Consider the following 57671-nt stretch of genomic DNA (forward strand, 5'->3'; position numbering starts at 1 on the left):
GTGCCACGAGCGCTGCCGACCCCGCGAGTCCCAGCAGCTGAAGGCCAAGGGTTGGGCTGTTAACCAGGTCGCCAGGGAGCGCAGTCGAAGCCAGCAGCAATGCGGCGGCCAGTAATGCCGCAAGGAGCTTGAAGGAGCCTCTGTTCCGCGCCCGGCCGGGCAGGAAGATCCAGGCGACGGCGACGAGCGTGAAGAGATGGACCTTGAATATCTGGACTGCAACGAGCCCTGCCGAAACGCCGAGAAGGAACGCAAGAATGTTCCGGCGGCCGGGATGCGTGAGGGCAGCCACCACGCCCAGCGCGACGGCAGCGAATCCCACTCCAAGGTAGAGAGCCTCAGTGAACAGCCCCATGAGTTCCAGCCTTTCCCTGACAGCCAAGGCGCAGCTGCGGCAAAGCGGGGGCCGCCCTGCAGGCATCTGCACTCTTACCGTAGAAGGGAGCCAGCGCAGGAACTAGGCTGTCAGGCCGGGCATGTGGCTATCCGCACCACGCTTTGTGGTGCCACATAGGAAAGGAACTACGCCGCGGTCCGGAAGAACAGCTCTGTGACCGCAGCCAGGCGCAGGGGATCCTCCACACCGCACAATTCGCGGGCGGAGTGCATGGACAGCAGCGGTACGCCTACGTCCACCGTCCGGATCCCCAGCCGGGTGGCGGTAAGCGGCCCGATGGTGGACCCGCACGGCATCGCGTTGTTGGAGACGAATTCCTGGTACGGCACACCCCTTTCGCCGCAGAGCCGCGCCCAGAACGCCGCGCCGAACGCGTCCGTGGCGTAGCGCTGGTTGGCGTTGATCTTCAGGAGCGGCCCGCCGTTAAGCACGGGGTGGTTGGCGGGGTCGTGCCGCTCGGGGTAGTTCGGGTGGACGGCGTGCCCGGCATCGGCAGAGAGGCAGAACGACGCCGCCAGGGCCTGCCGCCGCTGGCTCACCGTGGCGCCCAGGCCGTCAGAGATGCGCACCAGCACGTCCTCAAGGATGGGTCCGCACGCACCGGAGCGGGAGTTGGACCCGATTTCCTCGTGGTCGAAGGCGGCGAGCACCGCAATGGGGCCGCCGGTGGCCCCGGATCCGGCATGGGCGATCAGGGCCGCCAGCCCTGCGTGCGTGGCCGAAAGGTTGTCCAGCCGCCCCGATGCGAAGAACTCCCCCTTGCCCCCGAAAACCGCCGGTGCCTGCGTGTCCGCAATGACGACGTCGTACCCGCCAATCTGCCCCGGGTCGACGGACGTGCCGGCAACCGACGCCGCCAGCACGCCCAGCAGGTCTGAATCGGACGGATTTCCCAGCCCCCACACCGGGTTCATGTGGCGCTGCTTGTCAAGGGTGAGGCCCTCGTTCACGGCCCGGTCCAGGTGGATGGCCAGCTGTGGGAAGCGGAGCAGCGGGCCGGTGGCGGTGAGATGCTCCGTGCCGTCGAGCATGACCAGCCGGCCCGCGAGCCGCAGCTCGCGGTCCAGCCAGGAGTTCAGCAGGGGTCCACCGTAGATTTCCACCCCGGCCTGCAGCCAGCCGTGGGCGCCGGTGGTGGGCTTGGGCTTGAGCTTGAAGGACGGCGAGTCCGTGTGCGCACCCAGGATGTTGAACCCCGTGGCTGGTCCCGCACCTTCCGGGACCACCCACGCGATCAGCGCGCCGTCACGGATCACGAAGAACGATCCTGCGCCACCCTCCCACGGCTGCAGCTCATCCAGGCGGACGAACCCGGCTTCCTCCAGCCGCCGGCCGCCTTCATGGGCGGCGTGGAAGCTCGACGGCGACGCGCTGACATAGGCGCCAAGGTCCTGGATGTGGTCTGCGGCAGAGGAAGGCAAAGGCATGGTCCCGAGTCTAGCGCCGGGCCTACTCCGCCGGAGCCGGGGCAGCCTCGGCTGCTGCGGCCGGCTGTCCGGCGGCTGCTGCACCCTTCCGCCGGTAACGGAGCACGCCCACTGCCACCACGACGGCGGCCAACGCCAGCGACAGCAGCAGTGACTCCCGGGTGGACTCCACGATCACCATGCCGATGAGCAGGGCCACGATGCTGATGATGGCTGCCCAGGTGAGGTACGGGAACAGCCACATCTTCAGCTGCAGGTCCTTGGCGGCAGCACCCATCCGCCGGCGGAGGACCAGCTGCGAGGCCGAGATGACCAGCCATACGAACAGGGCAATCGCACCCGAGGTGTTGACCAGGAAGAGGAATACGGTGTCCGGGGCAATGTAGTTCAGGCCCACCGTGACGAAGCCGACCACCGTGGAGGCAAGTACGGCAGCAGCGGGAACTCCACGGCGGGAGATGCGGGTCCACGAACGCGGCGCGTCACCCCGGGTGGACAGTGAGAACAGCATGCGGCTGGCGGTGTAGAGGCCGGAGTTCAGGCAGGAGAGGACCGAGGTCAGCACTACGACGTCCATGATGGTTCCGGCGCCAGGAATGCCGAACAGTTCGATGACCGCCACGTACGGGCTCTTGGCCACGGAGGCGGAGTTCCACGGAAGAAGGGTGACAACCACGGCAATGGAGCCGATGTAGAAGACCAGGATGCGCCATACGGTGGATTTCACGGCCTTCTTCACGGCGTCCACCGGGTTTTCGGATTCGCCGGCTGCGATGGTGGCGATTTCGGCGCCGAAGAAGGAGAAGACCACAACGAGGATGCCGGCCAGGACGGCGCCCGGGCCGTTGGGCATGAACCCGCCGTTGTTGATCAGGTTGCTCAGACCGGGGGCAGGGACACCGGGAACGAGGCCCAGGATGGCTGCGGCACCGAAAAGCAGGAAGAGGACGATCGCCGCGACCTTGATGGAGGCGAACCAGAACTCGAACTCGCCGTAGGACTTCACCGAGCCGAGGTTGGTGAGCGTCAGCAGCACCATGAGGACAAGGGCCCAGACCCACTGGTCAATGCCCGGCACCCACCGGTGCATGATGGCCGCACCGGCGGTGGCCTCGATGCCCAGGACGATGATCCAGAACCAGGCATAGAGCCAGCCGATGCTGAACCCGGCCCAGCGGCCCAGCGCCTTGTCGGCATAGGTGGAGAAGGAGCCCGTTTCGGGGTTGGCAGCGGCCATCTCGCCCAGCATGCGCATCACCAGGATGACCACCAGCCCGGCGGCTGCATACGCGACGAGGATGCCCGGGCCGGCCTGCTGGATCGCGGCGCCCGAGCCGACGAAGAGTCCTGCACCAATGACGCCGGCGATGGCGATCATGGACAGGTGCCTGGGTTTCAGGGACTTTGAGAGTTGCTGGTCAGCATGCATGGAAGCGCCGTCCTGTTGGGAAATAGCAGAGGTTGAGCGACGTGCCTTGGTGGACCACCGGGGGACCGTGTGGTGCACCACATCGTCGTTTCACCCTAGGTCCGCCATTATGCGCCGTGCTTTGTGCAGTCCAACAGACCTGGTTGCGCCCAACAGGACGGGCCTCCAAGCAGAAGCCCTCATGGGCAAGGAAAGTTTTCTCCCAGGCACATTTGTAATGTGCCCGAAACCACGCGCACGCGTGCGGCGCACCGCGGAAGCTGGGGCTGGGCCTACACGTCGCGCCGTTTCAACAGGACCGCTGCAAGCAGGACAGGGACGACTACCCACCCGCCCAGAACCAGCCCGGCCTGCCATGCCTCCAGCGTATCCGGAACGTGTTGGGCAGCCGTCAGCGGCTCAACGGTGTTGCCGGGAAGGTACTTGCGGGCCTCCTTGAAGAAGTCCCCGGGAATGAGCTGGAATGCAATGGGTGCCACAAAGAAGATGCCCACCAGGCTCATGATGCCGCCGGCCGAATTACGGATCAGCGTACCGAGGGCCATGCCGATGGCGGCGACGGCTGCCACATAGATGCTGTTAACCAGGAGGAGCTTCAGCGACTGTGAGCTGCCCAGGTCCAGCTTGAGGCCGTAGTTGTCCAGGATGGGCACGGCTACCAGTCCCGCCACCCAGGTGGAGACAGCGGTGACCACGAACGATGTCACCATCACCACCACCAGCTTGGCAGCGAACGCGGGGAGGCGCCTGGGGACTGCCGCGAAGGTGGACCGCGCCATTCCGGTGGTAAATTCCGAACTCATCAGGAGCACGCCCAGGGACCCGAGGATCAGCTGGGCGAAGGCGATGCCCGACGTGGGCACGCTGACCGCAAGGTCGCCGCCTTGGGCCGCCATCCGTGCTGCCGCCTGCGGGTCCCGGGTAGCCGCATCCGCGAACTGTCCCGTCCCCCATGCTGACAGCGCGCCAAAGCCAACCATCACAACGGCGGTGGAAGCGAGCAGGATCAGTGTGGAGAGAAGGCTGCGGAATTTGATGACTTCCGAGTTGAGAACCCGCACAAAGGTGGGCCCGGGCAGGGACCGGCCGCCGGCGCTGCGGGAGATGCCTCCTGAGGGCGACGACGCCGGGTCGGGCACGGGCGTGGATTCGGTGGTCATGGAGCTCATTACTTGCTCACCTCCGCGGCAGGCAGGGAGTGATATTCGACGTCGTCCTTTGTCAGTTCCATGTATGCCTCCTCGAGGCTGGCAACGAGGGGCGTGAGTTCGTAGACCATGACCTGGTTTTCCAGTGCCGCCCCGGCGATGGCTTTGGGCTCGAGGCCCGTTACTTCGAGCAGTTCCCGTTCCCGGGCTTCAATGGACGCGCCCCGCGCGGCCAGCAGTTGGTAAAGCCGGTCCGGCTCATCAGTGCGGACGCGGACGCGTGACTGGCCCTTGCCGGTGATGATGTCGTGGATGGGGGCGTCGGCGATGACCCGGCCGCGTCCAATGACGATCAGGTGGTCGGCGGTCTGAGCCATCTCGCTCATCAGGTGGCTGGAGAGGAACACGGTGCGTCCCTGCCCGGCGAGGTAGCGAACCAGGTTCCGCACCCAGACCACGCCCTCCGGGTCCAGGCCGTTGACTGGCTCATCCAGGATGAGCGTCTGCGGGTCCCCCAGCAGGGCGGCGGCAATACCCAGCCGCTGGCCCATGCCCAGCGAGAACCCGCCGGCCTTCTTACGCGCCACCGCGTCGAGTCCGGTCATCTCGATCACCTCGTGCACCCGGGCCTTGGGGATGCTGTGGGTGGCGGCCATGGCCAGCAGGTGGTTGTAGGCGCTGCGGCTGGTGTGGACGGCTTTGGCGTCGAGGAGGGCACCCACCTCGCGCAGGGGTGCCTTGTGCCGGACGTACGGCAGGCCGTTTACCGTGACGGATCCCGACGTCGGCCGGTCCAGTCCCATGATCATGCGCATCGTGGTGGACTTCCCTGCTCCGTTCGGGCCCAGGAAGCCGGTGACTTGCCCTGCCCTGACGGTGAAGCTGACGCCGGCCACGGCGGTTTTGGCGCCGTAGACCTTGGTCAGCCCGTTTGCCTCGATCATGAAGAATCCTTTGGACGGCAGCGCGCGGCTGCGGACGGTTCGGTGGGAATGCACTCCCCACGCTACCGAGCCCCGCGCCGCTTTTCGCCCGTATCAGGGATGATTCAGGGGTGAATCAGGGTAATCCTCCCCTCCGCAGCCGCAGGTCAGCGGCGCGGGGAGTAGTACCTCAGCGCCTTCGGCCGGACTCTGTAGCTGACTCTCCGGACTCCGGCCAGGGCTTCTCCGTCCACCGCCAACGCCATGGGCGCGCCCCCGGCATCGATGCTTACCCCCGCGGCCTCCCGCAGGTGGGTAATCCTGGAGCTTGCCACCGTTCCCGTCAGCACCGACCAGAGCAGCCGCAGCCGGGCGAATGACTCATCGGCGGTAATCATTCGCACATCCAATACGCCGTCATCCATCACGGGCCTGATTAACGGCGCGTGGTCCCGGGGGTAGTACCGGCCCCGCCCCAGGTAGGCGATCCACAGTTTGTGCCGGACGCCGTCCACGGTCAGTGTGATGGGCGTGCCGGCGGCAAAGGTCCGTAACATCGCCACGACGCCGGCCAGCGGCTTGCCGAGCGCAGGCTGCAGGTGTTCGCGCCGCCGCACGAAGTTCGGGTACAGGCCCACGCTGGAGGTGTTCAGCATGACCATTTCGGAGACCTCCGGGCTTCCCGCCAGGCCCCGTTCCGCTGTCACCAATCCGATGTCCGCCAGGGCGGCTTCACCTTTGCTTGCCGCTTCCACTGCATCCTTCAGGCTCCCCGTTCCCGCGTCGCGGGCAAAATGGTTCAGGGTCCCGCCGGGCAGGACCAGCAGGGGAATGGAGCGGTCGACGGCGGCAGCGGCCGCCGCGCCGACGGTTCCGTCACCGCCCCATACCCCCAGTGCCCGGGTACCGGGAAAGTCAGCGGTGGCATTGATCCGCTGCACCAGGTCCTCTTCGGGCTGCACCGTGTTTATATGCGCCTTAGGAAATACTTCCTGCAGCGCGGCGGCGGTCTCCTCCTTGAAGGAGCCGCCCAGGGTGTTCACCACGATGCTGAGTCCCTCGCCGTCCGGCAGTGCTGGCGCGCTTGTCCACGCGCGCGTCGTCTGCGGGATGGGCGGACGGACAGGCCACCAGTGGCGCGTCACCAGGGCAGCCCCGGCACCCAGTGCCGAGCCGAAGAGGACATCAGAGGGCCAGTGTGCACCGGTGTGAACCCTCGAGTAGGCCACACCCAGCGCTGCCGGTGCCAGGGCGGCGCCCAGGGCCGGGCGGACCAGTCCGGCGCCGACTGCGAACGCCACGGCTGACGCTGAGTGCCCGGACGGCATGGAGGAACTCTTGGGCTGCGGATGCACAAAGCGGAAGACCGGCAGATGCTCGGGCAGCGGGCGTGTGCGGGGAAGCAGTGTCTTGAACACCACATTGGTGACGGCGGACGCCACGCCTTGGGCGATCAAGCCGTGCAGGGCCGCCCTTCGGGTCTTCCCCGGAAAGAGTGCAAGGACCGCCGCCGTTCCCATCCACAGCTTGCCTTGGTTGGCGGAGGCTGAAAGCCGGCGGAAGAAGACGTCATGGTTGCCTCCCGGCAGGCCGGAAACATGCCCAAGGAGGTATCTATCAAGGCGGCTGATCCAACTCCGGCCCCTGGGCCTTGTGTTTTGCATGTGATCACCCTAAACCCCAGCGCCTAGTCCCGCTCGGCGGTCTCCTGCCCAGCCGGCTCCTGCCTCACGCGCAGGGGCCTGGCAGCTCCGGCAAGGAGCAGTGCCAACAGGATGGGCGCCATGATCGCTATCAGTGCAGTGTGGATGCCGGTGAGGTCGCCAAGGTAGCCGAGCAGCGGCGGTCCGGCCAGGAATGATATATACCCCAAAGTGGATACGACCGAGACGCGGGCTGCGGAGTGCTTCGGGTCGTCGGATGCGGCGGACATGCCCATGGGGAAGGCCAGGGCGGCACCTACGCCCCAAAGGGCTGCACCAATGCCGGCCAGCCAGATATTGGATGCCAGCACAAAGAGGCCCAGCCCCGCGGCGGCTGCGGCCATGCTGGCCCGGAGCACCACCACCCGTCCGTATTTGTCGATGACGCGGCCCCCCAGGAACCGCATGGCGGTCATGGCCAGGACGAACAGGGCGAACATGAGGGCGCCGGTGGATTCGGAGGTGGCCAGTCCGTCCACGGACGCCTTGGCGATCCAGTCGTTGCCGGCCCCTTCGGTAAGGGTGGCGCCCAGGACCACCACGCCAATGAGCAGGGTCCTGGTATCCCGCCATGCGGATGGTCCCTTTTCGGGTTTCGGTTCCCCATCCACAGGGGCCGTGGAGATGTGGGGAAGGAAGTACCGCGGCACGGTCAGTGCCACCAGCACCACCACGGCTGCGATTACCAGCAGATGCAGTGGCAGGTCCACCCCGAGGGTCGACAGCCCCGCCCCCACGAGGGCCCCCACGAAAGCCCCACCACTGAAGGCCGCGTGGAATTGCGGCATCACGGTCCGCCGGAGCTTGTGCTCCACGTCGGCCCCTTCGATGTTTTGCGCCACGTCCCAGAGACCGATTCCGATGCCAAAGAAGAACAGTGACACCGCCGTCCCCGGAATGGACGTGCCCAGGAGGGACATGGCGATGCCCACGCCTGCCGCTGCCGCCAGCAAGCCGGCGAAGCGGACGGTGTTGGCCGTCCCTATCCTGCCCACCACCAGGCCGGCGGTGGGCAGCGCCAGCAATGAACCCACCGCCGTGCACAGCAGCAGGGTGCCCATTTGGCCGGAGGTGATGTGCAGCGTTTGGGTAACAGCAGGGATCCTGGCCGCCCAGCTGGCGAAGACGAGACCGTTGATGCCGAAAACCACGAAGGTTGCCGCAGCGGCCGCTTTCAGCCCAGCCTGCTGTTCCGTACCGGTGTTGGTGCTCATACGCTCACTACTTCCACTGGGTATTTTTCGAGTTCGGCACTGTCCTGCGCAGTGAATTTTCGGTCGGTGACGATGATGTCCACCCGGGCCAGGCCGGCCACCAACACCCTGGCGTGGGCCTGCCACTTTGCCGCCGAGGCGGCCACCACCACCCGTGCCGCTGATTCCAGGCCTGCCGTTTTGACGGCTGCATCTTCAAGGTCGTGGGCCAGCAGACCGTCCTTGAAGTCCACGGCGCAGGGCGTGAGCACGGCGGTGTCAAAGCGCAGGGACCTGATGTTGGACTCGGCCAGGGGTCCGCGGAAGCAGAGTTCGCCGGGCACCACGTTGCCGCCGGGCAGCAGCAGCGCAGGGCGTGAACCCTGGGCGCCGTCCCCTTCAGCTGCCGCATTGAGGGCCTGTAGGGACATGGGCATCAGCGTCAGTTCCCTGCCCGCCAGGGCCCGTGCCACCTCCGTGGCTGTGCTTCCACTGTCCAACCAGACATGTTCGCGTTCTGCCAGGAGGCCGGCGACGGCTTGCGCAATCCGCCTTTTGCCGTCCCGCTCCTCCAGCTCACGCTGTCCGTAACCGGGGTTCTGCCCCTGCCCGATCAAACTCCGGGCGCCGCCGTGGACCCTTCGAAGCACACCGTGGCCGGCGAGTACCTCCAGGTCGCGGCGGATGGTGGCACCCGAAGCGCCGCAGGCCTGCATCAGCTCCTCCACGCTCACCTCTGACTGCCGCCGGAGGATTTCGGCAATAGCCCGGTGCCGCTCATCCGTCTTCATGATCAAATGCTATCCACTTTTGATCATTTGATCACCAAATCTTCCTGGTGCACTTATCGGACGCGCTCAACCCGCTGCTCATCCCATACGGGTTCCGCGGACTCGTAAACTTTTCCGTCCGAGCCGAACACCAGGAACCGGTCGAACGTGCGCGCGAACCAGCGGTCGTGGGTGACCGCCAGGACGGTGCCTTCAAAGTGGTCGATGGCCCGTTCCAGCGCCTCTGCCGAGTGCAGGTCCAGGTTGTCCGTGGGCTCGTCCAGCAGGAGCAGGGTGGCACCGCTGAGCTGCAGGAGCAGGATCTGGAACCGGGCCTGCTGGCCACCGGACAGGGACTCGTACTTCTGCTCCGACTGCCCCGCCAGGCCGTAACCGTCCAGTGCACCGGCGGCTGCCTCCCGGCCCAACCCGGACCGGTGTTCGTCGCCGCGGTGCAGGATCTCCAGCAGCGTCTTGCCCAGGAGGTCGGGACGAACGTGGGTCTGGGCAAAGAATCCGGGCCGGATCCGCGCCCCGAGTTTCACGGTGCCTTCGTGCGGCACCTCCGCGATCTCCACATCGGATACGGGCAGGTGCTCGCGTTCGGGATCGGTGCCACCGGTGGCGAGGAGCCGGAGGAAGTGTGACTTACCGGAGCCGTTGGAGCCCAGCACGCCGACGCGGTCACCAAACCACACCTCGGTGGAAAACGGCTTCATCAGGCCGGTCAGCTCCAGCCGCTCCGCCACGATGGCGCGTTTGGCGGTCCGGCCGCCCTTGAGCCGCATCTGGACGTTCTGTTCGATGGGGAGTGCCTCGGGCGGCCCTGCTTCGAGGAACTTGGCCAGCCGGGTTTGGGCTGCGTGGTAGCGATTGGCCATGTCGGAGCGGAAGGCGGCCTTGTTCTTGTACATGTTGACGAGTTCCTTGAGCTTGATGTGCTCCTCGTCCCAGCGCTTGCGCAGCTCCTCGAAGCGCGCGTTCCGGTCCGCCCGCGCTTCCACATAGGAGCCGAAACCGCCGCCGTGGATCCACGCCGCGGCTCCGTTGATTCCAGGCTCCAGGGTGACGATGCGGCCGGCAGCGTTGTTCAGCAGTTCCCGGTCGTGGCTGATGAAGAAGACTGTCTTCTTCGACTCATTCAGCTTCTCCTCGAGCCAGCGCTTGCCCGGCACGTCCAGGTAGTTGTCCGGCTCATCCAAAAGCAGCAGGTCATCCGGGCCGGCAAACAGCGCCTCCAGCACAAGGCGCTTCTGCTCGCCTCCGGAAAGGCTCGACGCCGGGCGGTGCTGCGCGCGGTCAAAGGGGAGTCCCAGCGCGGCCATGCAGACCTCATCCCAGACCGTTTCGACGTCGTAGCCGCCGGCATCCCCCCAGTCCACGATCGCCTGGGCGTACCGCATCTGGGTGGGCTCGTCGTCGTGCTCCACCATGGCCAGCTCGGCCTCATCAACCTCGCGGGCAGCGGCCGCCAGGTCCGGGGGAGCGGCGGATACCAGGAGGTCCCGGACGGTGGAGCCGTCCCGGACCTGACCCACGAACTGGCGCATGATGCCCATGTTTCCGGAGCGCCCGATGACGCCCTCGTCCGGAACCAGGTCCCCGGCGATGATCCGAAACAGCGTTGTCTTGCCTGTTCCGTTGGGCCCGATCAGGGCGGTCTTGGTGCCGTCCGGAACCTTGAAGGTCACCCCATTCAGGAGCTGGGTGCCGTCGGAGAGGAAGTAGTCGATGCCGGAAACGTCAATATGGGCCACACCGTCAATCCTCCCACGGCCGCCCCTAGCCGGCGGCGGTGAGGAATTGCTTCAGCAGCGGACCGGAGGTGGTGGCACCCAGGCCGCCGTCCTCCACGAAGACGGCCACGGCCAGGTCACCATGGACGGCCACGATCCACGCATGCGTCTTCGGCGGGTTCTCGGTGCCGAACTCCGCCGTTCCCGTCTTTGCCCCCACAGGTGCGCCGGGCACGCTGGAAAGGAATCCTGCGTGGCCGGAGGTGACCACGGCGCGCATCATGTCTGCCAGCGATGCCGCCTCCGCTGCTGTGATCGGCTTGTCCGACGCCGTTGACGGCGCCTCAGCCGTGGCGGTGGCCGACGCTTCGGCGGCCGGAGCCGTGGACCCTGCCGTGGTTCCGGCGGCGGGAGCACCGCCGTCGGGGTTAAGGACCAGCTGCGCAGAGACCGGGGCACCCTTGGCGACGGACCCGGCCATGATCGCTGCTGCCAAAGGAGAGAGCAGCACCTTGCCCTGGCCGATCATGGAGGCTGCGTGTTCCGTGCCTTGGGCCTCGCCGGGAACGGACCCCAGGAACGCCTCCGCACCAAGTTTGGGCGCCTCGACCGCCACACCCATGGACGTGGCGGCCGCTTCAAGCTGGCCCTGTGAAACCGCGTCGCGCTGCGAGATGAAGGCGGTGTTGCAGGAGTGCGCAAAGGCGTCCCGCAGCGTGACGGCGCCCAGGGAGGTCTCGGGATAGCCTTCGGAGTTCTTAAAGGTCCGTCCGTCCACAGCGAGCGTTGGGGTGCACTGGACGGTGGAATCAGGCGTCATTCCATTGCGGAACATGGCGAGGGAATCCACCATCTTGAAAATGGAGCCCGGGGCGTACTGCCCCAGCATCGCGGTGTTGTAGCCGTTGCTGCCGGGCCCCGAGGCCGCTGCCAGCACGGCGCCCGTGGAGGGGCGCAGGGCCACTATCGCCGAGGCCGGCCCCACTTTTTCCAGGGTGGTTTCAGCCAGCGACTGCAGGCGCGGATCGAGCGTGGTCTTCAGGGGCGTCCCGGGCTTGGGCGCCACCTGGAAAAGGACGCGCCGGGGGTCCGTTCCCGCGGACTGGATCTGTTCGCGCGTCAGGTCTGCCCGCTGCGCGCGGATAACCACCGCGTCCGATCCCCGGAGCTGTCCGTCATACTGCTGCTGGAGCCCGCCGATGCCCGTGACATCGCCGGCGGCCAGCTTGCCTTCCGAGGCTTCGATCTGTTCGGCGGTGGCCTGTCCGACTGACCCGAGCACGGCGCGGGCAAAGGTCCTGCTCGGTGCGAGGGGGACCGAGTCCGGAATGGCGCGGGCGCCCGGGATGGCTGCAATCTGTTCGTTGGTGACGGTGCGGCCTTCGTCGCGCAGGGTGATGGCCGGGACGAACGCTTCCGCTCCCGATGCCTTGACCTGCTGCGTGTACCCGGCCGGGTCTACCCCTACCAGTGCTGCCAGTTTGGCGGCGGAATCGGCGGGGTCTGCTGCTCCCAGCCGGGGCTTGTCGATGCCTACATTCACCACGGGACGGTAGGTCACCAAGGGGACTTCACCGGCGCCCAGGATGTCGGCGCGCTGGGGGGACTGGGATCCCTTGGTCACGATCTCACTGTCCGCCAGGCCCGGTGCCAGGATGCCCGGCTCCCAGACGGTAAGCCATTTGTCGCCGGACTTCCTGAAGTTCGCCGCAATGGTGTATTTCCACTCCGCATCGCCGAACTTCCAGGTGTAGTTCAAGGGCGCGGACGCCTTGTCCCCGTCCAGCGTCAGGCCGCCCGCCTGGACCTCGGGCTTTTGCGGGTCCAGGGCCGCGAAGACCTGGCGCAGCTGGTCATTGGCTGCGGCGGCGTCCTTGCCTTCGAAGGCGACAGACCCGACGTCCAGTGCCGAGACCGCACTGGCCAGTTGTTGTGCCGCGGCTTCCGCCCCGGATTTTCCGTCATCGCAGGCCACCAGCGAGGTACCAAGGATGAGCCCAGCTATGGCAAGCGAAAGTTTTGTTGATTTCCCCATCGCGCCATTATCCCCCGGGCGGGGCACCGGCAGCGCCACGCCGGCCCTGGCCTGGCCTGGGAACCTAGGAAAGCCCCAGGTCCGGAACCGGCAGCTTGAAGACGTCCTGCAGGGCGTACTTTGCCGCGTGCATCCCGGGCATGCCCGTGACCCCTGGTCCCGGCGGCGTCGACGACGAACAAAGGTAGACACCCAGCAGCGGCGTCCGCCATGGGACGGGGGATACCACCGGCTTCTGGATGAGCCCGCGGACGTCCATCACGCCGGCGCTGAAATCACCCCCGATGTAATTGCGGTTGTACTCAGCCAACTCTGCTGCGGTGATGACGTGCGATTCCACCACCAGATCGCGGAACCCCGGCGCGAACCTCTCCAGCTGCGCCACCACTTGGCTGGTCATGTCCTTTGTTGAGCCGGCGGGAACATGGCAGTAGGTCCACAGCGTGTGCCGGCCCGCCGGAGCGCGGCCCGGATCGAAGCGGGAGGGCTGGGCCACGAGCACGTACGGCCGTTCGGGATGGCGTCCGGCACTGACTTCGTTTTCCGAACGCGCCAGTTCCGCCCGTGTGCCGCCCACGTGCACCGTGCCGGCGTCGGAAAGCCCGGCGGCCTGCCACGGCACCGGGCCGGACAGGATGAAGTCCACCTTGCAGGAACCGTTGCCGTAGCGGAAGCGCTCCAGCGCCCGCCGGTAGTGGGTTGGAAGAGCACTCCCTGCCATGTCCACCAGCCCCCGGGGAGCTACATCCAGCAGGGTGGCACGGACAGCGGGAAGCTGCTCCAGCCGGTCGATCGGGGTCCCGGTGTGGATGACGCCGCCGTGGGCCCGGATGTCATCTGCAAGCGCCGCCGCGATTGATGCGGAGCCGCCGCGGGGGATGGGCCATCCGCCGGCATGCCCCAGGGCTCCGAGCATGAGCCCTGCTCCTGAGGCCGCGAGGGAGGGCAGATGGGAGATGGCGTGGGCGGCCACACCGCTGAGGAGGGCCGGCGCAAGCTCTTCCCGGAACCTTGCGTTCCACAATCCGGTCCCCTGTTCCAGGGTCCGCAGCCCATAAAGCGCGGCCATCAACGGGTTCCGGGGAATACGGAGGAGCTGGTTCTGCGTAAAGTCCATGACGTCGTCGATATGCCGGACCAGCGGTTCCATAAGCCGCCGGTACGCGGGGCCGTCCTGGCCCAATTCCGCCGCCGTCCTGTCCAGCGATTTGTAGGCCAGCGCTGCCCGGCCGCCGTCCAGCGGCGAGCCGAAGGACACCTCCGGGGTGACGAGGTCCACCCGCCGGGACAGCTCGAAGGCACGGAAGAAAGGGGAGGCAACGGCCATGGGGTGCACCGCGGAGCAGACGTCGTGGAAGTGGCCGGGCTGCATCAGCTCTGTGGTCCGGGTTCCACCGCCTATTGTGGCTGCCGCCTCGAAGACCTCCACTGCCAGCCCGGCCCGTGCCATGACCGCTGCCGCCGAGAGTCCGTTGGGACCGGCGCCTACTACCGCGACATCAGGCATGGGACCTTGCTTTCGAAGGAAGGAGTGACGCCACGGGACGCCGCGTGTTCAGCCGGAACCGGTCCGGTGCGTTGGCGAAAGGGCCGCCGTGGGGATCATCAAGATGGTGGCGGCGGATGGGGTCATACGTGGGGTCGTAGATATCCCAGACGACGCGCGCCATGAGGTAGGCCACCGCGGCCATGTGCGCGACGACGGCGAGGACGTAATAGGGCATGTCCAGGTTGTGCTGGGAGGAACCTGCGCTGGTCACCTGACCAAGGTACATCCAGATCGCGGCCCAATGCAGGGCTTCGATACCCTGCCACACCAGGAAGTCGCGCCACCGCGGCCTGGCCAGCGCCAGCAGCGGAATGAGCCACACCACGTACTGCGGCGAATAGACCTTGCTGGTCAGGATGAAGGCCGCCACGATCAGGAAGGCGAGTTGCGCCAGGCGGGGGCGGCGGCGGGCAGTCAAGGCAACAGCGGCAACGCCGGCGCAGGCCACCACAAAGAGTCCCGCGGACAGGACGCTGACGCCTTCGGCACCCAGCCCGGACCAGCCCAGCCTGTTCGCCACAAGGTTGTAGGCGAACCAGGCTGAGCTGTACCCGGCACCCCGGTCGGCACTGTACTGGAAGAAATAGGCCCACCCGGAAAAGTTGGCCACAGCGAATGGCAGATTGACCACCAGCCACGCGGCCGCCGCGCTGCCGGCGGTCACCAGCAGCGGGCGCCATCTTCCCGTCCGTACAGCAAGCAGCAGGATGGCCCCCAGCACCAGCAGCGGATACAACTTGGTGGCTGTAGCCAGGCCAATCAGGACACCGGCAGGAACAAGGCGCTGGCGGGCGAAAAAGTACATGCCCAGGGCAAGCAGGCACGCAGCCCAGAGGTCCCAGTTGATGGTCCCGGCCAGCACGATGCCAGGGGCCACCGCCACCATGGCGGCGTCCCAGGGGCGGCGGCCGGGCATGCGGGCAGTCACCAGCACGGTAATCATGGCCACCGCTGCCAACAACACGGCACTGATATCGAAGTAGGCCAGCGCCCGGGCGCTGGCGTCTCCGCCAGGCACCAGCCAGGCGGTCAGCCCCGCGATCAACCCGATGAGCACCGGGTATTCGAACTGGCTGCCGCTGCCCAGGATGGGAAAGATGCCCGCCGCCAGGCCGCGGTTGCGGAACAGCTCCGGGAAGTCCGAGTAGCAGGTGGCATAAAACTGTGAAGGCGTCTCCCACCCGTTGACCCTGCAGTAACCCTTCAGCAGGATCCCCAGCAGGGCTGCCAGCGCCGTGAGGACAATGAGCACCCGCTCCACAGCGAAGATGCCCGGGGTGACCACGCCGGGTTCGGTCCGGGTCCCCAGTGGGCCGCCGATCACCTCGGTGAAATTCCGCAGCAGGGCATCACTGCGGCTGGGCACCACGATGCGGGGCCGTCGTCCATCCTCCGGCGGCAGGGTCTCGTGCATGGGATCGAGCTTACAGGCGGCCCCTTCCCGGGGGATCGATGTCCCACAGGGTTGGGGTCCGGCTGTCAGCGCAAGCCGCCCAGCTGTTGGTGCATGAGCACGAACACGTCGTTCCGATGCTGTTCCAACAGGTCGGTGTTCAGGGAACTGCGGCGCTGCAGTGGCCGGGACAGGAGTCTCAAGATTCTTTGCATCAAGGGAACCACCTCCTTTCTTTGATATTCAGGCACCGAAAAGGGCGCGACAAATCGGCGCCGCTTATTGGCGCGCAAAAGCACGTAAATAAGGCGCAGAAATTCCGCAAAGGAATCAGGGGGAATTATGCGAAAGGCACAATTACAAGCGACGCCGGATGGACGTGTGGGCTATGGCTGAGGAACCGCGAAAGCCGGACGCGAAGTTCTCCGAAGAGAAGACTCTTCGGAGGCAAAGCGGGGGCTACATCAGCGGCTGTTCCGCGGAGTGGGCAGAACCACGGCAGTCCGGCCGTAACAGGAACCCGGGCGGAAGCCTTTAGCGGCGGCCCCGACCGGGAAGCTGGCGCTGACTAGCGGCGTCGCAGCAAGCCCGGGAAGGCCATAGGCCGCCGGGTGCCGGGGTTGACCGGGGCAACGCGTGCGGAATCAGCAAAGGCCGGGAACGCATTGATGGGGGCGTTCCATTCGCCAGTCAAAGTCATCATTATCCCAACCTCCTTTTCTGCTGTCCGCTGCGTGGTTGCGATGCGGTCTAAGACCCTGGCAGATCACCATGGGGCCAGGAATAAAAGTACCGCAGGATTCTGCAAATAGCCAGCATTTGCCGGAGAAAGAGGAAAACTTTGTGAAAAGGATGGTTTAGAGGCCCCAGCGCACAATAGCTGGAGTCTTTTTATCCCAACCAAGCGTGCAGACTTTCGCCGTGCCAAGAATGAAATGCCGGCCTTCCGTGGGGGGCAATTCCAGCCAGCGCGCCGTGAGGATACGGGAGAAGTGTCCGTGCGCCACGATCAGCACGTTGTCCATCCCGGATTCCAGGATCCGGCCGATGATCTTGTCCGCCCTGGCGGCCACCTCGTCGAGTGTCTCCCCGTTGGGCACGCCGTGGGTCCAGATCAGGTAGTCGGGATTGTCCTTGCGGATCAGGTCCGAGCTGATGCCTTCATAGTCGCCGTAGTTCCATTCGACGGCGAGCGGCTCGTGCCGGGCATCGGGGAAGCCGGCGAGTTCGGCTGTCCGCCGGGCGCGCCGCAGCGGCGAGGTGAGCACCAGGTCAAAGTCGACACCGTCCAGCACCTTGCGGGCCTCCACGGCCTGCTGCTCACCTTCCACGGTCAGGGGGAGATCGGTAAGGCCGGTGTACTGCCCACTTTTGGACCACTCAGTCTCACCGTGACGGAGGATCCAGAGCTGGGGGCGCGGGGCAAGGGCGGGACTGGTCACTTGGACTCCTCAACGGGTGAAGGTTCGACGACGGCGGGAGAGGCTTCAGCCCCGGGTCCGGCAGGTGCTGATTCAGGCTGTTCGGCCCACCAACGGAGCAGGCGCGCCTCCGCTTCTTCGGTGGGCAACGGTCCGTGTTCCATCCGTTCATTCAGGAGGAATTTGTAGGCTCGGCCCACCACGGGCCCGGGCTTGAGTCCCAGAAGGTCCATGATCCGGGCACCGTCCAGGTCCGGGCGCACCGCGTCCAGGGACTCCTGTTCGCGGAGTGCGGCGATCCGTGTTTCCAGGTCGTCGTAGGCGAAGGCCAGGCGTTCGGCCTTCCGCTGGTTCCTGGTGGTGACGTCGGAGCGGGTCAGCCGGTGCAGCCGTTCCAGCAGCGGCCCGGCGTCCGTAACGTAGCGCCGGACGGCGGAGTCGCTCCAGCCTGCGTCGCCGTAGCCATAAAAACGCATATGGAGCTCCACCAGCCGCGCCACGGCCTTGATGGTGTCGTTATCGAACCGCAAAGCCTTCATCCGTTTGCTGGTGAGCTTGGCACCCACCATGTCGTGGTGGCGGAAGCTCACCGCCCCGCCCGGTTCGAAGCGGCGCGTAGCCGGCTTCCCGACGTCGTGCATCAATGCTGCAAAGCGCAGCACGAAGTCCGGCCCGGGCACTGCTCCCTCCGCGTCCGTCTCTAGCCCGGCCGCCTGTTCCAGGACCTGGAGGGAGTGCTGGTAGACGTCCTTGTGCCGGTGGTGCTCGTCGGACTCGAGGCGGAGGGCGGAGACTTCGGGCAGCACGTGCTCGGCCAGCCCGGTATCCACCAGAAGATCAATGCCTGTCCGCGGCGCGGCCCCGCAGACCAGCTTGACCAGTTCGTCCCGCACCCGCTCCGCGGAAATGATCTTGATCCGGTCAGCCATGCCCGTCATGGCATCCCGGACGTCGTCGGAGACCGAGACTCCCAGTTGGGCGGCGAACCGGGCAGCGCGCATCATCCGCAGGGGGTCATCGGAGAAGGATGCTTCCGGCGCGCCGGGCGTCGCCAGCACGGAGGCGTGGAGGTCCCGCACACCGCCGAAGGGGTCCACCAGCTCCATGGAGGGCAGTTTCAGCGCCATGGCGTTAATAGTGAAGTCGCGGCGCAGCAGGTCATCGGTCAGGGAGGAGCCGAACGCCACCACGGGTTTGCGGGAATCGGGGTCGTAGGCCTCTGCCCGGTAGGTGGTGATCTCAATCTGGAAACCGGCCTTGCGCATGCCGATGGTGCCGAAGGCCCGGCCAATCTCCCAAAAGTTGTCGGCCCACTTTTTGATCAGTGCCACGGTCTGGTCCGGGGTGGCGTCAGTGGTGAAGTCAAGGTCGGGGGAGGTCCGGCCCAGGAACAGGTCGCGCACCGGACCGCCCACCAGGGACAGCTCGTGGCCGGCGTCCACGAAGCGCTGCCCGAGCTCCAGGACCACCGGGGGCACCTTGAAGTCGACAGGGTGGGAATCAATCTTGTGATGTGCGTACGACATAGTTCCTTAAGCTTGGCAGAAACCAGCGCCTTGGCAGTCCAAAAAAGCGTCACGATCCGCCCTGATTGGCGTTCTCCTCCGGAAAGTCCGTCATATCCCGTCCATGTTGGTGTCATGTTCCGGTCATCACGGGAGGGCAACAGTCGTTAGAGTGGACTCCATGGCCCATCCAGTACCGAGCGCTCCAGGCAGGAGGACAAACGCACCATTGCCGTCGGCAATCGGTGCGCACGTTGCCCCTGCCCAGCAATCGGCACCGGCATCGCTGCCCACGGTTGAGGAAGTATCGGCCGGCGGCGTTGTAGTGGACACGTCCGACGCCGAATTGAGGGTGGCAATTATCGCCCGCCTCAACCGCGGCGGACGCCTCGAGTGGTGCCTTCCCAAGGGCCATCCGGAGGGCAAGGAAAACAACGAAGAGGCAGCGGTCCGGGAAATTGCCGAGGAAACCGGCATTGAGGGCGCCATCCTGGCACCTCTGGGCAGCATCGATTACTGGTTCACCGTCAGCGGCCACCGGGTCCACAAGACCGTGCACCACTACCTCCTGCGCGCCACGGGCGGCGAGCTCACCATCGAGAACGATCCCGACCAGGAAGCCGTGGATGTGGCGTGGGTGCCCATCCAGGAACTCGCCCGGAAGCTGTCCTTCCCCAACGAACGCCGCATCGCCGACCTCGCCCGTGAGGTCCTGCCCGGACACCTTTAAGCCCGGACGCCGCCGTCGGCCATTGCGGTGTTAAGTGCCCGCGGGTGAGACGATAAAGTCGATGTCAGCTACCAACTTTCCTTCCGACCGGTCCGGCCGGCCCGATGACGCCACGCCCGACGGCGTGCCCCCTGAGCCGGCGGCCCCGGACCTTGCGGAGCCCGCAGCAGCAGGCGTCAGCGAGACCCGTTCCAGCGCCATCATGGCTGCCGGGACCCTCGTTTCACGTTTCCTGGGCTTCGGCAAGACCTGGATGCTCGGCACCGCCCTGGGCCTCGGCTCAACGGTCAATGACACGTTCATCAACGCCAACAACCTGCCCAACCTGATCTTCCTCCTGGTGGCCGGCGGCGTGTTCAATGCCGTGCTGGTCCCGCAGATCATCAAGGCCAGCAAAGCCCCGGACAGGGGAGCGGACTACATCAGCCGGCTGCTGACGCTGGCTGTCCTGCTCCTGTTCGGCCTGACGGCACTGGTCACCCTGGCAGCGCCGGGAGTCATTGAGCTGACCACCCAGGGCTACTCACCGCAGCAGAAGGCGCTGGCAGTGGCGTTCGCGTTCTGGTGCCTGCCGCAGATCTTCTTCTACGGCCTCTACGCCCTGCTCACCCAGGTCCTCAACGCCAACGGCGCGTTCGGCCCCGCCATGTGGGCACCCATCCTGAACAACCTGGTGGCCATCGCGGGCCTGGGCATGTTCATCTGGATTTTCGGCACCAACGAGTTCAGTCCGCATACGCTGGACAACTGGGGCTCCACGCAGACGCTGCTGGTGGCCGGGTTCTCCACCATCGGCGTGCTGTCGCAGACGGCCATCCTGCTGGTGCCGGTCTTCCGGCTGAAGCTGGGACTCCGGCCGCGCTTCGGCTGGCGGGGCGTGGGGCTGGGCCACGCAGCCAAGCTGAGCGTGTGGACGCTCCTGACGGCCGCCGTCGGCCAACTGGCCTTCCTGTATGTCATGCGCATCGCCACCATCCCAGGCGCGGAACGCATCCGGCTCAAGCAGGCGGGCGATCCCGCCGCGGAAATGCTGCCCGGCAACGCCGTCCTCGAGGTGGCCAGCCAGCTGTACCTGCTGCCGCACTCGATCATCGCCCTGTCACTGGCCACCGTGCTGTTCAACCGCATGACCCGGGCCTCCCAGGAGGGCAACCGGGCCGAACTCCGGGATGCGCTGTCACACGGCCTTCGGACCATGGCAGTGGCCACCGTCTTCGGCGCGCTGGCACTCTTTGCCCTGGCCGGTCCGCTGGGCATGTTCTTCTCCGGCGGCCTGCGCCAGGACGGTGTCATGCTGGCCCAGACGTTGACCATCCTGGCCCTCAGTACCCCGTTCATGAGTGCCAACTTCATGATGTCCCGGGTGTTCTACGCCAACGAGGACGCACGCACCCCGTTCTACGTGCAGCTGCTCCTGGCCGTGGTCTACGTGGCAGGCGCATTCGCCATCCAGTTCCTGCCCGTGGACCGGATCATCTACGCCATCGCCGTCCTCTATATGGTAGGCAACATCCTTTCGGTGGTCATCAGCGCATTCTTCCTGCGCCGCATGCTGGGACACCTGGATGGCGCGCGGATCGCCAACTCGTACATCCGGATGGGGTACGCAGCCCTGGGCTCTGCCATCGCCGGCGCCGGCGCCCTGTGGCTGATGGGCAGCTATAACCCTGACGGTTTCGCATGGAGCGGGCGCCTGCAGGCGCTCGTGACGCTTGCGGTCGTTGGGCCTGTCATGTTGGCCGTCTACTTCCTTCTCCTCCGCTTGTTCCGCGTCTCTGAGCTCAGCGACATGCTCCGGCCCCTGCTGGGACGCCTTGGCCGCGGCGGCCAGGCCCCTGCTCCGGAAGCCGGGGACGCGCCGTCGTCCCCTCCCGCCGACTCTGAGCGCGGGCACCGTCCGGAGCGGGCCACCACGTCCGTGGACACCGGCCTCATTCCCCGGATTTCCGGCGAATTCGACGCCGTCTCGTTCCGTGCGGGCCCGGACCCGGAGCGCGGTGCCCGGCGTCCCGAAACGTACGACGACGGTGCGCGGCAGGGTGCCGAAGGCGCCTACCTGCCGGGAGAGGACCAGCCGAGCACCGCTCGGGGCGGCCTGCTCAGTGAACAGATTCCGCTTCCCGGCCGCCGGACCTACCAGGGAAAGGCCGGCGAGAACCCGTTCTTCAGCACCCGGCGCAAGCGCAAAAAGTGACTCCCATGCGCTCCGGCGGCCGTCTTCTCCGCGGCCGTCCGGAGCGGATCGGCTAGGATCGAACAGGTACAGGGGTAGTTGCATTCAGGGTTGGCCGTGCGCGGGCACCTGAAGGGCGGTTGCGTCATTGAGGCCGGCAATCCCGGACAGTCTAGGAGGAACACGTGTCCAACCCGATCGATGTCGGATCAGTACTGGGCGGCCGCTATAAGGTCACCGCCACAGTGTTGGCCTCGCACGACCACGATCTGGTGCTGGACGGTGTGGACCAGGTCCTGAACCGCCCCGTCAGTATCCTGGTTGCCGGACCGGAGAACACCGAACAGGTTGCGCAGAGCGCCCGCGAAGTGGCCACGGGCGAACGTCCTGGTACGGTGCAGGTCCTGGACCTTGGCGTCACCGAGGATGCCACCTACCTCATTACCAACCACACTTCCGCCGCCGATCTTCTGGACCTGGTGGTGGCCCCCAACCCGCCGTATGTGGAGCCGTTCTTCACGGACACCCTGGGCAGTGAAATTTTCGGTCAGGCGCGGTCGCACGAGCCCGAGCCGTACGACGAAGAAGACCACGTCGAGGCCGGCTACATCAGCTACGCCGATTCGCACCCCAGCCAGGTTGACCCGAACCGTTCGGCACCGGCCGTTCCGTCCAGGCCTCCCGTGCGCCCCGCCGCCCAGCAGCCCTCATCAGCGGGCCGCACCGGGGCTGCCGTTGCAGGCGCTGCCAGTGCCGCCGGCGCTGGTGCCGCCGCGGCCGCTTCAAAAATGGGGGCGGGTGCCTCCCGCGTTGACCCGGATGCCACTGCCGCCCAGCCGGTACCCCACAACACCGCAACTGGGTCGGGACGCGCAGTCTCTGCGGAAGCGGACACAGGCCCGAACGATACAGCTGCTGCCGGCAACACCCCCACTGAGGCCCAGTCGTCGGTCGAGGAACGCAAGCCGAAGGTGTCGCTCTGGTCCAACGACGACTACTCCCAGACGGGGGAGCAGGAGCACTATGGGGACCGGTACGGGGATACCGAGGAGGCCCCGCAGGAGCCTCGCCCCATCAAGAGCAAATCAGCGCTCTTTGCCCGCGCGGCAGCACCCGCTGCCGCAGGTGTCTCGTTTGCTGACCGGGACGACTACGACGATGACCGCGACGAGTCGGACAATCAGCCCCGGTCCATGCGCTGGTTGGTTGGCGGACTCCTCGCTGTAGTCCTGATCGCCGGCCTGATTTTCGCCGTCACAAACCTCGGAAGCCTCTTCACGTCAGACCCGCAGGCCAAGCCGACGGCCGCTCCGGTAACCAGCAGCGCTCCGCAGAACTCCGCGCCGGCAACGCAGGCAGCGCCGTCGGCACCCCCAGTGGTTCCGCCGGCCATCGAAAGTGTCAGCCGGCAGGGGAACTTCGACTTCGCCGCCACGTTCGATGGCGATCTGATCAAGGCCTACGACGGCAACGCCGCCAGCTACTGGTCCGACATGGAGTTCGCAACGGAAAACTGGGGCGGTCTGGCCCCCCAGGGCGTACCGCTCGTTGTGAAGCTAAAGGGCACTGCCACCATCTCTTCCATCACGCTCTCCCAGCTCGGGGGATCGGGCGGCAACATCACCGTCTACACCAACGACCGGCCTTCAATAGACGGCGCCAAGGCAGTGGGAACCAACAGCTTCACCTCCACTGACCTGAACATGCCCCTCCCGGAACCCGTCCAGGCGCAGTACGTGATTGTTTCCATCAATTCACTCCCCAAGCTTGCGGCGCCCAAGACCCGGTACGGCTACGGTCTCCGCCTCGCTGAAATCAAGGTGCAGTAGCGCCTTTTCGACTTCACGCTCCGCTGCTGCTTTCCGGGCTTGCAGCACCAGGAATGTAGTCTTGGAAGGGCGCCCTGCGACGGCTCGACCTCTGCCTTCCGCGATGGCTCACGTTGTCCAGGCGCTGGAATATTCAGCACGCAGACACAGTTGTGCCATGTGGCCGGCCTCCGCGGGAGGCGAGTCGAACAAGGAAGAGGTTCACGGTCCAGTGACCAACGAAGAGAAGACGGCGTCGGACGTTCGCGACGTCATTATTGTGGGCTCAGGCCCGGCGGGCTATACGGCGGCCGTCTACACAGCCAGGGCGAACCTCAAGCCCCTGCTGCTGGCCGGTTCCGTGACCGCCGGTGGCGAATTGATGAACACCACCGACGTGGAAAACTATCCCGGCTTTCCCGAGGGCATTATGGGACCGGACCTGATGGAGAACTTCGAGAAGCAGGCTGCCCGCTTCGGGACCGAGATCCAGTTCGAGGATGTAACCGCGCTGGCGCTTGAGGGTCCTGTCAAGACGGTCACCATCGCCACGGGGGAGACCTTCAAGGCAAAGGCAGTCATACTCTCCACGGGCTCTGCCTACCGGGAACTGGGTTTGCCCAATGAGAAGCGGCTCTCAGGCCACGGTGTCAGCTGGTGCGCAACCTGCGACGGTTTCTTTTTCAAGGACCAGGACATTGCCGTCATCGGTGGCGGTGACTCCGCGATGGAAGAGGCCCTGTTCCTCACCAAGTTTGCGAAATCGGTAACGGTGGTTCACCGCCGTGACTCGCTGAAGGCTTCCAAGATCATGGCCGACCGCGCACTTGCCCACCAAAAGATCAACTTTGTGTGGAACAGCACCGTGGACGACGTTCTGGGAGCGGATAAAGTGACCGGTCTTCGGTTGAAGAACCTGTTGGATGGGTCGCTTTCTGATCTTGCTGTTACGGGTGTATTCGTCGCGATCGGAAATGATCCGCGCACGGACCTCGTCAAGGACGTCCTGGAGCTGACACCGGAAGGAACCATCGCCGTGGAGGGGCGGAGCTCGCGGACCAGCGTTCCAGGGGTTTTTGCTGCCGGTGACGTTGTGGATCCCACCTACCGTCAGGCCATCACTGCCTCTGGTTCGGGGTGTGTGGCGGCTATTGACGTTGAACACTACCTGGCAGACCTGCCGGGATAATCTGCGCCACTGATATTCGAAGAGAAAGATAAGGGTTATGAGTAACGCTAAAGATGTAACTGACGCAAGTTTCGGAAGCGATGTCCTGTCCGCTGAGAAGCCGGTAATCGTTGACTTCTGGGCCGAATGGTGCGGCCCTTGCCGTAAGCTCGGTCCCATCCTGGACGAGATTTCGGTGGAATATGGTGACAAGGTGGACGTCGTCAAGGTCAATGTGGATGACAACCCGTCCATCGCCGCCCAGTACGGAATCACCTCCATTCCCGCTGTCTACCTCTTCCAGGGCGGCGAAGTGAAGAGCACTGTTATCGGCGCGAAGCCGAAGCAGTTCTTCGAGAAGGAATTCGCGGACGTTCTTTCCTGAGGCTATGTGGCCCTGCGGGGGACTTAGTGCAGGACCAGAATTGAGGGGTGGCCATCGCCGGAGGGCGGTGGCCACTTTTTGTTTGTTTGCAGCTTGGCCTACTCGTTGATGGGGGAGGGAATCGCTGGGGCAGCTAGTCGTACGCCGCCGTTAGCATGCACGACTTGCTGCTTCTTTATGGATGGTGTTTCACGTGAAACACGAAGGCCGCGCGGCCACCCCCGCCATCCATGATGTCTCTTCTCTTCACTTGGCGCGTTCCGCGCAAGGACGTAAAGAATATCCATTGCGCTACGCCCAGCTCTGGGGATACTTGGGAAAGTGGAGCACGATGCCGCTCTTGGACGGAAGTAACGTCAAGCCGGCATATCGGCTCCTGTTGCGGGCCAGGCCGCAGCGCGCCCGGAGCAAAAGGTAGGTCCGGCCTTTCGTATCCGTCTTAATACAATGAACGCCTTGGGGCCCTTCCCTCGCTCGTTACGACTGGGCGTTCGTTTCACGTGAAACACAGCCAGCGCGGGCCCAAACAGCAGCTTAACGGTCCAAGAGCTTCATGGCGTTCAGGCGCCGGCCGTCTGGCCCAGCGAATACGCATCTCCAAAATATCCGGCCGATCCAACCCCTGGCCCAACTGCCCGTCCCGCGCGCAATCATGTCGGAGAGACGGTGACAGTGGCGCGGGTGCTGTCGTACGCTTCTGAACTTTCCACAGACCGTACCCACTACCAGCACTTCACCCTAATCGGTGGCATCAGCATGCATTATGCCGTGGGCAGTTACATCGCGCCGCGTAGCTTCTCCACAGCCCAGCTTTAGCCACACGAACAGGAAACCACTGACTCGTACGCCGCACGCCCATCCCGCCAGCCGGCCGCCGGAGGAGGGGCTTTCTTCGATCAGCAAGTGCCTGGGTCGGCTATGACGCGTCTAAGGGTATTACCAGCCCCTCATCGCCGCCGACCCAAAGAACCCTACCGTGCCCATCTCAAAGTCCAGCCCAAGCCGAAAGCGCACGAGAAGTAACCCTTCCCCGGACGGCGCGTCTACACCGCTGGCCCGAGCGGAAGTAGAAACTCCGAGGCAAGGGGCATGGCCGCACTTCACGCAGGCCGAATAGCCGCGGCTCACCATCGGTCTCATCGTCCGAACGCCGGAGGCTCGAACCGAGTATTTGTCTGAGGAAGGCATCAGCTGGAAAGCGCATCAGCCGGAACCATCAAACCTTCGAACTGCTGGGACTCTTCGGGACCACGCGCAAGAGACCAGACCCTGTCGCGCCCGTCGCTGCTTGGGTATCGTTCTTCGAAGCAGACACCCTACACCCGCCACGTTTCACGTGAAACGCGCCACGCAGATTTGCTGTTTCACGTGAAACACACTGGCCGAAAGTCACGACCCCACGGACGACGCGGAGTCGGAGCCACAGTCCTAGACACCCTGCCTGGCCTCTCTCACGACAACTACTATCCGACGGCGGGCGAATTGATGGGGGCAGCACCCTGACGGCCAAACAAGAACTGGAGAGGAGTCGCTCTGTCTGATCGGCACCCTCAGGCCGGGGGCACCGGCCCAACATTTACCGCAGCACAAAAGCCCGGACGAGTAACGAGGCCGCACATGAGCTAAAGGGAAGTTAGTGCGGGTAGGGGGAGAGCCGCTCGGGAACCGCGCAGCTGGATTTCGCCCTTCCTGCCGGCCCGGGGGGACGAGGCCCTTCGGGAGCGTCCCCAGCAGGGGACCCGGAGCGCGGACCGCGCTACTCCAGCTGCTCGAGCCGCTCGAGCCCCTCGAGCCGACGAATACCGCACCCACCCCAGGCACCGAGGGAGCGATGGACTCCGCGGCAAAGATCATGGGCTCTTCGCTTACTCCGGCTGAACCGCGAGGGCAGGCGGATGCCGTTTAGGCGAGGCCTTGTCCACAGCTTTATCCACAGCAGCCTCGACTTTTCTCCACATCCTTATCCACAGGACTGAGACCCATCTCAGCTGTCGCCTCCGGGTAGGGAGCTCTTCGTTCGGAAGGGCTGGGCTGGAGAGCATCTGTCCCTCTACGGCCATGTCGCTTTGAAGGTTGCGCTTCTCGCCTGGTGCCACTGCCTTTGCCGCCGTCTGATCACCCAAAATCGGCGGATGTATATGCAGCGCAGGCACTCCCGCCGACCGCAGCGTACGTTTCACGTGAAACAGGAAGACGGTCCGCGCGCGGGACACTGGATCGGAGAGGGCCTCGTGCTGGACTTGGCATGAGTGGGCAGATTCCATATCTCACTTCGGCACCCTGATCACCCACAATTGTCCCCAAAGTTATCCACAGGGATATCCACCGCCGCGGCTGCGCCGGGGACAACGCGAGTCTCACTGCTGTGCCGTCGGCTATTCGTCCTACCCTAGCCTGTTACCACCGTGAAAGTCTCGCGGGCGGACCGACCTAAGCGCCCGGTTCGCAGTAGGCCCGGTAACTATCCCGCCATGAGTACTCGGGGGTGATCTGCTACTTTTCCCATTCCGACTACACACCGCGCCTGACCGGATCGCTCCAGGCAGCAGTAGTGGCTGTAATCCGCGAAGAGGTGCGGTGAGGCCGACTCGGCCCCATGAAGGGATGCATAGCCGCACATGTTCTCCTTTTGAGTCATGGGCGCCTCTAGTCCTCATATCCAAGCAGGTTCTGGGAGAGGACCTGCCATCTGTACAGTCGGAAGCCTGCGGTACCGACACCGACGCCACACACAAGCTCTGACTCCGATCCTGCACCTCGACCAGCGATGTTCACCCTGCGCCGGCGGGATCGTACGCATGGTCGCAGCGGTCGGCATTTTGCGGTGTCAGAAGTGGATCAGCCAGCATTGGTCCTTTAGGATAAAGGAACACGCACAGTTGCTTGCGCAGAAGGCACTGCCCTTTGATATGGACACCGAGCGCAAACATCAGACCGTCCCTGCAGCCTGCCACTAGGGGCAAAGTAGTTTTTCGGTAAAGGCCAAACCATCTGTTCCATTGGCGGGTGTTTCACGTGAAACGGCGTTCGCTGTGTCTCTGCCCGCCGGATCGAAATGGCTGGCACGATCTGATTCCCCATGCCTAATCTGGCTCTCCAGGGCGGACAGGCTCATCGACCATCTCGCGCATCATGTGCCACCAGCCGGGACCCGATGACGTCCTTCCCGCGAGCAGGGATAGTTCAGTCCTGAATCTTCTCCTCCTGCACCCGTCGGAGGCTACTGCGACCTAGCTTCACGTGAACCAGGTAGGGAAACCTCGGTTGAGGTCTCCCGTGTTTCACGTGAAACAGTGCAGCGCTTGCCCTGGCACCGCGCCGTATTGAAGAGTACGGACACGTAGGAGTCGACAGACGCGGGCGAGCCGGCCACCAGCATCCACTTGATCCCACAGGCCCGCCGAGCTGCCAACACGCCCGACTACCCTCTATTAGTTCGAGTGCATCACAGCACCAGAGGTCAACCCGGGATCGGGGCGTCCGTCATGCTACTGTTTGAGTCCGTGTTTCCGGTACCGAATGTCGCTGGACAGTGTGAATCACTGCACCGAGTTCCTAGCGCCCTCGAGAACTCACTTGGTCATCCGCCGGGTACACAGCACTGGACTAACTTCATGGACGACCACACCTATGTTGCCGACGCCCGCCATCCACCGCGGCTCCCTGGCTGAAAGACCGCGTCAGATCTCCGAATTGAGCTCCGGATGGGACATCTTTGTGGACTACTTACCTGGCTATTGGCTGTGCATGGTCATGGACAGGCCGCCCGCTCCAAGTAGGGGTAGGGAAATCCGAGGCCACGGCAACTCTAGCTGAATCTGCGCGCCTTCCTTGTGACCGGTGTACTGAAGTGGCGGGGAAGCTGGGGAATCTGGAGCATTCACCACTTCCTTTCTACCGAACCGCCTTCTGGGGGAGCGACGCTGGGACCGGACAGAATGAGCAGGGTCATAGGCGACAGCCAGTAGTTTCACGTGAAACACTCCACTGTGCCCCTCTACCCTTGAGGAAACTCGAGGTGAATGAACCTGCGGTCCGCCAGTATTCGGCAATGGAAGGCCAGCACCAATAATGTGCAACATGCTGCGGAGCCACGCAGAGTGAATTGCCATACCCCCCGCAGCCGGCAGGACGGCTGCAAATCCGGCTACACAATGGCAGGGGAGGACTACCCACAATGGAGGCCGCGCCGGCCCGCAGACGATTGAAGGCAGGCCCTCGGGCCTTCTGGACGTCTCGCAATGGCACGACCCCGGACAAACTGGGTTGTACGCTACGTACGGCAAGTGCCAGCGCGCCTGACAGGGCTAAGAACGAAAAAGGCCCGATTCTCAATGAATCGGGCCTTTCCTCAGGCATCAGTTGGTGGAACCGGGAGCCAATACGTCCATGATCCGGTTCAGGTCCTCAACGCTGGCAAACTCGATGCTGACTTTGCCTTTCCTTACGCCAAGGGAAATCTTGACGTTGGTATCGAGACGGTCTGAAAGCGACGAAGCCAGGTAGTCCAGCCGCTCGTGCCTTGCGCCGGGGCGCGGAATGTTGCTCTTGGTTGGGGTGGCAGGGTCCTGGTAGAGGGTCAGTGCTTCCTCTGTTGCACGAACAGACATCCCTTCGGCGACGATTCTCTGGGCCAGGCGTTCCATGGCTGCCGCATCAGGAAGCGACAGAAGTGCCCTGGCGTGACCGGCTGAGAGAACTCCGGCAGCTACGCGGCGCTGCACCAGCGGGGGCAGCTTCAAGAGTCGAAGTGTATTGGACACCTGCGGCCGTGAACGGCCGATACGGTCCGCCAGCTGCTCATGGGTGGTACCGAAGTCCTCCAGGAGCTGCTGGTAGGCCGCGGCCTCTTCCAGGGGATTCAGCTGGCTGCGGTGAAGGTTCTCCAGCAGAGCATCACGCAGAAGGTCGTCGTCCGTTGTATCCCGGACGATTGCAGGGATGGTTTCGAGCCCCGCTGCCTGCACGGCACGCCACCGGCGTTCACCCATGACAAGCTCGTACGGTTTGCTACCGTCTTCGGTTGAAGTGCGCACCACGATTGGCTGCAGCACACCGATTTCCCGAACTGAGTGGACCAGCTCTGCCATGTCGTCTTCGTCGAAGACACTGCGGGGCTGCTTACGGTTAGGGTGAATATCGGCCACGGGGATCTCCGCGAAGCGGGCCCCCGGAACCTGCACGAGTTCAACGCCGGAGTCCGCGGGACGGATCACGTCGGCGGGTGAAGCTACAGCCTTGCTGTCTGCAACTTCAGCAGCAGGCGTTTCCGGCGCCGGGGCGGGGTCAGCCGCCGTCTCAGACTGGTTGACGGAAGACTTCCTGGCGGGAGCCTTTTTCTCGGGCGCCGCAGCAGCTGCAGGAGCAGCGTTCTTTTCGTCATCGCTGCTCTTGTCCGCAGCCGAATTTGCAGCTCCGGGTTTAGATGAGGACCGGCGCGCGGCACCGGCAGCGGAATCCTTGGCCTGGGTCCTGGCAGCGGCGGGCGCTACGGGCGCTGCAGGCTGCTCCGCCGGCTCCGTCTTTTTCCGGCCCTCGGGGAAGAAGAGGTCCACAGGCCGGGAAACCGCACCGCCGTTACCGGAGGACCCATTGGCTGCGGCGGAACTTGGAATCAGCGCGCCAAGACCGCGGCCTAGGCCCCGTCGCTTCTCGCTCATGGGTAAATCCCTCCAGTGTTAGAGCCAGGCCCAGCCTGGCTCCGTGCGTTTCGGTATTGAAGATTCTAGCGTTCGGCTATTTCAGCAGCGGCTTCCAAGTAGGACAGCGCACCACTCGATGAAGGGTCGTACGTCATGACCGTCTGCTGGTAGCTGGGGGCTTCGGAGATCCGCACGGACCGCGGAACTACGGCCGAGAGTACCTGTTCGGGGAAGTGCTGGCGTACCTCCGCGGCTACCTGTGCAGCGAGGTTGGTGCGGCCGTCGTACATAGTAAGCAGGATGGTGGATACAACAAGGTCCGCGTTAAGGTGCTTCTGGATCATCTCAATGTTCTTGAGGAGCTGGCTAAGGCCTTCCAAGGCGTAGTACTCGCACTGGATGGGGATCAGCACTTCATTGGCCGCACAAAAGGCATTCACCGTCAGCAGGCCCAGGCTGGGCGGGCAGTCGATGAAGACGTAGTCCAGGCGCTCTTCGCCGTTCTTCTCGCGCGTCTTCGCGTAGACATCGATAGCGCGCCGCAACCGCTGTTCACGGGCAACGAGCGATACCAGTTCAATTTCAGCACCGGCGAGGTGGATCGTGGCCGGCGCGCAAATGAGCTTGCCGATGTCCGGGCAAGGGGCAACAACATCAGCCAGCGGTACATCGTTGATCAGGACGTCGTAGATGCTGTCCACGTCTGCATGGTGCTCGATTCCCAGTGCGGTGGAAGCATTGCCCTGCGGATCGATATCGATAACCAGGACGTTCAGCCCGGCAGCGGCCAGTGCGGCGGCGATATTCACGGTGGTGGTGGTCTTGCCAACGCCGCCCTTTTGGTTGGACACGGTGAAGATCCGGGTCTTTTCAGGGCGCGGAAGCTTTCGTCCCACCAAGCGCTCGCGTCGCTTCGTCTCATGGGCGAGCTCGCGTGCGATTGGACTTGAGTCATCGATGGCGTCGATGACGTTGGAACGACCAGCTGCGGTTGTTTCACGTGAAACTGCCGACCCGGAAGAAGACGAGGCAACCGTTTTAGGATGGTTACCGCCCCTGCCGGGAGCCATGGCGGTGCCAGCCAGTCCTGACCCAGCGACAGAACGTGCCGACCCCAAGGACACAAACGGCGGGATCCGTTGTGCGGAGGCTTCACTACTGGTCACTGGGGCACACTCACTCTCGTTCAGCCAATTTTGCTGCCGTTGTCTAGCCTAACTGCTCCGGCCTGCTGACAGCCGTCAGCGGGCCCGCGCTAGGACTTCTTTTGGGACTTATTCACCACGATGCGGACCACCGTGGTTGGCTCCTCCAGGAGGTTGTCACCCACAGTCAGCACCGAGGTCTCGACACCACCCAGCTTGCGGATGGTCTTGGCCGCCTTTTCGATCTCTTCACCGGCGCTGCGGCCCTTGATGGCCACCACTTCACCGTGCCCACCCAGCAGCGGGATGGTCAGGCCGGCAAGGTTGGTCATCGCAGACACGGCGCGGGCCGTCACCACGTCGGCATCCACATGTCCTACCGCCAACTCCGCGCGGGTGCGCATCACCGTCACGTTGTCCAGACCCAGGTCATCAACCACTTCCTGGAGCCAGATCACCCTGCGCTCCAAGGGTTCAATGAGGGTCAGCTCAAGGTCGGGACGCGCGATCGCAAGGCAGAGGCCAGGCAGGCCGGCGCCGCTTCCGACGTCGGCCACATGGCTCCCGTGGGCAATCTCGCTTTCGATGACAGCGCAGTTGAGCACGTGGCGGCTCCACAGCCTTGGAACCTCCCGTGGCCCAATCAGGCCCCGTTCCGTCCCGGAAGTGGCCAAGTGCTCCACATAGCGCTTGGCCAGCTCGAGGCGATCGCCAAAGATCTTCTCAGCAGCGCGGAGTTCTGCTGCCGTGATGTCAACCATAACTATTGGGTCAGCATTCTCTAGTCTGCGGAAACAACAATGTGGCGTCCGGCGCCTTCGCCCTCGGACTCGCTGACCAGGCCAAGATCGGCCACTGCGTCGTGGACGATTTTGCGTTCGTAGGCGCTCATCGGCTCAAGTGCCACCGACTTGCCGGTTTCCTTTACGGAAGCTGCGGCGTCTTCGGCAATCTTCTGCAGGTGGCCGCTGCGTTCCTGCCGGTAGCCGTTGATGTCCAGGACAAGGCGGGAGCGGTTCTCTGTGGCGGACAGGACCGCCAGCCGGGTGAGCTCCTGAAGGGCTTCAAGGACCTCACCGTCTTCGCCGACCAGGCCTTCCAGCCCCTCAGCTTCGTCCTCGGCAACGATGGAAATGTAGGTCCGGCCGTTGCGGACCTCGATGTCGATGTCGCCGTCAATGTCGGCGATATCCAGCAGTTCCTCCAGGTAATCGGCTGCGACGTCGCCCTCTTCCTCGAGGCGGCTGACGGCGGAGACCTTGGCGGAGGAATCATCCTGGCTCACGGACTCGTCCTGATCTTCGATCTCTTCAGAAAGGGCGTGCTCGGTGCTCTCGGCTGACATTACTTCTTCTTCCTGTTCTTGCGCTGGGGCTGGACACGCTGTGCCTTAATCTCAACTGCGGAGGAGCCGGCGGCCTCGGCTGCTTCATCGCGCTTGCCGGTGAGGACGGACAGGGCAGGCAGGCCCTTGGCGGCACGGCGTTCGGCGAGGGCCTTGGCTGCGGGGGATCCCGGCGTCGGCATGCGGCGGATGACGAAGAACTGCTGGCCCATGGTCCAAAGGTTGGTGGTGGTCCAGTAGATCAGGACGCCGATGGGGAAGTTGATGCCACCCACGCCGAAGACGATGGGCAGGATGTACAGCATCATCTTCTGCTGGCGCATGAACGGGCTGGCCATGGCTTCTTCAGACATGTTCTTGGCCATGATCTGCTTCTGGGTGATGAACTGCGAGGCCGTCATCGCCAGGATCATCACGATGGACAGGATCCATACGGACATCTGGCTGCCACCGCCGCCGTGAAGCAACGAGGCGGACAACGGTGCACCAAAGATGCTGGAGGCATCGAACTCCACCACCTGCTCGTGGCTCATCGCACCGATGCCGGCGCCCTGGTCCTTGGCCTGCGAGATGCCGGACAGCACCTGGAACAGTGCAAAGAAGAAGGGCATCTGGATCAGCATGGGCAGGCACGCCGAGAACGGGTTAGTCCCGTGCTTCTTGTACATGGCCATCTGTTCCTGGGCCATGGCCTGCCGGGACAGTTGGTCGGTCTTGCCCTTGTACTTGTCCTGCAGCTTCTTCAGGTCAGGCTGCAGCAGCTGCATGCCGCGCTGGGCCTTGATCTGCTTGACGAATACCGGGATCAGGGCGGCACGGATCACCAGCACCAGCCCGATGATGGACAAAGTCCAGGTCCAGCCGTTCTCGGCGGGCATCCCGATGGCGCTGAGGCCATCGTGGAATCCAATCATGATGATGGAAACCAGCCACTTGAACGGGGCCATGATTGTTCCAAAGAAGTCCATACTTATCCCTATTCGTCAGGCCGCACTGCGGCCTTCTTCATCAGTCCGAGCAACCAGGTACTTGTCCGGATTGTTCAGCACAACAATTGTGGGGGTCCGGCCTGCTGGCCATTCCCGGCGGCCGGCGGGGACATGATCCACTCCGCCGGCGTTCCATGGGTGGCAGTGGCCAAGGCGCCGGGCTGCAAGCCAGCTTCCCTTGACGGCGCCGTGGACGGTGACCGCTTCAAGGGCATAGGCCGAGCATGAAGGGAAAAATCGGCAGACCGGGCCGTACAAGGGAGAAACCACCTTGCGGTAGGCCATCAGCAGAAGAATGAGGATGTTCCGGGGCAGGTTCCAGAGGAACTTCCCGACGGCGGCAGTCACATTGCGGAAACGGGCGACGACGGCGGTGGCATTAGGCACGCAGTGTCCCCTCCTGTGTTGTACCGGCCGAACCTTTGGCGGCAACCCGCGAAGGGCGGCCAGCCAGCCGGTTCAGCGTAGATTCCAGTGCAGCGTTGTAGTCCGACAGCAGCTGGTCCCAGCTGGCGGAGGCGGACGCAGGAAGCGCCCGCACCACGATAGCGAGTCCCGTACCGTGCTCGCGCAACGATGCAGCACCCGCTTCTCTCAGTCTCCTCTTAACGAGGTTCCTGACTACAGCGTTCCCTACACTCTTGGAAACAATGAACCCAATCCGGCTGGGTTCGTCGGCAGCAATGGCTGCCGCATATAACACTACGTTCCGGCGCCCATTGCGGACACCGGAACGTACAGTTGTTGAAAAATCGGTTGGGGTCCTCAAGCGGTTGCGGGCGGCCAGCACCTTAAACTCGCAAAGGAATGTCTACCGACAAGCCAGTTATTTAGGCCGACAGTTCGGTGCGGCCCTTGCCACGACGGGCTGCCAGGATGGCACGGCCGGCACGGGTACGCATACGAAGGCGGAAGCCGTGCTTCTTGGCTCGACGGCGGTTATTCGGCTGAAAAGTCCGCTTGCTCACGTTAGTTACTCCAGTGGATCAAAGGTGCGCCCACCCGATCAGTAAGGGGAAGAACTGGCCGACGCTAAGTTTTGTATATGCACGCTTCCCCCGTCTGCCCCAGGCGCTAAGCGCTTGGATGTTCAGATGGGGCCAAAAAGCGGACACAAAGGACTTCACAACGTTAGGGCAATTTGCGGCCCCGAGTCAAACCGGAGCGGCCCTTCACGGCTATCCCCAGCTGTTCCTAAGTATCCCCAACAGCCTGTGGATGAAGTGGCTCACAGAGGTGCTTTCAGAACCACAACCGTGTAATTATCCACAGCCGGATAGCCAGCTATCTTCTAGGCTTTTCATCCCCTAGAGTGTCCCAGTAGCCGATTATCCACGGACTGTGCATAACCCTGTGGATTAAGCTGGGCCAGCACCCTGGTTCCGGACTTGGGGCTGCAGGCAATGCAGGCATAGCAAGTTTGAGGGAACCGATTGATGACAGTAGACGAAGCCAACCACGCCAATACTGTCGGAAGTTCCTGGCGCCGGGTTGTCAGCCTGCTGGAACAGGATCACCGGGTATCGCCACGCCAGCGGGGTTTTGTCATCCTTGCCCAGGCGCAAGGCCTCATCGGTTCCACGCTCCTGGTTGCCGTTCCCAACGAACTCACCCGTGAGGTGCTCCAGACCCAGGTCAAGGAAGCCCTTGACGATGCACTGCACAACGTCTTCTCCGAAGACATCCGCTGCGCCATCGATGTGGATACCGATCTGGTTCCCATCCATGAGGAGCCCGAACCCGTCGTCGAACCTGCTTTCGCACCGGACCAGGTCATCGAGCAGAAGCCGCAGCCCATGCTGCCCAGCACGTCGCACGAATTCGGCCGGCTGAATCCCAAGTACGTCTTCGATACCTTCGTGATTGGTTCCTCGAACCGTTTTGCCCACGCGGCCGCGGTTGCCGTAGCGGAGGCACCAGCCAAGGCATACAACCCGCTCTTCATCTACGGTGACTCCGGACTGGGCAAGACCCACCTCCTGCACGCAATCGGCCACTACGCACGTCGGCTGTACAGCGGGATCCGCGTCCGGTATGTGAATTCGGAGGAATTCACCAACGACTTCATCAACTCGATCCGCGATGACGAGGGCACGAGCTTCAAGACCACCTATCGCAATGTGGACGTCCTGCTGATCGATGACATCCAGTTCCTGGCCGGCAAGGACCGGACGCTGGAGGAGTTCTTCCATACCTTCAACGCCCTGCACAACAACAACAAGCAGGTAGTCATCACCTCTGACCAGCCGCCCAAGCTGCTGGCCGGGTTCGAGGACCGCATGAAGTCCCGCTTCGAGTGGGGCCTGCTGACGGACATCCAGCCGCCGGAACTCGAGACGCGAATTGCCATCCTCCGCAAGAAGGCACTGAGCGAGGGCCTGTCGGCCCCGGACGATGCCCTGGAGTACATCGCTTCGAAGATCTCCAGCAACATCCGTGAACTCGAAGGTGCCCTGATCCGGGTTACGGCGTTCGCCAGCCTGAACCGCCAGCCGGTGGACGTAGCCCTTGCCGAAATGGTCCTGAAGGACCTGATCACCGACGACGGCGCCCAGGAGATCACGTCCGCCCAGATCCTCCAGCAGACGGCTGACTACTTCAAGCTCAGCATGGAAGAACTGTGCAGCAAGTCCCGGACGCGGACGCTGGTGACCGCACGACAGATCGCCATGTACCTCTGCCGGGAGCTGACGGACATGTCGCTTCCCAAGATCGGGCAGGAACTTGGCGGCCGTGACCACACCACCGTCATCCACGCCGACCGGAAGATCCGCGAGCTGATGGCCGAGCGCCGTGTGATCTACAACCAGGTGACCGAGCTGACCAACCGGATCAAGCAGCAACAGCGCGACTCCTGAATCCACACCGCGACGGGCACTCTATACCTTATTAACAGGGGGATGTGGATAAGCCTGTGGATAGTTAAGGGGACAAGCGCGCTTAATGGGCTTAAAACCCTTAAGGCGTCTGTGGATCGTCAAAAACGGGTCTTTGGGTTGTCCCCATCCACACCCTGTTTAAAACCCACTTAACGCACAGTCCGTGAACAGGGCTTAAGCGCGGAACCGTGCGGCAGGACCGGGTTATCCACAGTTTCCACAGCAGTTATTAACACTACTAATCCCAAAAAATTGAAATCCCTCAAACAACAAGAACGATCCGCCCGTCCAACAGGGGGCCTGCCGGCCCCACGGCGGGCCGGGCCTGAGCCCGGGGGATGGGTTAATCCCGGATCTTCCGGCTAAGCTGTCAGCAGCGCTCCCATCCCTGGGTTTTCGTGTGGGTTCTGTCTCCGCGGACCATGCACCAGGCGGGATCCGCCCAACTTCTTCCGGAGTTTCCTGCGGGATTCCCGGGTTTACATGGCAGCAGCAATGAAAGGCGGCACCCTTCCGTGAAGTTCAGAGTCGATCGGGACGTCCTGGCAGAAGCCGTCACCTGGACAGCCCGGTCGTTGTCTCCGCGGCCACCGGTGCCTGTCCTCTCCGGCCTGCTTTTGAAAGCTGAAGCAGGAACCGTTAGCCTTTCCAGCTTTGACTACGAGACCTCGGCGCGGCTTGAAATCACGGCAGACATCAGGGACGAGGGCACCATCCTGGTATCCGGCCGCCTGCTCGCCGACATCTGCCGCAGCCTGCCGTCCGCGCCCGTAGACGTGGAAACCGACGGCAACAAGGTCACGCTCACCTGCCGCCGAAGCAGCTTCCACCTGGCAACCATGCCTGAGGCCGAATATCCACCCCTGCCTTCCCTGCCGGCCATCAGCGGGACCGTTCCGGGCGACGCCTTTGCCCAAGCCGTTTCCCAGGTCATCATCGCTGCAAGCAAGGACGACACCCTCCCCATCCTCACCGGCGTCCGGATGGAGATCGAAGACGACCTGATCACGCTCCTCGCCACCGACAGATACCGGCTCGCCATGCGTGAAGTCCCGTGGAAACCGGTCACGCCGGGCATCTCCACCAGCGCACTGGTCAAGGCCAAAACCCTCAACGAGGTAGCCAAGACACTTGGCAACAGCGGGGACATCAACCTCGCCCTGTCCGACGACGACAGCCGCCTCATCGGCTTCGAAAGCGGCGGACGGACCACCACTTCATTGCTGGTGGACGGCGACTACCCCAAGATCCGGTCGCTGTTTCCTGAGTCCACCCCCATCCACGCCACGGTCCAGACCCAGGAACTGGTCGAAGCTGTCCGCCGTGTGTCGCTCGTGGCCGAGCGCAACACACCGGTCCGGCTTGCCTTCTCCGCAGGCCTGCTCAACCTGGATGCCGGCACCGGAGAGGACGCCCAGGCATCGGAGGAGCTTGAGGCACAGCTGTCCGGTGAGGACATCACCGTCGCCTTCAACCCGCATTACCTGATCGAGGGACTCAGCGTCATCGAGACCAAGTTCGTCCGGTTCTCGTTCACCACGGCCCCCAAGCCCGCCATGATCACAGCCCAGGCAGACGCCGACGGCGAGGACCAGGATGACTACCGCTACCTGGTGATGCCGGTCCGCCTTCCCAACTAGTCGCCACCCTCCCACCAGCGCAGAAAAGAGATCCACTATGCACATTGGACTGATCGGTCTCGGCAAAATGGGATTCAACATGCGTGAGCGCCTGCGCAAGGGAGGCGTGGAAGTCACCGGCTATGACCGGAACCCGGACGTGACTGATGCCGCCAGTGTCGATGACCTCATTGCTGCCGTGCCGGCGCCAAGGATCATCTGGGTCATGGTTCCTTCGGGGGCCATCACGGACGCCGTGGTGACGGAGCTCAGCGAAAAACTGCAGCCGGGCGACCTTGTCATCGACGGCGGCAACTCCAGGTTCACCGAGGACCAGAAGCACGGCGAACTCCTTGCCGCCAAGGGGATCAGTTTTGCCGACTGCGGCGTCTCGGGCGGAGTGTGGGGCCTGCAGAACGGTTACGGGCTGATGGCCGGCGGCGATGCCGCAGACATCGAGCGGGCGTTGCCCGTCTTCGATGCGTTGCGTCCGGAAGGTGACAGGGCGGACAGCTTTGTGCACGTCGGCGGCATCGGGGCGGGCCACTACGCCAAGATGGTGCACAACGGGATCGAGTATGGCCTGATGCAGGCGTACGCCGAAGGTTACGAACTTCTTGCCGCCAAAGACATTGTCACCGACCTGCCCGGCACCTTCCGGGCATGGCAAAAGGGAACGGTGGTCCGTTCATGGCTGCTGGACCTTATGGTCAAGGCCCTTGACGAAGACCCGGGCCTGGCGTCGATTGACGACTACGTGGAGGATTCCGGAGAAGGCCGCTGGACGGTGGAGGAAGCCATCGCCAACGCGGTGCCCGCCCCTGCCATCACTGCCGCATTGTTTGCCCGTTTCGCATCCCGGGAAGACACCTCGCCCGCCATGAAGATGGTTTCCGCGCTGCGCCACCAGTTCGGCGGCCACTCCACCCGACCCGCCAAGTAGCACCCACCGGGAACCAGCAGAGTTCCCAGAATTGCCGAAAACCGCGTGTATCTGGAACACCTTTCACTGACCGACTTCCGCAGTTACGCCCAGGTGGACCTCACCCTGGGGCCGGGCGTTACTGTCCTGGTGGGATACAACGGAATAGGCAAGACCAACCTGATGGAGGCCATCGGTTACCTGGCCACGCTCAGCTCGCACCGGGTGAGTTCCGATGGCCCCCTGCTGAGGTTTGGAACGGAACGTGCATTGGTGCGTGCGCGGCTGGTCAGGGGCGCCCAAACCACGGTCCTTGAGCTGGAAATCAATGCCGGCCGTGCCAACCGGGGCCGCATCAACCGCAGCAACCCGGTGCGTGCCCGGGATATTCTTGGAATCTGCCAGACCGTCCTGTTTGCGCCGGAGGACCTGGCATTGGTCAAGGGCGATCCATCCAACCGCCGCCGGTTTCTTGACGAACTATTGGCAAGCCTGATCCCGCATCATGCCGCCACCCGGAGTGATTATGACCGTGTCCTGAAGCAGCGCAACGCCTTGCTCAAGTCAGCGCGGGCCGGAAAGTTCACCGCGGCGCATGAATCCACTTTGGACGTGTGGGACCAGCACATGGCCCGGGCCGGAGCGGCATTGCTGCACGCCCGGCTGGAGCTGGTGGAGCGGCTCCGCCCGCACCTTGCCCGGGCCTACGCTGAACTCACGGACGCGTCCAAGCCCGCAGACGCCACCTACCGGTCAACACTCCAGAACCACATGGACGACGACGGCGTTCCGGCAGGAAGCGCGCAGCGCGCCACGGACGGAGGTTCTTTGGAAGGCCAGGATGACCTACGCCTTCTTTCCGTCGAGCAACTCACGGAACGGTATATCCAGGCGTTCGCGGAATCGCGCAAGAAGGAATTGGAACGGGGCATATCCCTGGTTGGCCCGCACCGTGACGAACTGGAGCTGATGCTTGGGCAGGCTCCCGCGAAGGGGTATGCCTCGCACGGTGAAACCTGGTCCATGTGCCTGTCCCTTCGGCTGGCCTCGTACTACGTGATGCTGGACGATGCCCGTACCGGCGGTTCCGCTCCCATCCTCATCCTTGACGACGTCTTTGCCGAACTGGACGTCCAGCGGCGGCGTAAACTGGCGGCAATAGTCTCCGGCGCGGAACAGGTCCTGGTGACCGCCGCCGTCGACGCCGATATTCCGGAAGAGCTGTCCGGGCGGCGGGTGAAGGTTATCCCGGGAGGTATCGATGAGCAGTGACCACGGCGGCGGCCTGCAGCCCGGCCGGGAGCCTGACGACATCGATGCCCCGCAAGCCGCGTTGAACCGGATGCGCGAAGCCGCGGCTGCGCGGGGAGAAGTCCGCCGGAAAGTGGTACGGCCGGGTTCACAGAAGGCTAAAGGCAGCATCCGGGACACCCGCGGCTTCAGCCAGTTCCATGCCACCGGCCGCGACCCGCTGGGCTTGGGGAAAGTGGTTGGGCGGCTGGTAGCTGAGCGGGGCTGGACGTCACCTGTTGCAGTTGGCTCGGTCATGGCGGAGTGGGCCACGCTGGTGGGGCCGGAAATCTCGGCCCATTGCACGCCTGAAAGCTTCACCGACACCACCCTGCACGTGCGGTGTGATTCCACCGCCTGGGCCACCCAACTTCGGCTGCTGAGCACCAGCCTGCTCGACAAATTTCGCCGGGAATTGGGCGATGGCGTGGTGACCAGCATCCAGGTGTTGGGACCGTCGGCACCAAGCTGGCGCAAGGGCGGACGCAGTGTCAACGGCCGTGGTCCCCGGGACACTTACGGATAGCTCGGGCCGGCAGCTCTTGAAACTGCGCGCCAGGGCGTGTAGGGCGCTGTAGGGACCGCGGCGTGTATAGGCACCCGGAGGGCGTACCGCTGGGCCGCCCTAGGCGCGGCCAAGAGCCTCGCATAGCTATCTTCACAGGCGCCGAAGGCCCTGGAATGCAGGGATATGTGCTGGTTCACGGTAGAATTGACGCAGATAACTGGGCGCGGATGAAACGTTGACATCAGTCCGTTCTCCGCGCGCTTTCCGCGCGCGGAGCGTGGATCACCAACCGTCAGCAGGTCACCGGCGCCATAAGTTTGTGCCTGTTGGCGGGTGGCTTTTCCCTGGGGAAGAGCAACCGGCCGGCCATCATCGAGAACAGAGGAGTCGCAGCGCCTGTGGCTAACGACAATACAGATATTCTGGCAGCAGATACACCAGTCGAGGATGGCCGCACTCCTGATACCCCAGCTGCCGCAACCCGCCCCCGGGAATACGGCGCCAGCGACATCACCGTCCTCGAGGGCCTCGAGGCTGTCCGCAAGCGTCCAGGCATGTACATCGGTTCCACTGGACCGCGCGGCCTCCACCACCTGGTCTACGAGGTGGTGGATAACTCTGTGGATGAGGCGCTGGCCGGATACTGCAGCCACATCGAAATCGTCCTGCAGGCCGATGGCGGCGTCAAAGTGGTTGATGACGGCCGCGGCATTCCGGTGGACATGCACCCCACCGAACACAAGCCCACCGTCGAGGTGGTCATGACCATCCTGCACGCCGGCGGCAAGTTCGGGGGCGGCGGATACGCAGTTTCCGGTGGCCTGCACGGTGTGGGCATTTCCGTGGTCAACGCCCTGTCCAGCCGGGTGGACACCGAAGTGCGCCGTCAGGGGCACGTCTGGCGGATGTCCTTCGCCGACGGCGGCAAGCCGCAGGGCAGCCTGGTCAAGGGCGAAGAGACAGACGCCACCGGCACCACCCAGACCTTCTACCCGGATCCGGCAATTTTCGAAACCACCGAGTTTGATTTCGAAACGCTGCGTGCCCGCTTCCAGCAGATGGCTTTCCTGAACAAGGGCCTGCGGATCACCTTGACGGATGAGCGCGCGGCAGCCGGTGACGACGGCGACGACGACCTTGACCTTGACGACCTCAGCACCGAGGGCGAGGTCAGCGCTGAACACCGCACCGTGGTGTACCAGTACAACGAAGGCCTGCTTGACTACGTCAGGCACCTGAACTCGGGCAAGAAGGTGGAGGTGGTCCACGAGGACGTCATCGCCTTCGAAACCGAAGACACTGATCGCCGCATCGCCCTGGAAATGGCCATGCAGTGGACCAGCGCCTACTCCGAGAGCGTGCACACCTACGCCAACACCATCAACACCCATGAGGGCGGCACGCACGAAGAAGGCTTCCGCGCTGCCATGACGTCCCTCATCAACCGGTACGCCCGGGAAAAGGGCATCATCAAGGAGAAGGACGACAACCTCACGGGCGACGACATCCGCGAGGGCCTCACCGCCGTCATCTCCGTCAAACTGGCCGAACCGCAGTTCGAGGGCCAAACCAAGACCAAGCTGGGCAACTCCGAGGTGAAGGGCTTCGTCCAGCGCGTGGTCACCGACGGTTTGGGCGACTGGCTGGAGCGCAACCCCGGCCCCGCCCGCGACGTGATCCGCAAGGCCATCTCCGCCGCGCAGGCCAGGATGGCGGCGCGGAAAGCCCGTGACAACGCCCGGCGCAAGAGCCCGCTGGAATCCTTTGGCATGCCCGGCAAGCTTTCCGACTGCTCCTCCAAGAACCCGGAAAAATGCGAGGTCTACATTGTGGAGGGTGACTCGGCCGGCGGCTCCGCCAAGCGCGGCCGCAATCCCGAAACCCAGGCCATCCTGCCCCTCCGCGGCAAGATCCTGAACGTGGAGCGCGCCCGCCTGGACAAGGCCCTGGGCAATGCCGAAGTCCAGTCCATGATCACCGCCTTCGGTACCGGCATTGGCGAGGACTTCGACCTGGCCAAGCTGCGGTACCACAAGATCGTCCTCATGGCAGATGCCGACGTGGACGGCCAGCACATCACCACCCTGCTGATGACCCTGCTGTTCCGTTACATGCGGCCGCTGATCGAGAACGGCTACGTATACCTGGCCCAGCCGCCGCTGTACCGGATCAAGTGGTCCAATGCCCCGCACGACTACGTGTACAGCGACCGCGAACGCGACGCCAAGCTGGTGGCAGGACAGGCCGCCGGACGCCGCATCCCCAAGGACAACGGCATCCAGCGCTACAAGGGCCTTGGCGAAATGGACTACACCGAGCTGTGGGACACCACCATGGACCCTGATCACCGCACACTGCTGCAGGTCACCATGGACGACGCCCTCGCCGCCGACCAGATCTTCTCCGTCCTCATGGGCGAAGACGTGGAATCCCGCCGCAACTTCATCCAGCAGAACGCCAAGGACGTCAGGTTCCTGGACATCTAAGGACCCGCTCCAAAGTATTCGGAACCAGACATATACCTGAAACGGAAAATAACTAATGAGCGACGAAACCCCCGAGATTCCCGCCCCTGAGGCCGGAACTCCGGACACCGTTCTTGAAGGCGACGTGCTGATCGACCGCGTGGAACAGGTGGACCTGCAGACGGAGATGCAGCGTTCGTACCTGGATTACGCCATGGCCGTCATCGTGGGCCGTGCCCTCCCGGACGTGCGCGACGGCCTCAAGCCGGTTCACCGCCGCGTGCTTTACGCAATGTTCGACGGCGGCTACCGCCCGGACCGGTCCTTCAACAAGTGCGCCCGCGTGGTGGGCGAGGTTATGGGCCAGTACCACCCGCATGGTGACACCGCCATCTACGACGCCCTGGTGCGCCTGATCCAGGACTGGACCATGCGGTACCCGCTGGCCCTCGGCCAGGGCAACTTCGGTTCGCCGGGCAACGACGGCGCCGCCGCACCGCGGTACACCGAAACCAAGATGGCCCCCCTGGCCATGGAGATGGTGAGGGACATCGACGAGGAAACCGTCGATTTCCAGGACAACTACGACGGCAAGAACCAGGAACCCACCATCCTGCCGGCCCGTTTCCCCAACCTGCTGGTGAACGGCTCTTCCGGCATCGCCGTGGGCATGGCCACCAACATCCCGCCGCACAACCTCCGGGAAGTTGCCGATGGCGTGCAGTGGTACCTGGCCAACCCGGGTGCCACGCGCGAGGAACTCCTCGAGGAACTGCTGGTGCGGGTCAAGGGCCCGGATTTCCCCACCGGGGCCACCATTCTGGGCCATAAGGGCATCGAGGACGCCTACCGCACCGGCCGCGGATCCGTCACCATGCGGGCAGTGGTTGCCGTGGAGGAACTGCAGGGCCGCACGTGCCTGGTGGTCACCGAACTTCCATACCAGGCCAACCCGGACAACCTGGCCATCAAGATCGCCGAGCTGGTCAAGGACGGCAAAATCTCCGGCATTGCCGACCTCCGCGATGAAACGTCAGGACGCACCGGCCAGCGCCTGGTGATCGTGCTGAAGCGTGACGCCGTGCCCAAGGTGGTGCTGAACAACCTCTACAAGCACACCGAACTGCAGAGCAATTTCTCCGCCAACATGCTGGCCATCGTGGACGGGGTACCGCGGACCCTGAGCCTTGACGCATTCATCCGCCACTGGGTGACGCACCAGATGGACGTCATCGCCCGCCGCACCCGGTACCGCCTGCGCAAAGCCGAGGAAGAAGCCCATATCCTGCGGGCCCTCCTGAAGGCACTGGATATGCTCGACGAGGTCATCGCCCTCATCCGTGCTTCCAACACCACCGAAGCCGCCCGCGATGGGCTGATGGAACTACTGGACATCGATGAACTGCAGGCCCGGGCCATCCTGGACATGCAGCTGCGCCGCCTGGCCGCACTGGAACGCCAGAAGATCCAGGACCGGCATGCCGAACTCGAGGCCCTGATCGAGGAGTACAACGCGATCCTGGGTTCCGAGCAGCGACAGCGCGAGATCATCAGCGTAGAGCTGGGCGAAATCGTGGACAAGCACGGCGATGACCGCCGGACCAGGATCCTCATGGGCTACGACGGCGACATGTCCATGGAGGACCTGATCCCCGAAGAGGAGATGGTTGTCACCATCACTCGAGGCGGCTACGTCAAGCGCACCCGCAGCGACAACTACCGGTCGCAGCAGCGCGGCGGCAAGGGCATCAAGGGTGCCCAGCTGCGTGGCGATGATGTGGTGGAGCACTTCTTCGTGACCACCACCCACCACTGGCTGCTGTTCTTTACCAACCTGGGACGCGTTTACCGTGCCAAGGCGTACGAGCTGATGGAAGCGGGCCGGGACGCCAAGGGCCAGCACGTGGCCAACCTGTTGGCATTCCAGCCCGATGAGCACATCGCCCAGGTCCTGGACCTCAAGGACTACCAGCAGGCGCCGTACCTCGTGCTTGCCACCAAGAGGGGCCTGGTAAAAAAGACCAGGCTGGAGGATTACGACACCAACCGCTCTGCAGGCGTGATTGCCATCAACCTGCGTGACGGTGACGAACTGGTCTCCGCCCAGCTTGTCTCGGAAACGGACGACCTCTTCCTGGTATCCCGCAAGGGCCAGTCGATCCGCTTCACCGCCACGGACGATGCCCTGCGCCCCATGGGACGTGCCACGTCCGGCGTTACCGGCATGAAGTTCCGCGAGGACGATGAACTGCTGGCCGCGGATGTCGTCACCGACGGTTCGTTCGTCTTCATTGTGACCGAAGGCGGCTATGCCAAGCGCACGGCTGTGGAGGAATACCGCCTCCAGGGCCGCGGCGGCCTGGGCATTAAGGTAGGCAAGTACCAGGAAGAACGCGGCCACCTGGTGGGTGCACTCATCGTCCATGAAGAGGACGAAGTCCTGGTGGTCATGGAGGGCGGCAAGGTTGTCCGGTCCTCCGTTGCCGGTGTTCCGGCCAAGGGCCGCGACACCATGGGCGTCATCTTCGCCAAACCGGACAAGAATGACCGGATTATCGAGGTGGCGCGCAACAGCGAACGCGGTCTTGAGGACGATGAATCCACCGGGGATGACGTAACGTTGGCTGAAGATGGCGGGACCGCTGGGGAATCCGCCGCGCCAGCAATGGCAGAAGAATCACCGGCCGTTGAGTCAGAGGACGCCTCGGGCGACGCTGAGCCGAACGAAGACAACACGGAGGTAACGAGTGAGTAATTCCGACTCATTTCCCAAGCCGAACAGTACTGTTCCCGACGGGAACCGGCCTTCAGCGGCGCCCCGCGTGAACGCCCCCGTTCGTCCGCAGCAGCGCCCCGCGGCGCCGGCAGGCGCTCCGGGCCAGCGCCCCGCTGCCCCGGGCCAGCGCCCCCAGCAGGGGGACCGTCCCGTGCAGCCAGGCCAGCGCCCCTTCCAGGGCCAGCCCGGGCAACGTCCGGCACCGGCTGGACAGCGTCCTGCGCAGGGCGCCTCCAGCCAGGGAACACCTGGCCTGGTCAAGCCGGCACCGAAGGCGAAGGTCCGCCGGGCCCGGCTGCTGATCAGCAAGGTGGACCCGTGGTCCGTCCTGAAGATGGCATTCCTGCTCTCTGTGGCACTGGGAATCGTCACCGTGGTGGCCGCGATTGTCCTGTGGACGGTCCTGGACCTCACCGGGATCTTTGATCAGGTGGACAGCCTGCTCGGTACGCTGGCGGGCTCCGAGAGCGGCGGCTTCGAACTGAAGAAGGTTGCCTCGCTGGGGCAGGTGGCATCATTCGCCACCATCATTGCCGTGGTCAACGTCGTCCTGCTCACGGCACTGTCCATGCTTTCGGCTGTCCTCTACAACATCTCCGCCACCCTGGTGGGCGGCATTGGCGTGACCCTCACCGACGATTAGGAGGCCATTTTCGCCGGCTCCGCACCGGCGAAAAGGCCCGATTTGAGATCGGGCCGGGGTGTGCTGTAAAGTCATGTCTCGGCCCGATGAGGGATCGGGGCGTATAGCTCAGGCGGTTAGAGCGCTTCGCTGATAACGAAGAGGTCCCAGGTTCAAGTCCTGGTACGCCCACGGAACCTGTGCAGGTTTCAAACGGAGGTTTGGTCCGGTTTCATCCGGTACCTGGCCGGAACGGGGAGCACGTGAAGAAGTTGCTTGTACTGGCAGCAGCAATCGCAGGCTTCCTGGTCTACCGGAAAGCACAGGAATCTGAAGCCCGGAAGACAGTCTGGAGCAAGTCAACCGATACGGTGGACTAGCCGGAACACCCACCCCGGGAGCCTGTCAAGAGGCTCCCTGGTTCTAGGGTATGATGGACGGGTTGCTTCTTATGGGGGCATGGCGCAATTGGTAGCGCACCTGCTTTGCAAGCAGGGGGTTCGGGGTTCGAGTCCCCGTGCCTCCACCATAAGAAAGTCCCGGTCAGCGGAAACGCCGGCCGGGACTTTTTGTTTTCCGTTTCCAGAAGGAACCAGCGCAAGGGGGCTGCAGTGAACTTCTTTTTCGCGGCCCTGGGCGTCCTGGGCGTTGCATCGTCCGGACCCTTGATCGCGGCCACGCTTGGCGCCACGAGCGTCAGCGCCCTTGCCATCGCCTTCTGGCGCAACGCCATTGGTGCCGCTGTCATGGCCACTCCCACCCTTGTTCGGGAGCCCGGCCAGTTCCGCAGGATCAGCCGCCGCGAGTTCCGCTGGTCCATGCTGGCCGCCGTCGCCCTTGCCCTGCACTTTGCCTGCTTCATCACCTCGCTGCAGCTCACGTCCGTAGCAGCGGCCACAGCGCTGGTCTGCCTGCAGTCAGCCTGGATTGCTGTCTTCCAGCTGTTCCGCGGCATCCGCCACCGCTGGCAGGTCCTGGCCGGGCTGGGGATCGCCTTCGGCGGTGTCGTTGCGATCACCGGCTTCGATATGGGGTCCTCCCCGCAGGCCCTCACGGGAGACTTGCTGGCGATGGCCGGCGGCGCGCTTGCCGGCCTCTATACACTCGCCGGAGGCAAGGCCCGGCAAAGCATGACCACCGGAACCTACACCACACTCTGTTACGGAATGTGTGCCGCCCTTGTGGCAGTGCTGGCCCTGTTCGCAGGCCAGCCCCTGGCAGGGTTCGAGCCGGCAGGATGGCTGGGCATCGCAGCCATCACCGTCTGCGCCCAGCTGGTGGGCCACACTGCCTTCAACCACCTGCTGGCTACCATGAGCCCGCTCATCGTCTCCATGATCATCCTCCTGGAAATCCCCGGGGCAGCGCTGTTGGCGGCTGTGTTCCTGCACGAGACGCTGCCTGCGGGCACTTACGCGGGGCTCGGACTGATCCTGGCGGGACTCGCCGTCGTGGTCCTGGGCCAAAGGAGCGGCAGGCGCGGCAGCCGGGGAACGGCACCCCAGGAGGAACCGCCGTCGGAACGCCTTGCCGGGCTGGGGACTGACTGAGCGCTATTGGCCGCCGCGGCGGACTGGCTGGGCTGTATTGACGGTGTGGATGGCCCGGAGGAGCTTGGCCGGGAAATACACCGAGAAGAAGACCACCATGGGGGCCTTGAGCGCCATCTTCCTGACGTTGTGGGCCTTGTAGGTCCGGTCGAAGCGGGTGACGTAGTAGCGGTAGTCCCGCGGTGAATCCTCCAGCCGCCGTGCGGACATCCCGGAGACCATTTGCGGCCAGTAGCGCACCGGCAGCTCATGGTCGGCCAGGTGCAGGGACAAATCGATGTCCTCGTGCATCTCGTCCTTCTCGTCCCGGCAGGTCTCGGAACGGATGGTTTCCCAGGCCGTGGCGCGCAGGGCCATATTGGAGCCAAACAGGAAATGGTACTGGTGCTTGGCCAGCTTCAGCATGAGCTGGCGCATTTTGTCGTCTGCCTTGAGCCCAAAGCGGCGCATCGGCATGTCGTAGTAGACCACGGGGCCGGTGGCAGCCTGGACGGAGTGGTCCGCAAAGGCCTTCTGCACCTGCTCAACCCAGTCGGGTTCCACAATGGAGTCTGCGTCGATCCGCCCCAGGATGTCCCCGGTGGCACTGTCCAGCCCGAAATTCCGGGTGGGGATGAGGCCCTGTTCCCGGTCCTGGCTTAGGAGGATGATGGGGCTCTCCGGATACTCAAGCTGCATCTGGCGGACGATGTCGGCGGTCCGGTCCTTCGAAAGGTTGTCCACCACGATGATCTCGTGGGCAGGGACGGACTGATAGATCGCAGCTATCAGGCACTGCCTGATCACGCTCTCCTCGTTGTACGCCGGGATGACGATAGACACGCGGAGCTGTACGGCTGCGTCGTTCACGGCATCCCCAGAGGATCGATTGGCTGACATCACTTCAAATCTAGCATCCGGGCCATGACCTGCCGCGGACGGTAGTGCATCGATGGGGGGCGTCCCGCGGGTTTGTCTCGGCCGGTTCGGGAGCCTGCCCACGGCATGCAAAAGGGCCCCGCCCTAAGGACGGAGCCCCCTCAATGCTGTGTGAAGACTAGGCCTGGTTGCCCTTGTCTTCCTTGGCAGCCGTCTTGGCCTCGTCGGCTGCGGTTTCCGCACCCGCCGCAGCGTCGTCGGCAACGTGCTTGGCCTTGTCAGCGGCGTCGGCGGACTTTTCCTTGACGCTGTCCGCTGCGTCGGCCGCCTTGTCGGCGACGGCGGTGGTGGCAGAAGCCGCCGCGGAAGCACCCTTGTCAGCGGCGTCAGCGGTGTTTTCCTTGACATCGCTGACGGTCGTGGCAGGAACGGGGGCAGGAGTCGGCGTAACCGGCGACGGAGTCTTCCAGGGATCCTCCACCGGCTTGGATGCCTTCCAGGCCGCAACGCCCGCAGCCACGGCGGCCGCAACAACCCCGAAGATCAACCAGCCGCGCTTCTTGGGCTTCTCCGGCTGGGCCAGCTGCACATCCACCGCACGGCTGGCTCCCGCTGCGGCTGCCTTCAACTGCGTGCCGGTTGCCTGGGCCTGCTCCTGGAGTGCGTGGATGATTCCCACGTCGCCCAGTTTCTGTGCCACGGCGTCAACCCGTGCGGGGGTGTTTTCCAGGGTGCGGTGAACTGCACCGGACGCCACGCCGATCTGGTCCGAGAGCCTGGGCAGGTACTCCACCACCACCCGGTCACGGGCATTCAGGACAACCGGAGTGGCCTTGTCCAGGGCTTCGTGCAGCTTGGGCGATGCGCCTTCAACCACGTCATTGATCTTGGGGGCCAGGTGGGCCAGTCCATCCTGGATCCGGGGAGTCACGGTGGCAACACCGTCGGCCAGGCTGTGGGCCGCCGTCTTCAGGCCTTCCTGGATCCTGGGAGATGCGGTATCAAGGCTCTGCTGCAGCCGGGGAACAGCCCAGTCCACGGCAGCTTCCACCCGGGGGGCCGCCCAATCCTTCGCATTTTCCACCGCACTGGTTACCGACTGCTCAAGGTCACGGGCAATACGATCCGATTTCTTCACAACTACCTCCCGATTAATGTGACGGTTCTGTCGTTAGCCTACGTGCCCAGATCATCACGAGCTATTCACTTTGCGGATTTTAGGGGGATTTCACCCAGCGCGGAACTGCCCCCGCAGCCGTGGCTGCCCGGAACCGGCATGAAAGAATCAACCTATGACTGCCATCGCAACTGCAAAAGCAACCATCCACACCAGCCTCGGCGACATCGTGGTTAACCTCTTCGGCAACCACGCGCCCAAGACGGTCAAGAACTTCGTTGGCCTTTCCACCGGCGAGCAGGCGTGGACCCACCCGGAATCCGGCGAGGACAAGACCGGCACCCCGCTCTACAACGGAACCATCTTCCACCGCATCATCAAGGACTTCATGATCCAGGCGGGCGATCCCCTGGGCCGTGGAACCGGTGGCCCCGGCTACCGCTTCGACGATGAGATCCACCCGGAGCTGAGCTTCAACCAGCCCTACAAGCTCGCCATGGCCAACGCCGGGATCCAGATGGGCAAGGGCACCAACGGTTCACAGTTCTTCATCACCACCATTCCCACGGACTGGCTCCAGGGCAAGCACACCATCTTCGGTGAAGTGGCTGACGACGAATCCAAGAAGGTTGTCGACGCCATCGAGGGTGTCCGCACCGGCATGGGCGACCGCCCGGTTGAGGACGTCACCATCAACAGCATCGATATCGAACAGCTGTAACGCCGCACCATGAGTTACGGAATTCCGTCGGCCGAGCCGTCCGCCCAGGCCCCGGTCTGCCCCCGGCACCCGGACCGGCCGTCCTACGTGCGCTGCCAGCGCTGCGGGCGCCCCGCATGCCCGGACTGCCAGCGGGCGGCCGCCGTCGGATTCCAATGCGTTGACTGCGTCAACGAAACAAAACGTACGACGCCGGAAGTACGGACCGTCTATGGCGGTGCCGTTGCCACCGGCAAGCCTTTGGTGACGTTCGGCATCATCGCAGCCTGCGTTGTTGTCTACGCACTGCAAATGCTCATTCCCGGCGACTGGGTGTACAAGCAGTTCGCCTATAACAACATCTTTGCCGCCCCGCAGTACGGGGCTTTCGAGCCCTGGCGGATGCTGACGTCTGCCTTCCTCCACTCCCCGGATTCGCTGCTGCACATCCTGTTGAACATGTATACGCTCTGGATTTTCGGCCAGGCCCTGGAACCCGTCCTCGGCCGTGTCCGCTTCCTGGCGCTGTACCTGATTTCAGCGATCGGTGGTTCAGTGGGTTACCTGCTGCTCAACCCCGTGCTGGTGCCGGGGCAGGGCCTGGTGGGGCTGGTGGGCGCCTCCGGTGCCATCTTCGGCCTCTTCGGCGCCATGTTGCTGGTCCAGCGGCAGCGCGGCGGCGATACCCGGCAGCTTTGGGTCCTGATCGCCATCAACGGCGTGATTGGATTCCTGATCCCCCACATTGCCTGGCAGGCCCACCTTGGCGGCCTCATCACCGGCGGCCTCTGCGCCGCGGTCCTTGCCTACGCGCCGCGCGGGCGCCGGCAGGGCCTCATCCAGGCACTGGGCCTGGCCGCTGTGCTTGCGCTGCTCCTCGCCGTGAGCTGGGTGCGGGTAACGCTTTAGCCCAGACCCTCGTTATGCCCCCGACACCCGCTGGCGCCGGGGGCATAGTTGTTTTCCACAGTGCTTATCCACAGTGTTGGTAACTTACATTGCTGTAGTTCAACCGCCGTTTTCCCGCTGACCGGCACGGGACGTGCCCGCTCACGGAAACTGGCCCACGTCTTTCCACATCTGTGGATAACCTGTGGGGATATCGCTGTGTGTAAGTGGATAAGAACGGCTTTTGCCTCAGCTCTGTGGAAAACCACGCCGATAAGCCCCGTTGCTGGCCCCCTTACTGACCCTTGCAGCAGGTTACTAACACGTTGTGCACAGTGTTAACAACTGACAGGGGTGTGGTTTCGACCCCGTCTCAGCCTGCCTGAGTAGGGGGAATCAGCCCATGCTGGAAGAATTTCCACGCCGTTTCCCACAGCTGTGGATAACTTGTGGGTATCGCGGTGTTGAGAAGTGGACAAGCAGCAGCGGCTGCGTCTGGTGTCCAGCCTATGATGGTTGCCTGCCAAGCCGTTCAATCGACAAGGACACCCGTGAGCACCACCGAGCACCTGTATCTCGACAAACAGCATCCGGCCCTTTGGAGGGCGATCAGCGGCCTCGGGCTGAAGGTGCAGGAAGCAGCGGAAGAAGCCGGCATTGGACCAGGGCTGCTGGAACTCCTGAACGTGCGGATTTCCCAAATCAACGGCTGCGCCTACTGTTTGGACCTTCACGTGCGGAAGGCCGCCGAGGCCGGAGAAAGTCCCCAGCGGCTGGCGGTGCTGCCCGCATGGCGGGAGACCGCACTGTTCACGGACAAGGAGCGTGCCGCGTTGGCCCTGGTGGAAGGCATCACCGAACTCCGGGACCAGCGGTCAATGGAGCACGCGGAGGCCTACGCCCGGGAGTGCCTTACCGCCGAGGAGTTTTCAGCAGTGAGCTGGGTGGCAGTGACGATGAATGCGTTCAACAGGGTGTCCATTACCAGCCACCACCCGGTCAGGAGGGAGCGTCCGTAATCCCGGGAACTTCAGCGCAGGACGTCCATCCACTTGGGCGCCCCGGGTTATCCACAGGTATTCCACATTGTTAATAACCACATTCGGCCGGCTCGTTTGAAGAAAAACGCCCGGTGCGGCGATGTGGCTGCCGCATCAAGGGCCCTTGGGGAAACTTCTCCACAGTGTGGATAACCTTCCCAACAGCTGGGGATAGCGGCTGGCCGCCGCCCGCCTAACCGGGCCAGATGCCGGACGATCCGCGGCGGTGGCTGTTCACGAAGTGGGTGTCAATTATCCCCACCGCCTCCATCAGGGCGAACATGGTGGTGGGTCCCACAAAGGAGAAACCGCGCTTCCGAAGTGCCTTTGACAGGGCCACCGACTCCGCCGACTGGGTGGGGATGTCCGCGGCCACCCGGGGCTGCGGGGTGCTGGCCGGGCGGAAGCCCCAAACAAAGTCCACCAGTCCGCCGTCGTTACGAAGCTCCAGGGTGGCCCGGGCATTTTTGACGGCGGCAACGATCTTCAGCCGGTTCCTGATGATCCCCGGGTCCTGCATCAGCCGCTCCACGTCCGCATCGCTGAACATTGCCACCTGCTCCGGATCAAAAGCGGCAAAGGCGGCACGGAAGGCGGGGCGCTTGCGCAGGATGGTGGCCCAGGAAAGACCGGCCTGGAAACCCTCCAGGCAGATGCGCTCGTACAGGCCCTGCTCATCCGTGACGGGCAGGCCCCATTCCTGGTCGTAATAGTTCCGCATGAGCGGATCCGTGGCAGCCCAGGCGGGCCGGGCCAAGCCATCCTCGCCAACGATCACTGCGGCGGAATCGGGAGCCAGTGGGGTCCTCCTTGGAGCAGTCCTGCGGCGAACGCTAGGAACGCCAGCGAGTGGTCATCAGGAACCCCACAATGGCAATGCCGAAGCCCGCCACGATGTTCCAGGACTGCCAGGCCTGGACCGGGAAGCGTCCCTCGCTGATGTAGAAGGTGATGATCCAGAAGAGGCCAATAATCATGAGGCCGAACATGACCGGCTTGAACCACACGGGATTGGGCTTGTAGGCCTGGGGGGCTGCCGGCTGGGCGGTGCTGGCGGTCTTCCTGCGAGGCTTTGACTCGGGCACTGGCTCTCCTTGGCGGGCTGGGCAAGCTCGGCGGCCCGGGCTTGGTATCCTGCAAGAAGGAAATTGCCAGCGGTCTGCGCGATCTTGGTCAAATCTGGATTCTTACTAGCAGCCAATTCTAGCCGCAGTTGATGGGCAGCCGGTGCCCAGGGTAAACGCCCGGAGGAGAACGCGTGGTATTGCAGGAGAAGGCGGGGCCCGCCACTGCGCCCGCGCCCCGCCGTGCCCTGCTGCGCGGCACCATCCAGGTGCTGGGAGAGCTGCTGATTACTGCCGGTGTCATCCTTCTCCTCTTTGTGGCGTGGCAGTTGTGGTGGACCAACGTCGAGTCAGATGCCAAACAGAGCCAGGTCATCAAGGAATTCGCCCAGGACCTGGGCAGCGCCGCCCCGGCCCCCGCAGCATCAGCCCCGGCGGCGCAACCTGCCGCGGGCGAGGATTTTGGAAAACCCGTGGTGGGAACGGCTCCCGGCCACGCCGGCACCATCGGCATCATGTACATCCCCCGGTTCGGCCCCACGTACACCCGCCCCATTGTCCAGGGGACCAGCCAGGACGTCCTGGACACGCTGGGTCTTGGGCACTACAGCAACACCGCCATGCCAGGAGCCGTGGGCAACTTCGCCGTGGCAGGCCACCGCCAGACACACGGCGCCGTGCTGGACAACATCCACACGCTGGTGCCCGGTGACAAGATCTACGTCCAGACCAAGGACGGCTATTACGTCTACGTGTTCCGTAACAACCAGATTGTGATGCCCTCCCGCACCGATGTCCTGGAACCGGTTCCAACCCAGCCGGGCGTCGCGCCCACCGAAAGCTACCTCACCATGACCAGCTGCAACCCCCGCTTCGGTGCGGAAGAACGCATTATCGCCTACGCCCTACTGGACAGCTGGCGGCCGGCAGCGGCCGGGCCACCGGCCGAAATTGCGGCGCAGGTTGCAGCAGCCACCGGAAGGAGCTGACCGTGTACGCGTGGATCTTCCGCAACCTCCCGGGGCCTCTTTGGCTCAGGATCGTCATCTCATTGGTCCTGGTCTTCATTGCCCTGGTATTGATGGTCCAGTTCCTTTTCCCCTGGATGTCCCATTTCACCCAATTCACCGACTCGACGATTGGTTCCACAGACCAGCCATGACCACAACCAAGATCCTCGTAGTGGATAACTACGACAGCTTCGTCTACACCCTGGTGGGCTACCTCCAGGAACTCGGCGCCGAGACCACAGTGGTCCGCAACGACGACGTCACCCTGGCAGAGGCGATCGAACTTGCCAGCACCCGGGACGGCGTCCTCATTTCACCCGGTCCCGGAAACCCTGCTGAGGCGGGGGTCTGCATTGAGCTGATCAAGTGGTGCGGTGAGAACAGTGTCCCCATGTTCGGTGTATGCCTGGGCCACCAGGCGCTGGCTGAGGCCTTCGGCGGCAAGGTGACACATGCTCCCGAGCTCATGCACGGCAAGACCTCCCAGGTTGAGCACATCGGCACCAGCGTGTTCGCAGGGCTCCCCTCCCCCGTCACGGCCACCCGCTACCACTCGCTGGCGGCGGTGCGCGAATCCATCCCCGACGTCCTGGAAGTCACGGCACAAACCGCCTCGGGCGTGGTCATGGGGCTGCAGCACCGGACGGCGCCACTGTGCGGGGTGCAGTTCCATCCCGAATCGGTACTCACCGAGGGCGGGTACCAGATGCTCGGAAACTGGCTGGAATCGCTGGGCATGAAAGGCGCAGCGGCGCGGGCGGCGAAACTGAGCCCCCTCATCCAGCACTAGCCATCGGTAAAGCTGGCGGGAGGCGCCCCGGCATACCAGGGTGACGTCAGCCCTTCTTGGTGGGCGTCGGCGTCGGCTTCGGTGTGGCCGTGGGAGTCGGGGTTTCCGTGGGAGTCGGCGGTGGCGGTGGCGGTGCCGGAGCCTTCGCCACCACGACTGTGATGGTCTTCCCCTGGTCAACGGCGGCGTTGGCAGGATCGCTCTGATCCGTTACCTTTCCCGGCTCCACCTGCGAGTTTTCCACCTCGATGACGGAGGGAACCAGGCCACGCTCCTTCAGCGCGGCCTCGGCTTCTTCGCGGCCCAGGCCGCGCAGTTCCGGGACAACCACCTTGCCGGTGGAAACGATGAGCTCTACGCTGCTGCCGACGCCCACGCTTTGCCCCGGAGCCGGGTTGGAGGTGATGACAATTCCGGCTGGGACCGTAGCGCTGTTGGCGGTGGTGGTTGACGGAGCACCGACAAGCCCCACCTGGCGGAGGATGTCCCGTGCGGCTGCCTCAGTCTTGCCGGGCAGGGCGTCGGGGATCTTCACCGAACTGGGGCCGTCGGAGACATTGAGGATCACCTCGGCCCCCGGGTCCAGCGATCCGCCGGCCGCGGGATCAGTCCCCACCGCGGTCCCCTTGGGCACCGTATCGTTTGCCGCCCGCACGATCCTGGGGCGAAGGCCTGCGTTGTACAGTTCCTGTAGTGCAGCTGTTTCCGTCATGGACGCCACCGACGGGATTGGCACCTTGGGCGGAGCGGGAGCGGGACGGTTGACCGTCTGGTACAGCCAGAGGCCGCCGCCCGCGAGGATCAGCAGGGTGAAGATCACCAGGGTGGCGATCCACGCACGACGGCGGGACTTCTGCCGCGTGGTCCGCTCACGTTCCGGAGCGAGGCCCAGCGGAAGCGGGCCGTCTCCGTACGCATCTGCGCCATGTTCAACCGCACCATGCTCATCCGCCAGCTCCAGCGGAACTGCCGGTCCGCCGTCGTCATGGAAGAGATTAGGGGCGGCCAACCGCCCGGTGGGTGCATCATCGAGGAAACTTGCCCCCGTTGCAGCGAATGCCTCGGTGGGTGGTGCCGCCTGGGGAACGTGGTCATTGGGGTCGGTAGGTGCCTCGGACGCCGGCACGGCCGGGACAGACACTCCCGCCTTGGCAGCGCGCAGGGCACGCCGGAAGGCTGCGGCATCCTGGAACCTGTCCGCCCGGTTCTTCTGCAGGGCCTTGGCGAGGACAGTGTCCAGCGCCGGCGACACTTCCGGATTGAGGCTGCTGGCCGGCTCCGGAATTTCGCGGACGTGCTGGTAAGCCACGGACACCGGGCTGTCCCCGACGAACGGCGGCCGCGAGGTCAGCATTTCGTAGAGCAGGCACGCGGCGGAATAGAGGTCGCTGCGGGCATCCACGGTCTCTCCGCGGGCCTGTTCCGGCGAGAGGTATTGGGCCGTTCCCACTACGGCCTGGGTCTGGGTCATGGTGGCGGAGGAATCGGCGATGGCGCGGGCAATGCCGAAGTCCATGACCTTCACCGAGTTGGGGCCCGGGCAATACATCACATTGGCG

Annotated in this window: 48 protein-coding genes, 2 tRNA genes and 1 pseudogene (2 of these 51 running past the window's edge); 23 read left to right on the forward strand and 28 right to left on the reverse strand. The window is 64.1% G+C overall.

The window, feature by feature from the left end; genetic code table 11:
- From ACTAQI_RS16530 to ACTAQI_RS16600, 15 genes are all read right to left on the reverse strand, one after another.
- On the reverse strand, nt 1–355 hold the beginning of the coding sequence (locus tag ACTAQI_RS16530) for an O-antigen ligase family protein (RefSeq protein ID WP_457947295.1). 941 nt of this gene lie to the left of the window's left edge; the window shows 355 of its 1296 coding nt (coding positions 1–355); it begins with the start codon at nt 353–355; its stop codon lies off the left edge, out of view.
- Nucleotides 356–522: 167 nt separating this feature from the next.
- Nucleotides 523–1824 (reverse strand): M18 family aminopeptidase, encoded by a 1302-nt coding sequence (locus ACTAQI_RS16535; RefSeq protein ID WP_457947296.1) that lies wholly within the window; start codon nt 1822–1824, stop codon nt 523–525.
- Nucleotides 1825–1846: 22 nt separating this feature from the next.
- Entirely contained in the window at nt 1847–3253 is a 1407-nt protein-coding gene (locus ACTAQI_RS16540) for an amino acid permease (protein ID WP_457947297.1), read from the reverse strand.
- 272 nt (nt 3254–3525) lie between these two features.
- A complete protein-coding gene (locus ACTAQI_RS16545) occupies nt 3526–4422 on the reverse strand; it encodes an ABC transporter permease (protein ID WP_457947298.1) in 897 nt (298 codons plus the stop codon).
- Nucleotides 4422–5345 carry an ABC transporter ATP-binding protein gene (locus tag ACTAQI_RS16550; protein WP_457947299.1) on the reverse strand — a complete coding sequence of 308 codons (924 nt, stop codon included), beginning with the start codon at nt 5343–5345 and terminating at the stop codon, nt 4422–4424. Before ACTAQI_RS16550 ends, ACTAQI_RS16545 begins: the two co-directional genes overlap by 1 nt.
- A 146-nt stretch (nt 5346–5491) precedes the next feature.
- The gene (locus tag ACTAQI_RS16555; RefSeq protein ID WP_457947301.1) at nt 5492–6988 is read right to left on the reverse strand and encodes a phosphatase PAP2 family protein; all 1497 of its coding nucleotides are present in this window, start codon (nt 6986–6988) and stop codon (nt 5492–5494) included.
- A 23-nt stretch (nt 6989–7011) separates the two neighbouring features.
- Entirely contained in the window at nt 7012–8241 is a 1230-nt protein-coding gene (locus tag ACTAQI_RS16560; RefSeq protein WP_457947303.1) for an MFS transporter, read from the reverse strand.
- The gene (locus ACTAQI_RS16565; RefSeq protein ID WP_457947305.1) at nt 8238–9011 is read right to left on the reverse strand and encodes a DeoR/GlpR family DNA-binding transcription regulator; all 774 of its coding nucleotides are present in this window, start codon (nt 9009–9011) and stop codon (nt 8238–8240) included. The genes ACTAQI_RS16560 and ACTAQI_RS16565 overlap by 4 nt, the downstream gene beginning before the upstream one ends.
- Before the next feature lie 53 nt (nt 9012–9064).
- Nucleotides 9065–10747: an ATP-binding cassette domain-containing protein gene (locus ACTAQI_RS16570; RefSeq protein WP_457947307.1), complete on the reverse strand. Its 1683-nt coding sequence runs from the start codon at nt 10745–10747 to the stop codon at nt 9065–9067.
- 25 nt (nt 10748–10772) lie between these two features.
- Nucleotides 10773–12761: a penicillin-binding transpeptidase domain-containing protein gene (locus tag ACTAQI_RS16575; protein WP_457947308.1), complete on the reverse strand. Its 1989-nt coding sequence runs from the start codon at nt 12759–12761 to the stop codon at nt 10773–10775.
- A gap of 64 nt (nt 12762–12825) precedes the next feature.
- A complete protein-coding gene (locus ACTAQI_RS16580; RefSeq protein WP_457947309.1) occupies nt 12826–14268 on the reverse strand; it encodes a phytoene desaturase family protein in 1443 nt (480 codons plus the stop codon).
- On the reverse strand, nt 14261–15724 hold the full coding sequence (locus ACTAQI_RS16585) for a glycosyltransferase family 87 protein (protein ID WP_457947312.1): 1464 nt from the start codon (nt 15722–15724) through the stop codon (nt 14261–14263). The genes ACTAQI_RS16580 and ACTAQI_RS16585 overlap by 8 nt, the downstream gene beginning before the upstream one ends.
- A 547-nt stretch (nt 15725–16271) precedes the next feature.
- Nucleotides 16272–16406 carry a hypothetical protein gene (locus tag ACTAQI_RS16590; protein ID WP_457947314.1) on the reverse strand — a complete coding sequence of 45 codons (135 nt, stop codon included), beginning with the start codon at nt 16404–16406 and terminating at the stop codon, nt 16272–16274.
- Between the two features lie 154 nt (nt 16407–16560).
- Entirely contained in the window at nt 16561–17145 is a 585-nt protein-coding gene (locus ACTAQI_RS16595; RefSeq protein ID WP_457947316.1) for a histidine phosphatase family protein, read from the reverse strand.
- Complete coding sequence (locus tag ACTAQI_RS16600) at nt 17142–18650, reverse strand: CCA tRNA nucleotidyltransferase (protein WP_457947318.1); 1509 nt, start codon at nt 18648–18650, stop codon at nt 17142–17144. Before ACTAQI_RS16600 ends, ACTAQI_RS16595 begins: the two co-directional genes overlap by 4 nt.
- 208 nt (nt 18651–18858) lie before the next feature.
- Between ACTAQI_RS16600 and ACTAQI_RS16605 the strand changes: the two genes are divergently transcribed.
- The 5 genes from ACTAQI_RS16605 to trxA all read left to right on the forward strand — a co-directional run bounded on the left by ACTAQI_RS16605 (nt 18859) and on the right by trxA (nt 24893).
- Nucleotides 18859–19359 carry an NUDIX hydrolase gene (locus tag ACTAQI_RS16605; RefSeq protein ID WP_457951087.1) on the forward strand — a complete coding sequence of 167 codons (501 nt, stop codon included), beginning with the start codon at nt 18859–18861 and terminating at the stop codon, nt 19357–19359.
- Between the two features lie 61 nt (nt 19360–19420).
- A complete protein-coding gene (murJ, locus tag ACTAQI_RS16610; RefSeq protein ID WP_457947320.1) occupies nt 19421–21553 on the forward strand; it encodes a murein biosynthesis integral membrane protein MurJ in 2133 nt (710 codons plus the stop codon).
- Nucleotides 21554–21717: 164 nt separating this feature from the next.
- Nucleotides 21718–23361, forward strand: coding sequence for an ABC transporter substrate-binding protein (locus ACTAQI_RS16615; protein WP_457947321.1), 1644 nt, complete (start codon nt 21718–21720; stop codon nt 23359–23361).
- A gap of 211 nt (nt 23362–23572) precedes the next feature.
- Nucleotides 23573–24529: a thioredoxin-disulfide reductase gene (gene trxB, locus ACTAQI_RS16620; protein ID WP_457951088.1), complete on the forward strand. Its 957-nt coding sequence runs from the start codon at nt 23573–23575 to the stop codon at nt 24527–24529.
- 37 nt (nt 24530–24566) lie between these two features.
- Nucleotides 24567–24893, forward strand: coding sequence for a thioredoxin (gene trxA, locus ACTAQI_RS16625; RefSeq protein ID WP_457947323.1), 327 nt, complete (start codon nt 24567–24569; stop codon nt 24891–24893).
- A 4358-nt stretch (nt 24894–29251) separates the two neighbouring features.
- Here trxA and ACTAQI_RS16630 read toward each other — a convergent pair.
- From ACTAQI_RS16630 to rpmH, 8 genes are all read right to left on the reverse strand, one after another.
- Entirely contained in the window at nt 29252–30553 is a 1302-nt protein-coding gene (locus tag ACTAQI_RS16630; protein WP_457947325.1) for a ParB/RepB/Spo0J family partition protein, read from the reverse strand.
- 65 nt (nt 30554–30618) lie between these two features.
- On the reverse strand, nt 30619–31701 hold the full coding sequence (locus tag ACTAQI_RS16635) for a ParA family protein (protein ID WP_457947326.1): 1083 nt from the start codon (nt 31699–31701) through the stop codon (nt 30619–30621).
- An 89-nt stretch (nt 31702–31790) separates the two neighbouring features.
- Nucleotides 31791–32441, reverse strand: coding sequence for a 16S rRNA (guanine(527)-N(7))-methyltransferase RsmG (gene rsmG, locus ACTAQI_RS16640; RefSeq protein ID WP_457947327.1), 651 nt, complete (start codon nt 32439–32441; stop codon nt 31791–31793).
- Nucleotides 32442–32461: 20 nt separating this feature from the next.
- Nucleotides 32462–33025 carry a Jag family protein gene (locus ACTAQI_RS16645; RefSeq protein ID WP_457947329.1) on the reverse strand — a complete coding sequence of 188 codons (564 nt, stop codon included), beginning with the start codon at nt 33023–33025 and terminating at the stop codon, nt 32462–32464.
- The gene (yidC, locus tag ACTAQI_RS16650; protein ID WP_457947331.1) at nt 33025–33993 is read right to left on the reverse strand and encodes a membrane protein insertase YidC; all 969 of its coding nucleotides are present in this window, start codon (nt 33991–33993) and stop codon (nt 33025–33027) included. Before yidC ends, ACTAQI_RS16645 begins: the two co-directional genes overlap by 1 nt.
- Before the next feature lie 15 nt (nt 33994–34008).
- Nucleotides 34009–34401 (reverse strand): membrane protein insertion efficiency factor YidD, encoded by a 393-nt coding sequence (gene yidD / locus ACTAQI_RS16655; RefSeq protein ID WP_457947332.1) that lies wholly within the window; start codon nt 34399–34401, stop codon nt 34009–34011.
- Nucleotides 34394–34804 (reverse strand): ribonuclease P protein component, encoded by a 411-nt coding sequence (gene rnpA, locus ACTAQI_RS16660; RefSeq protein ID WP_457947334.1) that lies wholly within the window; start codon nt 34802–34804, stop codon nt 34394–34396. Before rnpA ends, yidD begins: the two co-directional genes overlap by 8 nt.
- Before the next feature lie 40 nt (nt 34805–34844).
- Nucleotides 34845–34982, reverse strand: a complete 138-nt coding sequence (rpmH, locus tag ACTAQI_RS16665) for a 50S ribosomal protein L34 (RefSeq protein ID WP_003800212.1) — start codon at nt 34980–34982, stop codon at nt 34845–34847.
- 468 nt (nt 34983–35450) lie between these two features.
- Between rpmH and dnaA the strand changes: the two genes are divergently transcribed.
- The 12 genes and pseudogenes from dnaA to ACTAQI_RS16725 all read left to right on the forward strand — a co-directional run bounded on the left by dnaA (nt 35451) and on the right by ACTAQI_RS16725 (nt 48645).
- Nucleotides 35451–36872, forward strand: coding sequence for a chromosomal replication initiator protein DnaA (gene dnaA / locus ACTAQI_RS16670; protein WP_142131989.1), 1422 nt, complete (start codon nt 35451–35453; stop codon nt 36870–36872).
- 536 nt (nt 36873–37408) lie between these two features.
- A complete protein-coding gene (gene dnaN / locus ACTAQI_RS16675) occupies nt 37409–38533 on the forward strand; it encodes a DNA polymerase III subunit beta (protein ID WP_457947335.1) in 1125 nt (374 codons plus the stop codon).
- 31 nt (nt 38534–38564) lie between these two features.
- A pseudogene (gnd, locus tag ACTAQI_RS16680) lies at nt 38565–39455 on the forward strand (phosphogluconate dehydrogenase (NAD(+)-dependent, decarboxylating)); the annotation flags it as partial.
- A gap of 45 nt (nt 39456–39500) precedes the next feature.
- Complete coding sequence (gene recF / locus ACTAQI_RS16685; RefSeq protein ID WP_457947336.1) at nt 39501–40706, forward strand: DNA replication/repair protein RecF; 1206 nt, start codon at nt 39501–39503, stop codon at nt 40704–40706.
- A complete protein-coding gene (locus tag ACTAQI_RS16690) occupies nt 40696–41250 on the forward strand; it encodes a DUF721 domain-containing protein (protein ID WP_457947337.1) in 555 nt (184 codons plus the stop codon). Before recF ends, ACTAQI_RS16690 begins: the two co-directional genes overlap by 11 nt.
- Nucleotides 41251–41630: 380 nt before the next feature.
- A complete protein-coding gene (gene gyrB, locus ACTAQI_RS16695; protein ID WP_457947339.1) occupies nt 41631–43718 on the forward strand; it encodes a DNA topoisomerase (ATP-hydrolyzing) subunit B in 2088 nt (695 codons plus the stop codon).
- Between the two features lie 55 nt (nt 43719–43773).
- Entirely contained in the window at nt 43774–46452 is a 2679-nt protein-coding gene (gene gyrA / locus ACTAQI_RS16700; protein ID WP_457947341.1) for a DNA gyrase subunit A, read from the forward strand.
- Entirely contained in the window at nt 46445–47116 is a 672-nt protein-coding gene (locus ACTAQI_RS16705; protein ID WP_457947343.1) for a DUF3566 domain-containing protein, read from the forward strand. The genes gyrA and ACTAQI_RS16705 overlap by 8 nt, the downstream gene beginning before the upstream one ends.
- A gap of 97 nt (nt 47117–47213) precedes the next feature.
- Nucleotides 47214–47287 (forward strand) — tRNA-Ile (locus tag ACTAQI_RS16710).
- Nucleotides 47288–47358: 71 nt separating this feature from the next.
- Nucleotides 47359–47475, forward strand: a complete 117-nt coding sequence (locus ACTAQI_RS16715; protein ID WP_210411329.1) for a DLW-39 family protein — start codon at nt 47359–47361, stop codon at nt 47473–47475.
- Nucleotides 47476–47548: 73 nt separating this feature from the next.
- Nucleotides 47549–47624, forward strand: a tRNA-Ala gene (locus tag ACTAQI_RS16720).
- A gap of 82 nt (nt 47625–47706) precedes the next feature.
- Nucleotides 47707–48645, forward strand: coding sequence for a DMT family transporter (locus tag ACTAQI_RS16725; RefSeq protein WP_457947345.1), 939 nt, complete (start codon nt 47707–47709; stop codon nt 48643–48645).
- Between the two features lie 3 nt (nt 48646–48648).
- On the opposite strand, the gene ACTAQI_RS16730 is transcribed toward ACTAQI_RS16725, so the two are convergent.
- The gene (locus tag ACTAQI_RS16730) at nt 48649–49524 is read right to left on the reverse strand and encodes a glycosyltransferase (protein WP_457947346.1); all 876 of its coding nucleotides are present in this window, start codon (nt 49522–49524) and stop codon (nt 48649–48651) included.
- Between the two features lie 157 nt (nt 49525–49681).
- Nucleotides 49682–50641, reverse strand: coding sequence for a hypothetical protein (locus ACTAQI_RS16735; RefSeq protein ID WP_457947348.1), 960 nt, complete (start codon nt 50639–50641; stop codon nt 49682–49684).
- Nucleotides 50642–50795: 154 nt separating this feature from the next.
- Between ACTAQI_RS16735 and ACTAQI_RS16740 the strand changes: the two genes are divergently transcribed.
- The 3 genes from ACTAQI_RS16740 (at nt 50796) to ACTAQI_RS16750 (ending at nt 53227) form a co-directional block, all read left to right on the forward strand.
- The gene (locus ACTAQI_RS16740) at nt 50796–51341 is read left to right on the forward strand and encodes a peptidylprolyl isomerase (protein WP_457947349.1); all 546 of its coding nucleotides are present in this window, start codon (nt 50796–50798) and stop codon (nt 51339–51341) included.
- A gap of 9 nt (nt 51342–51350) precedes the next feature.
- The gene (locus ACTAQI_RS16745) at nt 51351–52229 is read left to right on the forward strand and encodes a rhomboid family intramembrane serine protease (RefSeq protein ID WP_457947351.1); all 879 of its coding nucleotides are present in this window, start codon (nt 51351–51353) and stop codon (nt 52227–52229) included.
- 530 nt (nt 52230–52759) lie between these two features.
- Complete coding sequence (locus ACTAQI_RS16750) at nt 52760–53227, forward strand: carboxymuconolactone decarboxylase family protein (RefSeq protein ID WP_457947352.1); 468 nt, start codon at nt 52760–52762, stop codon at nt 53225–53227.
- Nucleotides 53228–53441: 214 nt separating this feature from the next.
- Here the strand turns inward: ACTAQI_RS16750 and ACTAQI_RS16755 are convergent, their stop codons facing one another.
- Nucleotides 53442–54047 (reverse strand): DNA-3-methyladenine glycosylase I, encoded by a 606-nt coding sequence (locus ACTAQI_RS16755; RefSeq protein ID WP_457951089.1) that lies wholly within the window; start codon nt 54045–54047, stop codon nt 53442–53444.
- 34 nt (nt 54048–54081) lie between these two features.
- Nucleotides 54082–54333, reverse strand: a complete 252-nt coding sequence (locus ACTAQI_RS16760) for a cell division protein CrgA (RefSeq protein ID WP_457947354.1) — start codon at nt 54331–54333, stop codon at nt 54082–54084.
- Nucleotides 54334–54506: 173 nt separating this feature from the next.
- Here ACTAQI_RS16760 and ACTAQI_RS16765 point away from each other — a divergent pair, with 173 nt between their 5' ends.
- From ACTAQI_RS16765 to ACTAQI_RS16775, 3 genes are read left to right on the forward strand one after another with little or no spacing between them, the layout of a single operon-like run.
- Nucleotides 54507–55301, forward strand: a complete 795-nt coding sequence (locus ACTAQI_RS16765) for a class E sortase (protein ID WP_457947356.1) — start codon at nt 54507–54509, stop codon at nt 55299–55301.
- A gap of 2 nt (nt 55302–55303) precedes the next feature.
- Nucleotides 55304–55474 carry a hypothetical protein gene (locus tag ACTAQI_RS16770; protein WP_457947358.1) on the forward strand — a complete coding sequence of 57 codons (171 nt, stop codon included), beginning with the start codon at nt 55304–55306 and terminating at the stop codon, nt 55472–55474.
- The gene (locus ACTAQI_RS16775; protein WP_255173846.1) at nt 55471–56112 is read left to right on the forward strand and encodes an aminodeoxychorismate/anthranilate synthase component II; all 642 of its coding nucleotides are present in this window, start codon (nt 55471–55473) and stop codon (nt 56110–56112) included. The genes ACTAQI_RS16770 and ACTAQI_RS16775 overlap by 4 nt, the downstream gene beginning before the upstream one ends.
- 46 nt (nt 56113–56158) lie before the next feature.
- Here the strand turns inward: ACTAQI_RS16775 and pknB are convergent, their stop codons facing one another.
- On the reverse strand, nt 56159–57671 hold the 3' portion of the coding sequence (gene pknB, locus ACTAQI_RS16780) for a Stk1 family PASTA domain-containing Ser/Thr kinase (protein WP_457947360.1). The gene runs 482 nt beyond the window's last position; 1513 of the gene's 1995 nt are visible here — the last part of the coding sequence; its start codon lies off the right edge, out of view — the gene reads right to left on this strand; its stop codon occupies nt 56159–56161.

This window comes from Pseudarthrobacter sp. alpha12b (genome assembly GCF_054130495.1).

Excerpts from the sequence above, each read along its gene's own strand:
- ACTAQI_RS16580 (WP_457947309.1), bottom strand. The coding sequence starts at position 14,268 with ATGCCTGATGTCGCGGTAGTAGGCGCCGGTCCCAACGGACTCTCGGCG.
- yidC (WP_457947331.1), bottom strand. The coding sequence starts at position 33,993 with ATGGACTTCTTTGGAACAATCATGGCCCCGTTCAAGTGGCTGGTTTCC.
- ACTAQI_RS16630 (WP_457947325.1), bottom strand. The coding sequence starts at position 30,553 with ATGAGCGAGAAGCGACGGGGCCTAGGCCGCGGTCTTGGCGCGCTGATT.
- ACTAQI_RS16585 (WP_457947312.1), bottom strand. The coding sequence starts at position 15,724 with ATGCACGAGACCCTGCCGCCGGAGGATGGACGACGGCCCCGCATCGTG.
- ACTAQI_RS16730 (WP_457947346.1), bottom strand. The coding sequence starts at position 49,524 with ATGTCAGCCAATCGATCCTCTGGGGATGCCGTGAACGACGCAGCCGTA.
- murJ (WP_457947320.1), top strand. The coding sequence starts at position 19,421 with ATGTCAGCTACCAACTTTCCTTCCGACCGGTCCGGCCGGCCCGATGAC.
- ACTAQI_RS16555 (WP_457947301.1), bottom strand. The coding sequence starts at position 6,988 with ATGCAAAACACAAGGCCCAGGGGCCGGAGTTGGATCAGCCGCCTTGAT.
- rsmG (WP_457947327.1), bottom strand. The coding sequence starts at position 32,441 with ATGGTTGACATCACGGCAGCAGAACTCCGCGCTGCTGAGAAGATCTTT.
- ACTAQI_RS16575 (WP_457947308.1), bottom strand. The coding sequence starts at position 12,761 with ATGGGGAAATCAACAAAACTTTCGCTTGCCATAGCTGGGCTCATCCTT.
- ACTAQI_RS16565 (WP_457947305.1), bottom strand. The coding sequence starts at position 9,011 with ATGAAGACGGATGAGCGGCACCGGGCTATTGCCGAAATCCTCCGGCGG.
- ACTAQI_RS16745 (WP_457947351.1), top strand. The coding sequence starts at position 51,351 with ATGAGTTACGGAATTCCGTCGGCCGAGCCGTCCGCCCAGGCCCCGGTC.
- ACTAQI_RS16540 (WP_457947297.1), bottom strand. The coding sequence starts at position 3,253 with ATGCATGCTGACCAGCAACTCTCAAAGTCCCTGAAACCCAGGCACCTG.
- ACTAQI_RS16690 (WP_457947337.1), top strand. The coding sequence starts at position 40,696 with ATGAGCAGTGACCACGGCGGCGGCCTGCAGCCCGGCCGGGAGCCTGAC.
- gyrA (WP_457947341.1), top strand. The coding sequence starts at position 43,774 with ATGAGCGACGAAACCCCCGAGATTCCCGCCCCTGAGGCCGGAACTCCG.
- ACTAQI_RS16550 (WP_457947299.1), bottom strand. The coding sequence starts at position 5,345 with ATGATCGAGGCAAACGGGCTGACCAAGGTCTACGGCGCCAAAACCGCC.
- ACTAQI_RS16545 (WP_457947298.1), bottom strand. The coding sequence starts at position 4,422 with ATGAGCTCCATGACCACCGAATCCACGCCCGTGCCCGACCCGGCGTCG.
- ACTAQI_RS16535 (WP_457947296.1), bottom strand. The coding sequence starts at position 1,824 with ATGCCTTTGCCTTCCTCTGCCGCAGACCACATCCAGGACCTTGGCGCC.
- dnaA (WP_142131989.1), top strand. The coding sequence starts at position 35,451 with ATGACAGTAGACGAAGCCAACCACGCCAATACTGTCGGAAGTTCCTGG.
- ACTAQI_RS16560 (WP_457947303.1), bottom strand. The coding sequence starts at position 8,241 with ATGAGCACCAACACCGGTACGGAACAGCAGGCTGGGCTGAAAGCGGCC.
- ACTAQI_RS16740 (WP_457947349.1), top strand. The coding sequence starts at position 50,796 with ATGACTGCCATCGCAACTGCAAAAGCAACCATCCACACCAGCCTCGGC.
- ACTAQI_RS16590 (WP_457947314.1), bottom strand. The coding sequence starts at position 16,406 with ATGATGACTTTGACTGGCGAATGGAACGCCCCCATCAATGCGTTCCCG.
- ACTAQI_RS16775 (WP_255173846.1), top strand. The coding sequence starts at position 55,471 with ATGACCACAACCAAGATCCTCGTAGTGGATAACTACGACAGCTTCGTC.
- trxA (WP_457947323.1), top strand. The coding sequence starts at position 24,567 with ATGAGTAACGCTAAAGATGTAACTGACGCAAGTTTCGGAAGCGATGTC.
- ACTAQI_RS16600 (WP_457947318.1), bottom strand. The coding sequence starts at position 18,650 with ATGTCGTACGCACATCACAAGATTGATTCCCACCCTGTCGACTTCAAG.
- ACTAQI_RS16645 (WP_457947329.1), bottom strand. The coding sequence starts at position 33,025 with ATGTCAGCCGAGAGCACCGAGCACGCCCTTTCTGAAGAGATCGAAGAT.